The organism is Acinetobacter entericus (assembly GCF_026168575.1).
GTDB lineage: Bacteria > Pseudomonadota > Gammaproteobacteria > Pseudomonadales > Moraxellaceae > Acinetobacter > Acinetobacter bouvetii.
In genome coordinates, this window is record NZ_JAPEQW010000026.1 from 1 (window position 1) to 47,803 (window position 47,803).

Consider the following 47,803-nt stretch of genomic DNA (forward strand, 5'->3'; position numbering starts at 1 on the left):
CGTCGGTATGGGGTGCATTCTAGAGCATTTCTGAATCATTGCAAGCGCTTTTAACAGCTTGTTTTACTGTGTGTTTCTTTTTTATGCGCCAAAATAGCGCATAAAAAAGCAATTAAAACACTAAGACAATGATTTTAAATCAGAAATATAAATATTTTATTATTTATTTTATTTTTCATTTTTTTGTGCTGCTGGTGCTTTTATCTTCACACTTTGAATCAGCACAAGGCTTTGCGGTACATTTTGATGCACGCCGCGATTAACAGTGGGCACTTTTTCAATTTTATCGACCACATCCATGCCTTTAATCACTTTACCGAAGACCGCATATCCCGCATTCATTGCACTTTTATTCAAAAAGTCATTGTCTACTGTATTAATGAAAAATTGACTGCTTGCAGAATTTGGGTCATTGGTGCGGGCCATTGCCAAAGTGCCCCGTAAGTTCTTCAAACCGTTGTAAGATTCATTCTTAATGGGCGCGCGTGTTTGCTTTTCTGCCATTTGCGCATCCATACCGCCGCCCTGAATCATAAAACCAGGAATCACACGATGGAAAATCGTGCCCCGATAAAAATCCGCCTTAATATAGTCTTCAAAGTTTTTTGCAGAAATTGGCGCTTTGTCATTATAAAGCTCTATTTCAATAGTGCCCTGATTGGTCTTCATTTCTACAATACTGTTATCGGCCCATGCATTAAGGCTTATAGCAGCAACCGTGGCAAAAAGTGCTTGTTTTAACATGCGTTGACTCATCTCTTTAAAGTTGTATTTATTGCTGGCGATATTTTAGCCTCTCATACAGAATAAAGCAGTAGCTTTGGCCTATATAAATGAGAAAAATAATGAAGCAGAATTTACGGGACAGCCGGACGCTGACCCACCCCCCTCCCTGGCGCCTCCAAGGAGAGGGATTTATTTTAAACTACTGGCTAAAGCCTTCCTTCATACAGAGGTGCAGGCATTTCCTTCAGGCTGCATCACCTCTTGGCCGCATGGTTCAAGTTTTGCTGGTGCGCTATCACAGCTCACCCATTGGGCCTTATGATGAGCTGCTCATTCTGGATCATCCATTGATCTCCAAATTGCGCCTCAATTCTATTCCCAAAATTTTCGTATCGACTGAAGCCTCAGTAAAGCATGGCCAGCAGTTTTGGGGGATTCCTAAAGAACTGGCGGAATTTAAATGGGAGGAACAAGGGCAGGAAACCTGCTGTACAATTCAATTTGCGCAGCAAAGCATGCAATTGCACTTAAAAAAATCAAAAAAGCCATATAGCTTTTCAATTCGCAGTGACCGCCTTCCAAAAGCCGCTTTAAGAATTCGCCAGGCATGGCAAGGAAAGCGTTATCAGTTTTCGCCCCAATTTCACGGACATTTAGCTAAACTTCATTCAGCACAATGGACAGAAACGCAGGATATGTTTCCTGATTTTTCTCAAGCGCGTTATTTGCAGAGTTTTTATGTTTCAGAATTTGAGTTGATTTTTCCGGAAGCGCAAATACAGCAGAAAAAAGAAAGGTGTTTCACGTGAAACACCTTTCCGATGCTTAACTGCCTTTTTTATCCCAAAATTTGCGGAAATTTTTACTGATCTCAATCACGTATTTTTTAGCACGGAAAGAAACAGGCGTTAAATTGATAAAGCCATGCGTCTGATCGGCATATTCCTGATAATGCACCTTAATGCCATGCTGACGCAGTTTATGCGAATAAATCTCTGCCTCATCATGCAGTACATCATGACCCGCTGTAATGATGTAAGCTGGCGCTAATTTTTCAAATTTGCCGTATGTGGGCGAAATCAGCGGATCATCCAGCGCTACTTGGTGCTGTTCTGCATAATAATCTGTGACGCAATCTATATCCGCCGCTGTCAGCACTAAACCATCCTTATACGCAAAGAAGGAAGGATGGCGGCTTTTAAAATCCACCACAGGGTACAGCAGCAGCTGCGCTTGCGGCGCATAGGCTTTCTGCGCTGTGCGCTGCGCAACCACCGCTGCAATATTGCCGCCTGCGCTATCACCGGCCAAGGCGATGCGGCCTTTTAAAATTTTCAATTGCCGGCTGTTTTGATACACCCATGCCAGCGCATCTTCACAGCACTGAATCACCTGTTTTGGGCCAGCTTCAGGCGCCAGCGGATAGTCAATACTGAGCACTTGCGCTTTGGCATGCACAGCCAGCAGCCTGCACACTTCATCATGCGTATCTATATTGCCCACCACAAAACCGCCGCCATGATAGAACACAATCATCGGCAGCTTCTTATTCGGCGCAGAATGGTAATGCCGGGCAAATACGGTACCGCTTTGCAAAGGCAAACGCAGGTCTTCGACTTGCTTGACTGGTGTCGGCTTAACTTTAATCGACTGCATCTGCAAATCAAATGCCTTGCGCGAACGCTGCACATCTGCGCCGATGAAACCCGTTTTCCCCTGTTTAAGCTGAGCCGCCATCATGCATTTAATCAAAGGATCCAGTTCTGGAAATACATAAGGATAGCCCAAGCCTTTCGCTAAGCGCTCCTGTACAAAACCCGGCAGCTTATCCAATGCGCGGCCTGCCGCGCCTTGGCCCTTTTCCAAAAAACCTTGCATTTTCTGATTAAACGCAGTCATTGCGGACATCCTTTTATCCATTCTTCATAATTTCTACATGATCAGCCTTTGTGTGACCATTTTCTTATACAAGTCTAAACAAGCAAATACACAGCCTATCGCATCCTAAGCTAAGCTTCTTTCAAGAGCATGTCATTGACAATTTTCATTCAATTTTTGGAGTTTTTTGCTGCTCCATTTGACATAGGATCCAGACCATGGCTAAAAAAATTATTCTGCTGTCTTTGGCGACAGCATTTATGGCTGTTGGCTGCGTCGCTTTTCCAGATGATGGCTACCATGATGGCCGTTATGATCATGGCCGCAATTATGGATACGGCTATGACCGCGGCTACGATTACCGTTATGACCGTGAACGGGACCGCCAGCGCTGGGAATACCAGCAGCGCAGCCGCCTTGAACAGGAGCGGCGCAGACAGGAAATTGAACGCCGCAACTGGGAACAAAACCGTAAAAACCAGCAGGACTGGGAGCGTAAAAAAAATGCAGCTGAACGCCAGCGCTTAGAGCAGCAGCGTCAAAACGCGCAGCATGACCGCGATAAACGGAATGAATATGACCGTAAAAAACGCGATCAAGCTCAGCAGCATCTGGAACAGCGCAAGCAATGGGATCACCAGCGCCAGCAGCAAAACAAACGATGGAATGATTCACAGCGCCAGCAGAATGACTAATCCAGCCCTTTGCTCTCTTTAAACAGCTTGAAAATCAAAAGAGCCCTGATGGGTAGGCTTTTTTGATTTAAGCATTTGGGTATGGATAATGCATAAAACCCAACCTGACAGAACATCTTGTTCCTTACAGCCCCACTCGCATCTTCTGAATATCACAGTCTAAGCCCGCCATCCATGAGTGAAAGAGAATGCCTGCGCATGCATAATAACTGTTTAAAGCCTAACAATAGTATCTGTTTACATGTTGACTGTTTCATTAAATACCCCCTCAAAAGGCATGCTGAAAACTCAAAAAAATTCCTGCTGCGCTGCAGGCTGCTCTGTCACTGAAAGTCACTTGAGCCGTTTCAGGCATTGCGCGCTTGCATTTGATGTGCAGCTGACAAACTGCCGCATTTTAAGTTTACAAGTATGGCCTGCCTGTTAAACGCATATCGGCTCAGCAAAAAAAGGCTGATTCAGAAGATGAATAAGTCATGAAAAAACACATTTCAAAAAACAAGAAGAAGCTACAGCAATAGAATCTAGCTGCAATCATAAAGATTTGATCATTTTTGTGAAATATTTTATCACACTGCTATTAAGCGCTTTTATGCACAAATATTGATCACACTTAAAAAATGATCCGCAGCGGCAATGATCCAGAAAGATCCTGCAAATTTGACGGCAGTCACCATCTCACTCTCCTCAAAGATATGGCCGCTCTCCATGGGCGATATTATGCTCCTGACTCTCTGGAAGGGAAACAGCTGAAAATTATCAGTAGAACCTCTTTTAACAATTAGAAACCTATTGCTTACTAAAACAATCATTTATTTTTTATAAAAATAAGTGAAGATTCACAGTCTTTCCTATGATTTAACCCACTTTTATCATAAAAAGTATTAATTAATGAGTCTGTTCGCTTGAATTTTTACAGCCAGCCCCGACTTCTTTACTAATCATGAAATTTAGCAAATCATGGCAGTTCAGAATTAACGCAGTTAGAACTGGCACCAACAGGACTGTACATGTTTAAGAACCCATTTAAACGGAGTAAATCAATGGCGACTGAGCACAACCAAGACGTTCAAGATCTAGAGCAGGCTGCAGAACCTGAAGCGAAAACTCAGGCTGAAGTTTCAGTTGAAGATTTACAGGCAACAATCACCAACTTGGAAGAAAGCTTAAAACTTGAAAAAGCGCGTACTGCTAACGCAGTTTATGAAGCGCAAAAAAGCGTAGAGCGTATTCAGCGTGAAGCAGAAAAACATAAAGAAACGGTACTTGAAAAATTTGCTAAAGAATTGCTGGATTCAGTCGACAACCTGGAACGCGCGATTGCCGCAGCCGGTGAAGAAGAATCGGCTGTTGTTGAAGGCGTCAAGCTGACCCTGAAATCATTACTGACCACACTGGAAAAATTTGGTGTGGCGGAAGCCGATACCGCGAATGGCTTCAATGCTGACCTGCATCAGGCAGTCGGGATTGATCCAAATGCAAAAGCCGGCCAAATTGGCACCGTATTGCAAAAAGGCTATACCTTAAATAGCCGGCTGCTTCGCCCTGCCATGGTCATGGTTGGCGGATGAGCCTTTAAATTCGAGAGTTTGTGAAAAATTTTTATCAAAAGAACTTGAAAAAATTTGAACGGCTCTCATATCGGATAACAAGCAAAAACATTGCAAAAAAAATTTTGGAGGAAATCATCTAATGGCTAAAATCATTGGTATTGACTTAGGTACAACAAACTCTTGCGTAGCCGTACTTGAAGGCGACAAAGTTAAAGTCATCGAGAATGCTGAAGGCGCTCGCACAACCCCATCTATTATTGCATATAAAGATGGTGAAATTCTGGTAGGCCAGTCTGCTAAGCGTCAAGCAGTGACTAACCCGAAAAACACATTATTCGCAATCAAGCGTTTGATCGGCCGTAAGTACCAAGACCAAGCGGTGCAAAAAGATATTGGCCTGGTTCCTTACAAAATCATTCAAGCTGGCAACGGCGATGCATGGGTTGAAGTCAACGACAAACAGCTTGCGCCGCAGCAGATTTCTGCTGAAATCTTGAAAAAGATGAAAAAAACAGCTGAAGATTACCTAGGCGAAACAGTAACTGAGGCAGTGATTACTGTTCCTGCTTACTTCAACGATGCTCAGCGTCAAGCAACTAAAGATGCAGGTAAAATTGCAGGTTTAGAAGTTAAACGTATCATTAACGAACCAACTGCTGCTGCACTTGCGTTCGGTATGGACAAAAAAGAAGGCGACCGTAAAATCGCGGTTTATGACCTTGGTGGCGGTACTTTTGACGTATCAATCATCGAAATCGCTGACCTTGATGGCGACCAGCAAATCGAAGTGTTATCTACAAACGGTGATACTTTCCTTGGCGGTGAAGACTTTGATAACGCGTTGATCGAATTCTTGGTTGAAGAATTCAAGAAAGAACAAAGCGTAAACTTGAAACAAGATCCGCTTGCACTTCAACGTTTAAAAGAAGCTGCTGAAAAAGCGAAAATCGAGCTTTCTTCTTCTAATGCAACTGAAATCAACCTTCCATACATCACAGCTGATGCGACTGGTCCTAAACACTTAGTGATCAACGTAACTCGTGCGAAATTAGAAGGTCTTGTTGCTGATTTGGTTGCCCGTACCATTGAGCCTTGCCGTATTGCGCTTAAAGATGCGGGTCTTTCGACTTCTGACATCTCTGACGTAATTTTGGTTGGCGGTCAATCACGTATGCCAATGGTTCAGCAGCAAGTTCAAGAATTCTTCGGTAAAGAGCCACGTAAAGACGTGAACCCTGACGAAGCAGTTGCAATTGGTGCAGCAATTCAAGGCGCGGTACTTTCAGGCGACAAAACTGACGTACTTCTTCTTGACGTAACTCCGCTTACTCTTGGTATTGAAACTATGGGCGGCGTGTTAACAGCAATCATCGAGAAAAACACCACGATTCCTGCGAAGAAATCTCAAGTGTTCTCAACTGCTGCTGACAACCAGCCTGCTGTAGACATTTCTGTGTTCCAAGGCGAACGTAAAATGGCGCAGCAAAACAAATTGCTGGGTAACTTCCAATTGGGCGATATCCCGCCTGCTCCACGCGGTGTGCCGCAAATTGAAGTATCATTCGACATCAACGCTGATGGTATCTTGAAAGTATCGGCTAAAGACAAGAGCACTGGTAAAGAACAATCAATTCAAATTAAAGCAAACTCTGGTTTGAGCGATGCTGAAATTGAAGCGATGATCAAAGATGCTGAAGCGAATGCTGAAGAAGACCGTAAATTTGAAGAGCTTGCAAAAGCGCGTAACGAAGCTGATGCCCTTGTATCTTCTGCTCAAAAAGCAGTGAAAGATCTTGGCGAGCAAGTAACTGCTGACGAAAAAACAGCGATCGACACAGCAGTTTCTGAGTTGGAAGCAACTGCAAAAGAAAATGATGTAGATGCGATTAAAGCGAAAACTGAAGCGCTTCAAAATATCATTATGCCGATCACGCAGCGCGCTTATGAAGCGGCGCAAGGTCAAGGCGGCGCTGAAGGCTTTGATCCAAACGCATTCCAAGGCGGTGAAGGTCAACAGCAAAAAGCGGATGATGGCGTTGTAGATGCTGAGTTCACTGAAGTGAAAGATGACAAAAAATAATTTGTCTCTTTGATCTGATTCAAAAGAGTTAAAAAAAACCGCGCGAAAGCGCGGTTTTTTTATGCCCATAATGATTTTAAAACTGCTAATTTTCAGTTAAATTACATGAAATACTAAAATTTATAATGACTTATGCGCATTGTTATTATTGCTTTCATCATACTGACTCTACTTTTTTTTCACTTTCAAACGAGAAATAATTTTCAGCTGCGCTATAACGCATGGTCTGACCGCATCATGCATCCGCTGGATACCCGCCTGCGCTATCAAATTGCAGAAGTTGACCCCCGTTTTGGCATGAGTAAAGAACAAGCGATTCAGCTCAGCAAAGAAGCCATTCAAATTTGGCATGACGGGACACAAAAACAGCTGTTTGTATATGATGACAAGGCCAAACTGAAAATTAAGCTGATTTATGATGCACGGCAGGAAAACTACAATGCCTTTAAAAAGACCCAGCAGGAACTGGATCAGGAACACAGCAGCAATCAGCGCATATCCGGCAATTTAGATGTCTCTAAAAGCAGTTTAGAGCAAATGCAGCAAAGCCTGCGTCAAGAGCAGATCCAGCTGCGGGCTGAAGCTGATTATCTGAATCAGCAGCGCATAAGCTGGAGCCGAATTGAAAATGAGCAGGGAGAAAACCGCCAGCGTATTGAAGCGCAATATCAAGCCCTGAAAGAAAAAGCTCAGCAGCTGCAGCGCAATATTGCCTACTATAATCAAATGAATGTGCAATATAATCAGCAAGTGGGCCAGCACAACAGCAGCATTGAACGCTACAACTGGAATGTCATGCAGGCCAAAAACCGGTTTCCGCCGCGTGAATTTCATAAAGGTGTCTTTATGGGCGACCAAATCCAAATTTATCAGTTTGATACCGAAGACGATTTACGCCTTACCCTGGCGCATGAATTAGGCCATGCGCTGGGCTTAGGCCATCATGCCGATCCAGAAGCCTTAATGTACCCTGTTCTAGGTGAACAGGATCTGCAGCATTTTAAGCTGAAGCCTGCCGACCAAAGCTTGCTGTACGCGCGCCGGTAATGCTCTACAGATGTAAAAATCCTTAATTTTTCTATGTCTTTATCACGGATTTAAACTACAAAAAACTGAATTCATGCTATTGTAAACAGTCAAACCAAATCTAAATACATTTGAGTGGAGAGCAATGTGAGTTACTACCATATCTTAATTGAAGTGAATGACCACATCAGCACGATTGAGCAAACCCGTGATATCGAAATCTTTGATATTATTGAGATTCAACCCTATCTCCATTCAATTTTGCTCCCGTTCTTTAATGAGCAGCTGATTGAGCTGGAAGATGAAAATCTAGAATTTAAAGATGTGCTGCATTTGGAAGTGAAGCAAACCCTGCTGCCGATTAATGATTTAATCGAAGAAGAACAGAAACTGCTGCCCAGCGATACAGATGTGACCATTACCGCTTATGAAATTTTCAATAACCGTGATTTAAGCCAAGATGTCACCACCATTATTTTTGACCTGCTGGAAGCGATTAAACTGGATCCGGAAGCCTAATTCTTTTCAGGCAATGCCATTTTAAAATGCTGACAGCATAAAAAAAGCCCTCGGAAAAGGGCTTTTTTTATGAACCGTTGTTCAGTCTTAGATAGAGAAAGATGAACCGCAGCCGCATGTGGTTGAAGCATTCGGGTTTTGAACTATAAAACGAGAACCTTCCAAGCCTTCGATATAATCGACTGTTGAACCCACTAAGTATTGGTAACTCAGTGAATCCACCAGCATTTTCACATCGCCATTGCTGTATTCCGCATCATCTTCATTTTGGCTTTCTGCAAAGTTGAAGCCATAAGAGAACCCCGAACAGCCGCCGCCTGTTACATAAACACGCAGCATCAACTCCTGATTACCTTCACTGTCACGCAGTTGACGTACTTTATTGGCTGCATTTTCAGTCAGCACAAGTGCTTGGGCATTCATGGTCAATTCCTCTGTTCGGTTCAGATCTTTAAAAAAAAGACTATATTTCAAGTATAGCATACTCGATATATGGGCAGTCTTGCAGATTAAAAGTCAATTCAGAGCAATTCTATCAGGATTGTTTATAATTCTCATCCTGTAAGGCGCATTCGAAGTTTTTCGGGTCCTGCTTGCAGCGGAATTGCCACAGCAGCTTCATCATGCGTTTTTCATACACGCCGCGCTTAGTTAAATCAATCCGCGCTTCACGCATCATTTTTTGATAACCTGGACGGTCCGCCACTGGCACATCCATCCAGTATTTGCTTGGAATATCTGATTTCATTTTGCCTAAAATAGAAAAGGCGCGCGGCAGCTGGCCTTTCACCCAGTCTCGTGATTTTTGGCCATAACCTTCAGGAAATTTATCTGGACGGATAATAATATTGCCTGTCACCTGCAGGATTGGATAATTAACGATAGCGCCTTTAGCGCCCAGGCCCTTGTGCAATTCCAAGGGTTTGAACACAGCGGCAGGCGCGCCGATAATATCAACCTGGCCATTATTGAATTTAGCGCCAAAGTTTGTCACGTCCGCGCTGACCGCTTGCGCGCCGACCTGCTGTACCATAATTTTTTGCGCCTCATCATAGTCCAGCACTGCAATTTTTTTACCTGCGGCTTTCGCAACCGTATTAATGCTGCGGTCATTCACCAGCAAATAGGCATCCCCCACAGGAATTACCCCAGCAACTTCGTATTTGCCATGCACCATGCTTTTTGAAAATGCAGGATTTGCAAGCCCTTGCATCACTTTTACAGCAAGCTTCAGATCCGGAATTGCGCCAATTGCATCCAATGAGCCTGTAAACGAGTTAAATTGACGGCCGCGCATACCTGTTACACTGATGCCGTCACATTTGCCTGCTTTAAAATCTTCAGCAATCACTGCTTCATTCTGCCCCACACGCAGCTCTATATCAGCGCCCCAAGTTTTTGCGGCCAGCTGATAGTCTTTCATCAGCGCATATACATCACCGCTCTTACCCACCAAGTCAAATACGCATACCACTTGTTTCGCCTGAACAGCGCCAGCGGCGGCCATTAATCCTGCAGTTAATGCACATGCTTTCATCCATTGCTTCGCCATGTTTTTCTTTCCTTTTGAGTGCTGCTATTCTTGCTTTTATATTTGGGTTTATTTTTATGCCCATTGTTTTGCTTATCGGCATTCTGCGCTTTTACTGTTCCGCATCATAAGCTGAAGAACCTTCTGCATTGATATCATTGCGCGCTTCACCATTCTGCTCAATGGCGAAACTGACAAATCATCATGTAAAAAAAGCCTAGAATCATCTAGGCTTTTTTTGTTAAAAATCAAACTATTCACCGCCAAGTGAACATTCAAAATTTGCCTTATCGACAGAACAGCGCGCTTTTTTCAGCACTGACATCATGCCCGGATCATAAATACCGCGCTTGGTCATATCCATGCGGCCTTCACGCAGCAGTTTTTGATATTTGGTTTTGTCTTCCGCTGTCAGATTCAGCTTATATTTTGCTGGAATGCCTGCTTCTAAACGGCTGATCATAGCAAAACTCTTCGGCAGGTTTTTCACAAACCAGTCCCGTGACTTTTGGCCAAAGCCTGCTGGAAACTGGTCCGGACGCACAATAAAGTCAGCAGTCACCTGCAGTACAGGGAAATTGAACATTGCGCCATTGCTGCCTAAACCTTTGTAAATTTCCAACGGCTTATAAGCATATGCTGGCGCGCCAACCATATCGACCTGCCCATTATTGAACTTCGCCACAAAGTTGGAAACATCTGAAATCACCGCCTGCGCGCCCACACGCTGCACCATGATTTTTTGCGCTTCGTCATAGCCGAGCACAGCAAATTTTTTACCGGCCGCTTTTTCAATTGAGTCGATTTTTTTATCCCGGACAAAAATGAAAGCTGAACCTAAAGGTGCAATGCCGGCAACTTCGTATTTTTTACCGCCTAAATTGCTGACCATTTTGCTTTCATTGCGCTTGTCCAATGCAAAGGTAATCGCGCGCTTGGCAATTTCATTGCTTGGCGCACCGCCTAATGCATCAATAGAGCCGGCAAATTTATTGTATTGACGCGCGCGCATGGCCGTCATAAATACACCGTCACATTTTCCAGCTTTAAAATCATTATCCGCAACAGCTTCGTCCTGGCGCGGAATCAAATTTACTTCAGCACCCCAGCCTTTTGCCGCCAATGCCCATTCCTGAGCCATCTGAAAAGATTCACCGGATTTCCCCAGCAAATCAAATACGCAGACATCGACTTTTGCTGCTTGTGCAGTTCCTGCAAGTCCAATTGCAGAAAATGCCGCCAATGAGAGTAGTGTTTTTTTCATTGTATTTATCCTTTTAGAATCTTTTTGTTTCAAGGGTGTCCGTACACACTGCAAATATTAAGCAAGTTATTTTTAAAAAAATAGAGCATTTGCTCCATTTATTTATGTCATTTCAGTCTATTCTGCCAATTCAGCCGCATTAAATTTAAGATATTTATTAAATTTTAATTATTTATTAATCACTTATACTAGATTCAATTTAGATCAATAATCGCGCTTAATTCTCTTATTTTTACAAACTTATAAAATAATGCTGCTTATTCGCCGCTGAGGGAGCATTCAAAATTGGTTCTTTCTACGGTACAGCGCGCTTTTTTCAGCACCGTCATCATCACAGCGTCATAAGTTCCCTGAGCTGTTAAATCTATGCGGCCGTCACGCAGCAGTTTTTGATACGCTGCTTTCTCCTCTTTCGTCAGCTGTATTCTATATTTGGATGGAATCTCAGCTTCCATGCGTTTCACCATCGCAAAACTTTTAGGAAGCTGCTTCACAAACCAAGCGCGGGACTTGACTGCATAGCCTTCAGGAAATTCACTTTGACGCAGCACCAAATCAGCGGTGACATTCACGACAGGAAAATCGATCATGCCGCCTTTGCTGCCAAGGCCTTTGTATATTTCCAATGGCTTGAATGCATAAGCCGGCGCAGCGACAATATCTACGTCATTTTGATTAAATTTTCGGATAAAATTTGAAATGTCAGACATCACCGGTATAGCGCCAATCCGTTCCACCATCTGCTTCTGCGCGCGGTCATAATGCAAAATGGCAAATTTCTTTCCTTTGGCTTTTTCAATAGTATTCAAACTGCGGTCTTTAACAAAAATATAGGCCGAACCGATCTGGCCAATGCCTGCAACTTCATAAGCATCATTGCCCATTTTAGTCACAAGACGTTTGTTGTTGCGGCTATCCAGCACATAGGCAATGGCTTTTTGCGCAATTTCATTGCTTGGCACACCGCCTAATGCATCAATTGAACCCGCAAATTTGTTATAGGCTCTGGCGCGCATAGAGGTCATGTAAAATCCGCCGCATACTCCCTCTTTAAAATCTTTTTCAACTTTGGCTTCATCCTGATAAGGCAATAAATTGACTTCAGTCCCCCATGTTTTGCTCAGCAGCGCCCACTCTTCCATCATTTTATAAGACTCACCTGCCTTCCCCAGCAAATCAAAGACACAAATATTCACTTTAGCTTGAATTTGCATGGAGCAGGCCCACATCCCCAGTGCGGATAAAATTAAAATTCCTTTTTTCATTTTTCCTAACCTTGTGCAGTTTACTTATTTTAGTCTTTGAATATAGGCAGATTTTCCAATAGCGCATAGAGCGAAACAGAACTTTCCGACAAATGCGAAATCAATCACACTCAAGTTTTACCCGCTGCTTTCTGCCGCGCAAAAATAAAACAGGCGCATTTTCCATTTTTAGGCCAGCTTCCTTTAGAATAGGCGCATCTTTTGTGTGTGCTTTGACAGTTTCATGATTCAGTTAGATCAGCTTTCTATACGTCGCGGTGGGCGTGTTTTATTTCAAAAAGCGTCCATGCAGTTGCATCCAGGATGGAAAATTGGCTTAACCGGTGTAAATGGTGCTGGCAAGTCCACACTGTTCTCGGCTTTATTGGGCGGTATCGAATCTGACAGCGGTTCACTCACCCGGCCTGCAGTATGGACTGTGGCGCACATGGCGCAAGAAATTAAAGCCTTAAATATGAAGGCCATTGATTTCGTTCTGTCCGGCGATGAAGAATACTGGGAAATTCAGCACCAGCTCGAACACCCGGAACAGCTCGACAATGATGCATTGGCGCATCTTTATGGCCGTTTTGATGAAATCAACGGCTACTCTGCCCCAGCCAAAGCCTCACAATTGATGGCGGGTTTAGGCTTTTTTGAGCACCAGTCTCAATTAGATGTTTCCAGTTTCTCAGGCGGCTGGCGCATGCGCCTCAATCTGGCGCGAACATTGATGAGCCGTTCAGATCTGCTGCTGCTGGATGAACCGACCAACCATTTAGACTTAGATGCCATTTTATGGCTGGAAGACTGGCTTAAAGCGTATGAAGGCACTTTGGTGCTGATTTCACATGACCGGGACTTTTTGGACGCCATTACTGATCATATTTTGCATATCGAAAATCAAGAATTGATTATGTATACGGGCAACTATTCAACCTTTGAGCGCACCCGCAGTGAACGTCTGGCGCAGCAGCAGCAAGCTTATGAGAAGCAGCTGGAAACGCGCGCGCATTTGCAAAAATATATTGACCGTTTTAAAGCGCAAGCTACCAAAGCGAAACAGGCGCAAAGCCGGATTAAGCAATTGGAGCGCATGCAGGAGCTTTCCGCAGCTCATGTTGATACGCCCTTTACCTTCAGCTTCCGTGAACCGACTAAAATGAGTTCACCTTTGCTGGAACTGGAAAATGCAGACATTGGCTATGGCGATAAATTAATTGTCACCAATGTGAATCTGCAAATCACCCCCACCAGCCGTATTGGCTTACTGGGCATGAACGGCGCCGGCAAGTCAACGCTGATTAAATCCTTGGTCGGTGATTTGCCGCTGCTGCAAGGCCTGCGCAAAGATTCTGAACTGCTGAACATCGGCTATTTCGCCCAGCACCAAATGGATGCCTTGGACGGCAATGCAAGCCCCATGCTTCAATTGGCGCGGATTGCCGATAAAAAAATCAGTGAAGCCAGCCTGCGCTCATTCTTAGGCAGCTTTGGCTTCAGCGGCGAACGCATGGACACGCCAAGTGAAAGCTTTTCCGGCGGCGAACGCGCCCGCTTAGCCTTGGCGCTGATTGTGTGGCAGCGTCCGAACGTGCTGATTCTGGATGAGCCAACCAACCATTTAGACTTAGATATGCGTCATGCTTTAACGATGGCGCTGCAGGATTTTGAAGGCGCCGTGGTTTTGGTATCACATGAGCGTCAATTGGTTGCCAGCGTCTGTGATGAATTGATTTTGGTGCATGGCGGTCAAAGCCGCGAGTTTGATGGTGACTTAGTCGCCTATGCTGACTGGCTGCGTCAAGCGCGTATCGACATGATGAAAAATGGCCAAAAGCCGGCCGCACCAGTAAAATCATTAGTCGAAGCTAAACCTGTTATTTCTAAGCTGGATAAAGAAGCGCAGCGCAAAGAAGCAGCGCGGCGCCGTGAAGCCAGCCGGCCGATCCGAAAAAACATTGAAAAATGTGAACAGCAGGTTGAAAAAATGCAGCCCCGCTTGGCGGAAATTGAGAATCTGCTGGGTGACAGCGCCCTTTATGATGCCGGCCGTAAAGATGATTTGCTGAAGCTGATGAATGAGCAGACTGAACTGAAAGGCCGATTAACGCAGTCTGAAGAACAGATGCTTGAACTGATGATGGAGCTGGAAGAGCTCGAAGCTTCTTTTGATTAATATGCTCGCCTGAATGTTTAAGGACCTGATTAAAAGCCCTGCTCTGCAGGGTTTTTTTTATTGAACACATAAATATCCAAAACAGTTTCATCGCATTTTTCTGCAAAATCATACGAAACACAATAAAAACTGATTTTTATAGCCAAATCACAGCCAAAATGATGCAGAAAAAAATTCCATGCAATCGAAAGAAACGATTTTTAGGAAATTAATATTTAAAATCAGATACTTAAAATAAAAATTTAAATTATTAAGTTTTTCTTAAATATACAAAATACATATTGTTAAGATTTTCTTAATTGGTGAATTTTTATGGAATTCTCGTCCAAACCAATACATCAGCCCTACAAAAGCCGAAAAATAGCAGTACTTCACTCAGCAAAGGCCAAAAAAATCTTCTCAGCCTTAAATAAAACAAGACATTGGCTCCACCCAAGCGACGCACAGCAATTTAAATTCAAAGAGAATCAGTGCAAATAAATTTAAATAGCATTCTTGTTTTTAAATTCAGATACGGCGTTTATTTTTTAAATTCATTCTTTTACTTATCTACAGCTGTGGATAAAATTATACGATGACTGCGCTCAATTTTGTAGTTTAAATTTAAAATTTATCCACAGCTGCTGCGGTTTAACCACCCAAATCGCATGCATTTTTGGTCAGGCTTCCAGCTTTTCCAGCCTGTGGACAAGTTAATGAAGCACAACTTTTTTGGCCTTCAAAAACCTTAATTCTCGAATTTTCCACGTGCCGTCAAAGACCCAAATTTCTTTAATTTGCTGCTGATTTTCTTCTAAGCCAATCAGCACACAGCATTCAGTCTGATCATGATTGAACTCATATTCTTCATATTCCACATCAGGCTTTTTAGGCTTCCATACGCCATTTTTTACCGCATGCGCAATGCGGTCATAGCGGGTATAATTGCTTTCCACACGGCCATCCTGCTCATAAATAGCCTTAAAATGCTCATCCTCATACTGCGCCAATACTTCATAATTTCCCGTAAAAAAAGCATTGACCCAGATATCACGAACTTTTTCCAATTGATTATCCATCATAATGACCTCGCTTTTACCGCATCAAAAATAGCCGTTTTCAGCATCATGACACGTGTATAAGTCAGTTTAATAACAGTCGAACTGATTATAATTCAATCAATTTATTTACCATAGCACAAAAAAAACGCCCCGAAGGGCGATTTTTTAAGGCTAATCTGTAAGCAAATTAGGCATCAATATCAGCATTTAATGCATTCTCTTCAATAAATGCGCGGCGCGGCTCTACATCATCACCCATTAAGCAGGCAAACATGCGGTCTGCTTCTATCGCATCCTGAACTGTTACCTGCAGCATGTTGCGGTTTTCTGGATCCATAGTGGTTTCCCAGAGCTGTTCCGCATTCATTTCACCCAGACCTTTATAACGCTGAATCATCATGCCGCGGCGTGAATCCTGCAAAATGTGCTGCCAGACTTGATGGAAGGTGCTGACCGGAATTTTACGCTCACCCTTTTGCAAGTAAGCGCCGTCTTCAAGCAGCGTAAACCAGCTTCTTGAATTTTTCAGCAGGCGCGCATATTCGCCCGAACCCAGCAAGCCTGAATCCAGCAAGTAATTGTGCGGCAAATTATGAACATAGATCGTAATGCGGGGCAGATAAGTCTGAATTTTATGACCGTCTGCAGTTTCTTTATCCAAAATTTCCAAAGATAATTCTGGACGCAAGCTCGGCTGCGTTTTCGCAATAGATGCGCAAACCTGCTCCCCCCATTGCTGCACATAATCCTGATCTGCAATTTGATCCAGCTTAAAGCCGTCAACCGCAAGCAATGCATCCAATAGGCTGGCAGGATAGCGCAGCGTTAAACGGTGCAGGCTCTTCTGTGACGTCTGGTAATCAGCAATGACTTTCGCTAAAGCGTCACCGCGGATAGCCGGCGCTTCCGCACTGATATGCAATTCCAGCTCATCAATCGCATTTGAAATCAGGTACGTTTCCAATGCGTCATTATCTTTGATGTACTGTTCCTGCTTGCCCTTTTTCAGCTTGTATAGCGGCGGCTGGGCAATATAGATATAGCCGCGTTCCACCAGCTCAGGCATTTGACGGAAGAAGAAAGTCAGCAGCAGGGTACGGATATGCGAACCATCCACATCAGCATCGGTCATGATGATGATTTTGTGATAACGCAGTTTGTCCGGATTGTACTCTTCACGGCCAATACCGCAGCCCAAAGCAGTAATTAAGGTGCCGACTTCCTGTGAAGAAATCATCTTGTCGAAGCGCGCACGCTCCACGTTCAGGATTTTGCCTTTCAACGGCAAAATAGCCTGCATTTTGCGGTTACGGCCCTGTTTTGCAGAACCGCCAGCGGAGTCACCTTCGACCAGATACAATTCAGACAGTGCAGGATCTTTTTCCTGGCAGTCCGCCAGCTTGCCCGGCAAGCCTGCAATGTCCAAGGCGCTTTTGCGGCGGGTCATTTCACGCGCCTTGCGCGCTGCATCACGGGCACGCGCTGCATCAATGATCTTGCCTGCGATAGACTTGGCAGCGGCCGGATTTTCCAATAAATACTCAGAGAACGCTTTATTCATGGCCTGTTCAACCGCAGGCTTCACTTCGCTGGACACCAGTTTTTCTTTGGTTTGCGAAGAGAATTTAGGATCAGGCACTTTTACCGAGACAATCGCAGTTAAGCCTTCACGGGCGTCATCACCGGAAACCGCCACTTTCTCTTTTTTGAGCAAGTTTTCGCTTTCCATGTAATTGTTTAAACCGCGGGTCAACGCTGCGCGGAATCCGGCCAAATGCGTGCCGCCATCTTTTTGCGGAATATTGTTGGTAAAGCAGCGGACATTTTCCTGATAGGTATCATTCCATTGCAGCGCCACTTCAACGCCGATTCCGCTTTCAGCCTGGGTTGTAAAATGGAAAATTTCATTCAGATGCGTTTTGCCCTGATTGATATATTTTACAAACTCAGATAAACCGCCTTCATAATCAAAGACATGCTCTGCATTGATGCGCTCATCGCGCAAAACAATGCGTACACCGGCATTCAGGAATGAAAGCTCACGCAAGCGGCGCGCCAAAATGTCCACGTTAAAAATGGTCTGGCTGAAAGTTTCCGCACTTGGCCAGAAACGGACAGTCGTCCCGGTCTCATCAGTATTGCCCACAATTTTCAGCGGATACACAGGATCACCGTGCTTATATTCCTGCTGATGGATATGCCCGGCGCGCTGAATAGTCAGTTCCAGTTTGCTTGAAAGCGCGTTTACAACTGACACGCCCACACCATGCAAGCCGCCGGATACTTTATAGCTGTTGTCGTCAAACTTGCCGCCGGCATGCAGAATAGTCAGAATCACTTCCGCTGCGGACACACCTTCTTCCGGGTGAATATCGGTTGGAATACCGCGGCCATTATCTGAAACACTGACCGACTCATCTTCGTGAATAGTCACCAAAATTTCATCACAGTGGCCTGCAAGCGCTTCATCAATGGCATTATCCACCACCTCAAACACCATGTGGTGCAAGCCTGAACCATCATCCGTATCGCCAATATACATGCCTGGACGCTTACGAACTGCATCCAAACCACGCAATACTTTGATGCTAGAGGAATCATAAGCTTTTTCAGTGGTTTGTTCTGTTTGAGAAGCAGCTTGTTGATCTTCTGAACTCATGGTTTCTCCCTAGTGGAAAAATAGGTCTATCCCAAGACGGGTAAAATCTAAAATCATTGTGCGACAGCCTGAATTTGACCGTTTTCGACTTTGAATAATTGATAGGAAATAGACAAATCACGCAAGTGATTCTGTACAGATTCACGGTCTAAAGTGGTTACAAAAACCTGGCTGCCAAGTTGGCTCAAGCGATCAATTAAACGTTGTTGTGCGGTTAAATCTAATTCTGCTGTCAGATCATCTAATAATACCACAGTTTCCCTGTTGCACGCATGCAGCATTGCAATCTGTGACAGTTTTAAGGCCATAATCAAGAGCTTTTTCTGACCGCGGGAAAGCACGGCTTCGGCGTCGCCCAGAGGGGTTTTTAAGCGCAGGTCTGCACGGTGAGGGCCATATTCAGTGTAGCGCCGCTCGATGTCCTTATAATGGCTATTGGTAAGATCATTCAGCAAACCTGTGCCGCTGTGAAATCCTGGGCTGTATTCTAAAGCAATTGCCAAATCCGGCAAAAGCCGCTTTAAATCCTGTTCAAAAAAAACCTGCCATTGCTCAACAGCGCCGGCGCGCTGCATATGCAGCACCTCGCCATAATCACTGAGCATTTTGTTCCACGGTTCCAAATCCGACAGGCTGAGATTGCGGCGGGTTTTCAGCAGGCTGTTGCGCTGCTTTAATGCGCGTGAATAATACTGCCAGGCATGATAGAACTCCGGTTCCACGTGGAACATCATCCAATCCAGCATCTGCCTCCGCGGCTTTGCGCCATGGTCGATAATATCTGTGCTTTGAGGATCAATCAGCTGCAGGGGCAGGATTTTTGCCAGCTGCCCCTGTGTCGCGACCAAATCGCCGTTCACTTTAATCAGCTGTTCGCCAGACTGCATTTTCTGCATGCCGATTTTGTCAGTTGCAGACTGGGCAAATACAATCGCATCCGCTGCATCAGTTTGAATATAATGCTTCGGAATGTGTGTCCGGAAAGAACGCCCTGTCGCCAGTAAATGCACTGCCTCAAGAATAGAAGTTTTGCCTGAACCGTTTTGCCCGTAAAAGACATTAAACGGCTGCAGCTCAGAGAGTGCAACCGTTTTTAAATTACGAACACGTTCTACATGTAAACGCGCAATATGCATAATATTTTATAAAAAAATTAAACGCGCATCGGCATCACAACATAGGTTTGATCCTGCTTTGTCGGATCCTGCACCAATACTGACTGATTGGCTTCCGTCATGGTCATTGAAACATCATCGCCATCCAGCACGCTCAGCACATCCAGCAGATACTGCGCATTGAACGACATTTCCATTGGCGCATCAGCATATTGGATCGCCAAATCCTCAATCGCCTCATCTTGTTCAGGGTTATTGGCGCGCAACTGCAATGTATCAGCATCAAAATTCAAAAACACGCCGCGCAATTTTTCATTACTCAGAATTGCCACACGCTGCAAAGACTGCTTAAACACATCATGCGCAATCACCACATTTTTATCGCCGCCGCGGGGAATAACACGGCGGTAATCCGGAAATTTTCCGTCAATCAATTTAGTCGTGAAACGCACGGTAATGTCACCCTGCTCTTTATCACGGTTTGGAATGCGGATGGTCACATTCAGCAGTTCACGGCCAATCAGCAAAGATAACTGTTCATCTTCAACGCTGAGCAAGCGCTGCAGCTCACCCACTGCCTTACGCGGCGCAATCGCTTGAACCAGCTGAGAGGAATTGGAAGATGCGGCAGTTTCACACAGCGCCAAACGGTGGCCATCAGTCGTCACTGCGCGCAGCTGATTTTGATCAATTTCCAGCAAAGTGCCCGTGAGGTAGAAACGCACATCCTGCACAGCCATAGCAAAAGAGGTTTTTTCAAATAAACGCTTTAATTCACGCTGCGTCACTGTTACCTGCGTGCCCTGCGTATTTTCTGTATTCAGCAAAGGGTAATCTTCTGCCGGCAAAGTGCCCAAAACAAAACGGCTATTGCCTGACTTTAAGATACAGCGCATATCTTCAGTAATCTGCAAATCAATCAGCGCTGCTGAAGGCAAAGATTTGCAAATATCCATTAATTTCCGCGCAGGCACAGTCGTTTCGCCAGCCTGCAGGCAAGCGCCTTCTGCAAGCGGTGTGCTGGCAACCAATTCAACTTCCAAATCTGAACCGGTAATGGTCAGCGCCTGCTCAGTAACCTGAACCTTCACGTTAGATAAAATGTTTAAGGTATGGCGACGTTCAACCGCTCCTACGACATGTGATAGAACATTCAGTAAGTTTTCTTTCGCGATTTTTAAACGCACGATACTTTCCTCTAAAAATGAAGATTATGAACAGATAAATTGATTTTTAACAGTGTACTATGCGGCAGAATATGCCGCATTGCAAGAACAGAATTTAAGCAAAAATACAATCAGCTTTGCAGTAAACGGAGCAGGTTTTTGTAGTCTTCATTGAAGATCGGATCCTCTTCACGCAAGCTCTGCACTTTTTCACAGGCATGCATGACCGTACTGTGATCGCGGCCGCCAAATGCCATGCCGATTTCAGGAAAACTGTCACCTGTCAGCTCACGGGCAAGCCCCATGGCGAGCTGGCGCGGACGGGCATAAATGCGGGTGCGTTTCGGGCCAATCAGTTCTTTTAAAGGAATTCTAAAATATTCGCTGACCACACGCTGGATATTTTCCGTACTGATTGTGCGCGCGCGGATCGCCAAAACATCCTTCAAAGACTCACGCACCACTTCTAAATCAATCGGTGTGCCCTTGAAACGCGAAATCGCAACAACTTTATTGAGGGCGCCTTCCAATTCACGGACGTTTGCAACCACTTGCTGCGCAATAAACAGCGCGCAGTTGCGTGGCAATTCCACATTATTGCTTTCAGCTTTCTTCAGTAAAATTTCAATCCGGGTTTCAATATCAGGAGGTTCCACTCCCACCGACAGGCCCCATGAAAAACGGGACACCAAACGCGGGTCAAGTTCAGTCAATTCCTTTGGATAACGGTCTGAAGTCAAAATAATTTGCTTTGATTCATCGAGCAGCGCATTAAACGTATAGAAAAACTCCACCAAGCTCGCCTCTTTACCGGCAAGCAAGTGAATATCATCAACCAAAAGCAAATCCAATGAGCGGCAATTTTTCTTGAATTCCTCAACTTTCCCCTGCTGAAGCGAACTGACAAAGTCCTGAACAAAACTTTCTGCAGTCATATACATCACGCGGGCATTAGGTTTTGCCTGCAGCAGAGCATTTCCGACAGCCTGCATTAAATGTGTTTTACCTAAGCCTGTCGGACCATACAAAAACAGCGGATTATGCTGTGATGCGCCTAGCTGAGTAAGCACTTTGCGGCAAGTTTCAGCAGCCATTTGGTTAGAACGGCCTTCAACAAATAAAGAGAAGGTAAATAAAGGATTCAGCTGGCGCTTGCGGCTGTTCTTTCCTGCTGTTTCCTCTTTCTCTTTTCTAGGCTTGACCATAGGTGCAGGAACAGATTCCAATGCAGCAGTGGTGGTTGCAGGCTGTTCATTTGCAGACAAAATTGCGCCCGGCCTTGAATCGACCAAAATTTCAACTTTGCGCACGCGGCCTTCAGACAGCTGTTCCGCTAAAATTGAAATCAGCTCTAAATGATGCTCTTGAATATAGCGTGTCCAATAAGGATTTGGCGCAAATAGACGTAAAGTGTCTTCTGCTTCTTCTGCCACTAATGGCCGGATCCACATTGTAAAGACATTGCCGGATAACTCTTGGCGCAAACGAGTTAAGCAATCTGTCCAAAGCATGTGAAACCCCTATTTCAATCCATTGTGCATAAAAAAATACGTTCTGCCCGCCCAAGCGGGCCGCCATTCTAACCAAGTTATCCACATCTGTCATGGTTAATTCAGTGTTTTTTGGCTAAAAAATCGCAATTCAGTCTAAATTTAAATTTAAAACACAGTGTGGATAACCTTACCCACAGGTTGTGGATAAAATATATCATAAAGTTATCCACAATGTATCAAAATTATAAAAACAGAGTTATTCACAACATACTGTTTTGTTATTTATAGGCTTATCACCGATTTCCACAGAAAAAACGGCCCTTAATAATAATAAATTTAAATTTTTAAATTTGAATTTAATAATAACAGCGTCTATTTTTGGGGATAACTTGAGTTGCAGATTAAATTCAAATTTAAACCGCAATGAAAATTCAAAGCCAGGCACTCATTGTGGATAACCCTGTTGGTAAACTTGAAGATAAGTTATTAACTTATTATAAACAGCATCTTACTTTGTGTGTAACTTTTTTGGGTTTAATTGGTAATAGAGAGATATAAATTACAATTTAGGCTTAATTTTGAAAGAAAGCCTGTTTTTCATTGACAGCTCAAGCAATGAGCACTAAAATCGCGAACCTTTATAGAAAGATCACTTTTGGAGTTTCGACATGAAACGTACTTTCCAGCCTTCTGAATTGAAACGTAAACGTGTTCACGGTTTCCGTGCCCGTATGGCTACAAAAGCTGGCCGTCAAGTATTGGCTCGCCGCCGTGCTAAAGGCCGTCATAGCTTAACTGTTTAATTTAATCAGTTAGCGCTATAGCGACTTGGGCGTTATGACAGCACTTTATGGCTTCAGCACAGATGTACGCATACACTGTGCTGCCGATTATAAAAGTGTCTTCGATGGTGCGCTTTTTAAAGTGCATCAGCCCCATTTCTTATTTCTTGCAAAACATTCCGAACTGCAGAATAGCCGTTTGGGTATTGTTGTTGCCAAGAAAAAAGTGCGCCGCGCACACGAACGAAATCGAGTAAAACGCCTTGCTCGCGAAAGTTTTCGCTTGCATCAGCAGCAATTAAGTGAATTGGATATTATCGTCATGCCCAAAGCTGGCATTGATGCAGTACCTAATGCTGAATTGCATCAGCAATTACAATTTGCTTGGCAAAAGCTGAACCGCCTTGCCAAAAAGCATTCAAAAATAGCTCCCTCCCCGCAAAAGTAGAGATGGCCAATGGTACATTTACTGCATTGGTTGATCCGTTTTTATCAGATTGCGATTAGTCCGCTGCTCGGACCCCGCTGCCGCTATATTCCTACGTGCTCACAATATTCATTGGAAGCAGTCCATTTGCATGGCGCTGCGCGTGGAACTTGGCTGTCTGTTAAGCGCATTTGCCGCTGCCATCCTTGGGGCGGATCGGGCTATGATCCTGTGCCGAGCAAAAAAGCTGTCCGTTTTATTTCATTTCAGCAAATAGATTCTCAAACGCTTCACGTTGCTGTACCCTTTCGTGATCGTTTATTGAACCAAAATCACTCTAACCACTTGGGGTATTAGATATGCAACAATGGGCCAGGATTGCTATTCTCGGGGCCATGTTTGTTGTCGCATATTTGCTCATTTTGGCTTGGCAAAAAGATTACGGTCATGCAGACAGCAAACCGCAGCCAACCGCTGCTGTTGTGTCACATGAAGTATCTGCAGATTTGCCAAACAGCCAAACTGCCGCAGCATCATCCGATGTGCCGCAGGCAAATATTGCAGCGCAGCAGACAGCAGACGCCACTGCACCTGTAAGTCAACAGCTAGTTTCAGTGAAAACTGACCTTTACCACCTTTGGATTAACCCGAAAGGCGGCGATATTGTTCGTGTTGAATTACTCAATCATGACAAAAATAAAGACAGTGATGAACCTTTTGTCATGCTGGAAAGCGATGCCAAGCGCACCTATGTCGCTCAATCGGGCCTGATTGGCTTGAATGGTCCAGACAGTGCGCGCACTGGCCGTCCAACGTATGAAGTTGAAAAAGCTTCTTACAGCCTGGCTGATGCGAAGTCTGCTCAAAGTAAAGACGGTAAAGCTGAAAAAGTTTTAACTGTGCCGATGCTGCTGAAAACAGCTGACGGCGTAGAAATCATTAAAACATTCACCTTTAAGCAAGGCGAGTATCCGATTGTCGTCAGCTACAAAATTGTGAACCGCAGCAGCCAAAATTGGCAAGGCCAGATGTTTGGCCAGCTGAAGCGCGATAACTCGGAAGATCCTGGAAAATCAGACCAAGGTATTTTCACTTTGGGAACTTTCTTGGGGGGCGCTTGGGGGTCACCGGATGAAAACTACAACAAGCTGAAATTTGCCAACTTCAATGATGAAAAATTGAATGTTGACGCTAAAGGCGGCTGGGTTGCGATAGTGCAGCATTACTTTGTCAGCGCATGGATTCCTGGTGAGTTAAAATTGACTCAGGCGGATGGCCAGCCATTTGCTGCGAAATTAGAGTCACGTAAATCAAATGATGGCATGAACATCATTGGCTTTACCTCTCCGGCGATTAATGTTCCTGCCGGCACGGCAGCGGAAGTGGATGCAACTTTCTATTCGGGTCCAAAAGTTCAATCTGAATTGAAAGATCTTGCTGCAGGCTTAAACCAGACTGTTGATTATGGCTGGCTGTGGCCGATTGCGAAGCTGCTGTTCATTGGCTTGCAATTCTTCCATGGCTTAGTGGGCAACTGGGGCTGGTCCATTATTCTATTGACAGTTCTGGTGAAATTGATTCTTTGGCCGCTGTCGTCTAAGAGCTACCGCTCGATGGCGAAAATGCGGGTGATTGCGCCAGAAATGCAGCGCATGAAAGAAGAGTTCGGTGAAGACCGCATGCGTTTCTCGCAAGAAATGATGGCGCTGTATAAGCGTGAACAAGTGAACCCGCTGTCGGGCTGCTTGCCATTATTGCTGCAAATGCCGATTTTCCTTGCGCTGTACTGGGTGTTGATGGAGTCCGTTGAACTGCGTCATGCGCCATGGTTAGGCTGGATTCAAGATTTATCTGCAATGGACCCATGGTTTATCCTGCCATTGCTGATGGGCGCGACCATGTTCATCCAGCAAAGCTTGAACCCGCAGCCGGCGGACCCAATGCAGGCGAAAGTCTTCAAGGTTATGCCGATTATCTTCACCGTCTTTATGCTGTTCTTCCCGGCAGGCTTAGTTCTGTACTGGATCTGCAACAACAGCATCACCATTTTGCAGCAGACTCTGATTAACAAGAGTGTTGCAAAAGAGCGTGAAAAGCGTGACGGAGAGACTTCAGCAAACTAAGTATTGCTGATGAGCTGAATAAATCCGCTTAAGATGGTAATCTTAGGCGGATTTTTCTTTGCCTGTCATTTTAGATTTTGAGGTAGATATTTAGGTGAGTACCATGCAAAACCGAACCACGATTGCTGCGATTGCAACTCCGCCAGGACGCGGCGGCGTCGGGGTGATTCGCCTGTCTGGGCCAAAATCTTATGCCATTGCAGAAGCGCTGAGCCAAACGGCGCTGCCTAAAGCTCGTTATGCAGGATTCCGCAAGTTTTTGGATGAGCGCGGAGAAGTGATGGATGAAGGCTTAACCATTTGCTTCCCAAATCCGCACTCATTTACCGGTGAAGATGTGGTGGAACTGCAAGGGCATGGCGGGCCTGTGATTCAAAATGCTTTGCTGGCGCGCTTATTGGAATTGGGCGCAACAGCTGCCAAAGCGGGAGAGTTCTCCATGCGCGCTTTTGAAAACGGCAAAATGGATTTAGTGCAGGCAGAAGCGATTGCTGATTTGATTGATGCGACCTCACAGGCGGCTGCCCGTTCGGCCGTGCGTTCTTTGCAAGGCGCATTTTCCAGCAAAGTCAATACGGTGCTGGAAAACTTGATTCATCTGCGCCTGCATGTGGAAGCGGCCATTGATTTTCCTGAAGAGGAAATCGACTTTTTGGTCGATGGTAAAATTTTAAAATTGCTGGATGAGGTGAGTACATCAGTTAGTGCTGTGCAGCAGTCTGCGCGGCAAGGGCAATTGCTGCGGGAAGGCCTGCAGGTAGTGATTGCCGGCAAGCCGAATGCGGGTAAATCCTCACTGCTGAATACTTTGGCAGGTGTGGAACGCGCTATTGTGACGGATATTGCAGGGACTACACGTGATGTTTTACATGAAAAAATCACCCTGAATGGTTTACCGATTACCCTGACGGACACGGCTGGCTTGCGCGAAACGGGCGATGTGGTGGAAAAAGAAGGCATCCGCCGCGCCATTAAAGAAATTGAACAGGCCGATTTGCTGCTGCTGGTATATGACTTGAGTCAAGGTGAAGACCCGCTTGAACTGGCTAAAAACTATTTTGCGGAACATATTGAACCTAAACGGTTGATGCTGATAGGCAACAAATGTGATTTAACGGGTGCCGCACCCGCGTTAACCGATTATCAGGGCTTCCGCAGGATTACGGTGTCAGCCAAGCTGGAAACAGGCGTTCAGGCGCTGGTAGATACGATTACAGCGCATGCAGGCTTCCAGCCCGAAGAAGACACTTTTATTGCCCGTACGCGCCATTTGGATGCAATGAAGCGGACTCAGCATTATCTTGCTGAAGCGCGTGAACAGCTGACGGTTTATCATGCTGGTGAATTGGTGGCTGAATCCCTGCGCCTTGCGCAAAATGCGCTGGGCGAGATTACCGGTGATTTCAGCGCAGATGATTTGCTGGGCAAGATCTTCGGTTCATTCTGTATTGGAAAGTGAAATTCCAAGCATAAAAATGCCCTCGGATGAGGGCATTTTTATGGCTGAAAATCAGCTTAATGCTGCAAAGGGGCCTGCAGCCTGCGCTGAAAAATCAGCAAAATGAAACACAGAGCCCCAACCGCAGTGCAGAAGCCTAAAATGCCGGCGGCAAAACCGAAATGATCGGAGAGATAGCCCACCCCAATAATCGGCAGAATCGTGCCTAAATAGGCGACAAATAAGTACGTCGACATAACGGCTGCGCGGTTTTCTGGCTGGGTCATGCCGTGAATCATGCCGAAAGCGCCCAGCAGCCCCAAGCCATGGCCCATGCCGGCGGCAAAAACACTGATGAAAAACAGTATGCTCCAATGCATATAAACACAAAGTGACAGCAGCATGCAGCCTATAATCAATGAGAGCAGGCCGGCATTTAATGCTTTGCGCGGCTTCATTTTCTTGGCGGTAAACTGAGACAGCGCAGATACCAGTAAAATGCTGGCAATTGCAGTCCCGCTGACCATGGGCCCATGCCAGGGAATAATATCCTTCACAAAAGAGGGCGCCAGTGATGCAAATAAGCTGAAGGATGCAAAAGCGCTGAAAGCGGTAAAGCCTGCAATATAGAACAGGCCATGATATTGGGCTTCAGGCAGCTGCAAATGCGGCGCGATGGAAAAAGGCTGTTTCTGCGTCGGAACATGTTTGACGGAAAATAGGCTGACTAAACTGACAATAGCTCCAGCAATAACGGGCAAATACGGAGTCATTAATGGCTTTGCTGAAAATTGCGCAATGATGCCGCCAATCAAAGGCCCTAAACCAAACCCGATAACGGTAATAATGGAACTGAGCTGCGGCGCGCTCTGTTTGTGGCTGTCTGGAATGGTGTAAATCAGCCCGAGCATTGCAGACGTACTGATTAAGCCTGAAGCAATGCCGATCAGAAAGCGGGCAAAAGACAGGGTCAGCGCATTGGGAGAAATAGCGGACAATGCCAGGCCTGTAATCACAAACAGCATCCCGGCCTGCAGTGTTCTTAAAAAGCCGAAGCTGTTGCTGGCCCGGCCTAGAAACAGCAGTGTAGCCATGCAGCCGAACATATAGGCCACAAAAATATAAGTGATATGGCTGGGCAGCAGCTGCCACAGTTCCTGATAAATCGGGTACAGCGGGCTGGCCAGCGCCGTACCGATCGTTCCCATAATCAGGGCAAGGCTGACCATAATGAATGGGCGCCAAGATTGAGAATTCATCATGAAGAAAGCCGCAGGATATTGCATTCAGCTGAGCCAAAAATGCAAGCAGTGAGAAAGGAGAGGATTATTTAAGCAGTGTACTGGCGATCGGCTTCCCGGGTCAATTTATCCTGCAAAGAACTTAGCCATACCTTTTCAGCAATTTCATAAATTCGGCCAGTTCCGCTTCATTGACGGCTGCATCGGTGCTGATGACATGATGGCGCAAATGCGCTTCAATCAATTCATTCATCAGGCCGTTCACGGCCCCTTTAATGGCGGCGGCCTGCTGCAGTACGGCAATGCATTCCGCATGGGGCTGCTGCAAAGACTGTTCAACAGCATTCAGCTGACCCTGCAGGCGCTTCACGCGGTTTAATATTTTTTTATCCTGATGCAAATGGCTCACATGTGGCTCCAAAAACAAATATACTGTGGGGGAGTATAAGTTAAATGATCGAAAATGAATATTTCCCCATCTTCACGAATTCACACTCATCAGTTTGATGAAGGCAACCCGCTGGCGCAGAAACGCATTCTGCTGGCCACTATTCTAACGGCAGTCATGATGCTGTTAGAAGTAGTGGGCGGATGGATTTTCAATTCAATGGCCTTGCTGGCGGATGGCTGGCATATGAGCTCACACATGCTGGCGCTGGGATTGGCCTATATGGCATACCGCGCCGCTCGCCTTTATGCACATGATGGGCGTTTCAGTTTCGGCACATGGAAAATTGAAATTCTCGCAGGCTACAGCAGTGCGATTTTATTAATTGTCGTGGCTATTTTTATGGCCTTTCATTCTGCAGAACGGCTGATGTTTCCTGTGCCGATCCATTATGATGAAGCGATTCCTATTGCGGTATTGGGCTTAATTGTGAATCTGATATGTGCGTGGCTGCTGAATGATCACCATCATGAGCATGGACAGGATCACGGCGCCCATCATGGCCATCATCATGATTTGAATCAAAAAGCTGCCTTTTTACATGTGGTTGCAGATGCTGTGACGTCAGTTTTAGCGATTATTGCGCTGATTGCCGGAAAATATATGGGCTGGAGCTTTCTGGATGCGCTGCTGGGGATTATCGGCGCGGTATTGGTGGCGCGCTGGGCGCTTGGTTTAATTAAGGAAACAGGAAAAACCTTGCTGGATGCAGAAATGGATCATCCTGTCGTCGAAGAAATCCGTGAGGTGATTGAAGACTTGCCTGTGGTGGCCAAAATTACCGATTTGCATGTTTGGAAAGTCGCAAAAGGCAAGTTTTCCTGTATTTTAGCGCTGGAAACAGCGGAGGAATTGACTGCAGATCAAGTCCGTCATGCCTTGACGGTACATGATGAAATTGTGCATGTTTCGGTCGAGATTAATCCGCTTTAATCAGTGCAGCGCTGTTCCACGTGAAACAGCGCTGGTGTTGTCTTTCCGTAAGCCTTGGAAAAAAATCTGTGTGATTGGCGATATTCCAAGTACACTTTGGCGCAAGAAACTTACATGGTGTATGTCATGATGAAAAAAATGGGTGCGCTGTTTTTAGCAGGCATGCTGTCACAGTGGGCAATGGCGGATGCTGCATCGGTGCAAAGCCAGCTGCATAAAAACTATCCTTCATTGAAAATTGAAAATATTAAAACCACTGAAATGCCCGGCATTTACAGCGGTTCAGTCGGTGATCAGATTATCTATACGGGTGAGGGTGCTGAGCATATTTTAGTGGGCTCCATGATCCGGCTGAAAGATCAGAAAAATTTAACCAATACGCTGATGCTGTCGCAAAATCAGGCGGATTGGAAAAAATTGCCATTAAAAGATGCGATTAAAAGCGTGAGAGGAAATGGCAAACGCCAGCTCGCGGTCTTTTCTGACCCAAATTGCCCGTATTGCAAACAGCTTGAAGTAGAGCTGAGCAAGCTGAATGATGTCACCCTTTATACTTTTGTCCTGCCGCTGAAAGCGCAGTCAGTTGCGCCGTCCAAGCAGCTGTTTTGTGAGAAAGATCAGGCTTATGCATGGACGAATTTGATCTCTAAAGGCATTCAGCCCAGCAGCCAAAAAAGCTGCGCGAACCCGATCGAGCGCAATATTCAGCTGGCGAAAAATTTAGGCGTGAATGGCACGCCGGCGATTATTTTTTCAAACGGCACCAAGCTGATGGGCGCCTACCCGGCTGCTGAAATTGAAAAAATCTGGCAAGAATTGGGCTTATAAAATAAAAGCGGAACCGCTTTATTTTCTATAAAAAATCCCCTGCTTCTGACGGGGGATTTTTTATAGGTGAATTTCAGACTGACCGATTTCAGTTCAAGCATTGCAGTTTATGCAGAAGTTTTTTTGGAAACCATATTGTAAATAAACAGAATAACCAGCGCGCCGATGACCGAAGCGATAAAGCCGGCTGCAGAATTTTCACCATACCATCCCAGCAAGCGGCCGCCGTAAGTAGCGAGCAGCGAACCGGCAATACCCAGCAATGTCGTCACAATAAATCCAGCTTTATCGTCTCCAGGGTGAATAGCGCGGGCGATTAAACCGGCAATAAAGCCGACAACAATTGCCACAATAAGTGACCACATGAGTATTCTCCTTTTTTATCATGCCTTTGTTATTGCATCATGCTCATGCTTTTATCTTGGAATAGATAAACATGAAGGGAAAGGCAGGTTCAGCTAAGAACTGTTGTTTTTTTGTTCGGTGTTTTTTGAATATAAAAAAAGCAGCCAACGGCCGCTTTTTCGCATCCGAATAGTCTGTATTACAGGCCAATCTCGCCAATAAATGGAATATGACGGTACTTTTGATCAAAGTCTAATCCATAGCCGACAATAAATTTGTCTTCCACTTCAAAGCCGAGGAAACGCACGTCTAAGTCAATTTCACGGCGTGACGGCTTGCTGACCAGTGTGCAGAGTTCAATAGAATTAGGACCGCGGGTTTGTAAAATTTCTAGAACTTTGCTTAAGGTATTGCCTGAATCGATAATATCTTCTACCACCAAAACATCTTTGCCCCGGATATCGCCGTCTAAATCTTTTAAAATTTTCACATCGCGGGTAGAGGCGGTTCCGCTGCCATAGCTCGACACTGTCATAAAGTCGAGTTCATGCGGCTTGGCAATTGCGCGGCATAAATCCGCCATAAAAATGACAGAGCCGCGCAGCAGGCCAATCAATACCAGTTCTTTGCTGCTGTTGGCATAATGTGCATCAATGATAGCGCCAAGCTCTTTGACTTTAGCTTGAATTTCTTCAGTGGAAATCAATACGCTCATTTGAACAGTCATGGGTAGATACCTAAAAAAATCAAAAACATCAAAATAAAAAAGGCGTTGACCAGCAACACCTCTAAAGATGCCCTGATTTTAATACAACTTCAGGGGGGATGCATCTTTTTTGCCGATGAAAATGTAATCGCTGCGGCGCAGCAGCGGTGCCGAGCTTTAGAGTTTGCAGCCTGCCCGGCCGCAGAATAGCGCGGCTGGGCTCATATTCAGATTGCTGCTCAGGCTGTTGCTGTTTTGAGATAAGCGCGCTGTCCGTAAATATACGTTGCATGTATATTGCGGTCATCGCCCATCATCATCAGGGCAAACACGCTGTCTTCCAGACCTTTGGCGCGTGACTGGCGCAGCTGCTGCAAAGCTGTCGGCTGAAGGTCCAGCACCACAAAGTCCGCTTCTTTTCCTAGATTGAAATTGCCCAGCTTATCCGCTAAATCCAGCGCTTTGGCGCCGCCCAGCGTCGCATGATACAGCGCTTCAAATGCCGACAGCTTGCAGCCTTGCAGCTGCTGGACTTTATAGGCTTCCTGAATGGTCTGCAGCTGATTGAAGGATGTGCCTGCGCCAATATCTGTGCCCAGCCCGACTTTGACCTGTTTGTCCCATGTTTTCTTTAAGGGGAATAAGCCGCTGCCCAAGAATAGATTGGAGGTTGGGCAGAAGGCAATCGCAGAATCTGTTTGATGCATGCAGTCCCACTCATGCTCTTCCAAATGCACGCAGTGTGCAAACACAGAACGCGAACCTGTTAAGCCATAGTGACGGTATACATCTAAATAGCCGTTTTGTTCTGGATACAGTTCTTTCACCCAGGCAATTTCATTTTTATTTTCACTTAAATGGGTATGCACATACACATCGGGGTATTCGGCTTTGAGCTCCCCTGCCCGCGCCAGCTGTTCGGGGGTTGAGGTTGGCGCAAAGCGCGGCGTGATGGCATACAGATTCCGACCTTTGCCATGCCATTTTTCAATTAAGGCCTTTGAATCGCTGTAAGCGCCGTCTGCAGTATCGCAAAGCGCGTCTGGCGCATGACGGTCCATCATGACTTTACCGGCAATTAAACGCATTTGATGCTGTTCTGCCGCTGCAAAGAGTGCATCAACAGATTGCGGATGCACGGTGCAGAACACCAGCGCAGTGGTGGTGCCGTTTTTCAGCAGCTCCTGCACAAAAAATGCGGCGATTTTCTGCGCATAGGCTGGGTCAGAAAACTGCATTTCGGTCGGAAAAGTATAGGTATTCAGCCATTCCAGCAGCTGTTCGCCGTATGCGCCGATCATTTCTGTTTGCGGGAAATGGATGTGGGTGTCGATAAAGCCCGGAACAATCAGCTGATCGGGATAGTGCTGCACCTGAACCTGCTCAGGGATCAGGCGCTGCCCTTCATCCCATGGGCCAAACCATTGGATGATGCCATTTTCACTGAGAAGTAAACCATCTTCTACATATCGCACTTGGTCGTGAATTTCACGCGCTTGGGCAACCGTATTCTGAATATCGAGGAAGCGGCCGCGAACCGCCGTCGTTGCAATTACAGAAGACATTGATAACCTGCGTTTTTGAATTTTTTCGGTTGATTGTACCGTAAAATGGACTTTGCTTCGCTTCTATTGCTGTTTCAATCTATGCAGGGTGCCGATCAAAATCATGCCGCATCCTTTTTCTAAATCATCCTATACCGCGCAGCTCAAAGCGTTTATTGCAGCGCATCATGAACTCATGCAGATCCTGCAGGCTTTGCGTGAAATTGAAGCACAGGCCTATTTGGCGGCTGGGGTGATCCGCAACAGCATTTGGGCGCAGCTGCATGGACAGGCTTATCCGCTGCATCAGACTGAAATTGATGTGGTGTATTTTGATGCGCTGGATGATGGAACAGCTGAACAGCAGATCCGTGAAAAGCTGGAAACAGCATTTCCTGACATGCTATGGGATGTTGTCAATCAGGCTCGGGTGCACCATTGGTACCGCATGGACAATGGCAATAGCATTGCACCCTTTTCTTCTTTGGCTCAGGCTTTGGCGATGTGGCCAGAAACAGCAACGGCTGTTGCAGTGCAGCTGGATGCTTCGGGGCAGCTTAAAATCATCGCGCCCTTAGGGTTGCAGGATTTATTTGAACTGAAGTTAAGGTGGAATCCCGCTATGGCCAGCTATGCCGTATTTCAGCGCAGGCTGAACGATAAAGCATTTTTAACGAGATGGCCTGAATTGCAGCTGATTTCTAGCTAAACGGAGATAAGAAAGCCCTCCTTGCGGAAGGCTTTCTTTGACTCGTTCATCAGCCAATAGCAGAACAGCAGTTAAGCATTACAGCGTTGTTTCATGGTGTTTCTTGCTGTGGCGGATCGATAGCCATGCCGTAATAGCAAGCGTGATGACGATAAATCCAAGTGAAATCCAGATCGGCATATGGAACACATCCAGCATCAGCATTTTAAAGCCGATAAAGAGCAGAATCAGGCCCAAGCCATACGGCAGGTAATGCATTTTGGATGCGGCGCCAGACAGCAGGAAGAACATGGCGCGCAGGCCTAAAATCGCCATCAAGTTTGCAGTTAAGACAATAAACGGATCGGTGGTTACGGCAAAGATGGCCGGAATGGAATCAACCGCAAAAATGACATCGGATGCTTCCACTAAAATCAGCACTAAAAATAAGGGGGTTGCCCAGAGCATGCCATTTTGGCGGACAAAGAATTTATCGCCTTGCATTTGCGGCGTAATGCGCAGGTGCTTGCGCAGCCATTTTAAAATGGCCATATCTTCAATGTTTTTCTCTTCATCATCCTGCCCTTTCAGGAATTTGAAGCCGGTGTATACCAGGAATGCGCCGAAGATATACAGCACCCAGGAGAATTCCTGAACGAACCATGCGCCAATAAAAATAAAGACCGTGCGCAGGACAATGGCGCCTAAGACCCCGTAGAGTAAAAGCTTACGCTGCAAGGCAGGCGGAATGGCAAAGGCAGCGAAAATCATCAGCCAGACAAAAACGTTATCGACCGCGAGGGATTTTTCTAAAAGGTAGCCGGCAAAATATTCCATCACCTTGGTATTGGCTATGGCGACGCCTGCAGTCTGCTGCAGATAGAGCCAGAGTCCGCCGCCGAACAGCGCAGCCACAGATACCCAGGCAATGCTCCAGCAGGCTGCTGTTTTGACTTTGACTTCTTGGCCCTGGCTGTTTTTAAAGCCTAAAAAGTCGATGATAAGCATGACGGCAACTAGGCCGAAAAATGCCAGATACAGCCATAAAGTGCCGATCGTTTCCATGTGAATCCTCCACATCTGACAATCGGCCATAAAAAAACCTTGACCTGCTGCCAGATGAATAAAAACATCTGTGACAACATGATCAAGGTCTTGCCTACATCGTCATCTTGAAAATGATCAATGCTCAGATACCGACTTTTTGCAAAGTGTAATGACGATATTCTGACACGCATCCACTCAAAAGAGTAAAGCGTTTGGAGGAGGCTACTCCCCTTGTTCAGCTAAATTCTGTTTTGGACTTGGTCCAAATTTGGCTAAATCATGGCAGATTTTTAAGCAATAAGCAAATTTTGCAGTCCAAATTTCTGCAGCTTTATCGGTGTCGAGCTGCAGGCGCGGTAAAGTCACGGCGCTGCACCAGCACGATAGCCAATAATGTGCCAAATACCGCAATAATGCCGCCGGCTATGCCAATATTGGACAGGCTGGAATGGATCGAGACCATGCCGCCCAGCAAGGCTCCGCCGCCGATGCCGATATTGTATAAGCCTGAATAGATCGCCATGGCGACATCGGTTGCATCGGAGGCCAGATTCAGCGTTTTAGACTGCAGGGCTAAACTGAAGCCAATGATGCCGACTCCCCAGATGAGGCACAAAACACTGAAAGAGCTGAAGCTGTGGGAAAGGGAAAGCATGAGCAGCATGGACACTGCCAAAAAAGCGGTAAATAGCGGAATCGCCAAGCGTGGAAATTTTGCGCCGAATTTGCTGAATAAATAAGAGCCGATAAAGCCTGCCCCGCCGTATATCAGCAGCAAGGCGGTGGTTTCAGCAGAGCTGAACGCGGCGATATTCAGCGCAAACGGCTCAATATAGCTGTAAGCGGTAAATTGCGCCGTAATCACAATCACGGTTAAGGCAAAGACCATCATCAGGCTGGGCCGTTTGACAAAATCTTTTAAGCTGCTGAGTGATCCTGAATTTTGGCTGGGCAGCTTGGGCAATGTTTTGGCTAAAGTCAGGCAAACAGCTAAGGCGCCGAAGGCAATTAAAGCGAAAGTATTGCGCCAGCCATAGCTTTCACCAATCATGCGGCCAAAAGGAATGCCCAGCACCATGGCCAGCGCTGTGCCGGTTGCCAATAAGCCTAAGGCTTGAAACTCTTTGCCTTTCGGCGCGACACGGACGGCCAGAGAGGCGGTAATGGCCCAAAACAGCGCATGTGAAAAAGCGATCCCAATCCGGCTGATCAGCAGCGCATTGAAACTCCATGCCGCATAAGACAGCGCATGGCTGGCAATAAATACTGCAAACAGGCCAATCAATAGAAAACGCCGTTCGATGTTTTTGGTCAGCAGCATAATGGGCAATGAAATCGGCGCGACAATCCATGCATACAGCGTGATCATAATGCCGGCATCAGTGGCCGCCATATTAAAACTTCGGCCAATGTCGCTGAGCAAGGCAACTGGAATAAATTCGGTGGTATTGAAAATAAAAGCCGCAAAGGCAAGCGTAATTACGCTGACCCATTGACGGAATTCATTGGGTTGGTCACTGGGAGATGCAGTAGATGACATGAATTATGCATTCAAAAAAATATCCGCTTATTTTAAAGAGATGGTTTTGAATTGTTAAGCGCTATTGAATTGGCGGGCGGATTTGAATACAACAAAAGACGGAATAGCCAAACTAAGGAAAAGAAAAAAATGATTGTGCAGCAGGATGATAATGGAAAAAAAGGCGCATTCTTTATAGAGCAAAACCATCAGCGCTTAGCTGAAATGACCTATTCATGGGCAGGCTCAGATAAATTGATTATTGATCATACTGATGTCAGCGATACTCTGCGCGGACAAGGCGTTGGACGACATTTGCTGGATGCGGCTGTGCAGTTTGCTAGAGACCGCCAAATTAAAATTATGCCGCTCTGCCCTTTTGCCAAGTCGGTTTTTGCTAAAGACCCATCAATACGGGATGTATTGCTTTAAAATCCAAAAAACCTCCAGTCTGTATAGGGGGCAGATTGAAGGTTTTTTGAAAACTTTTGATGCCGTGCAGCCGCGGCTGGCATCATGCTGTATGGGCTTTAGAAACGCGATTTGTACATCGAGATTCCCAGCAGAAAGGCAATCAGCAATAGAAACAGGACAGCAATCAGATAAATATCCATACATGGCACCCTTGAAAAATTTAAAAATAAATCATAATTTTGCAAATATACTTTAAGGTCGGGACATTCCATTTTATATCCCTGAAATTGGGTATTTTTAAGCGTTAATCAGGGAAAACGTCTAATATTTCAAATTTTTAAATCTTGAGGTTTCATAGAATTATGCAAATACAACATATTGATAACGGCATGAAAGGCGAATTTTTTATCAGCAATGAGGCGGGTCAGCATATTGCGGAAATCAGCTATATTTGGCGGGATGACACGACCGTTGATGCCAACCATACATGGGTGGATGATTCACTGCGCGGGCAAGGCGTGGCACGTTTGCTGTTGGATGCTCTGGTTGATTTTTCACGTGCTAAGAACCTTAAAATTATCCCGACCTGCTCTTATGTTGATGTGATGTTTCGCCGTGAGAAAAGTTTTGAGGATGTTGCGGCTTAAGTATTCGACATTCGTCGCGGTTCTAAGCATTAAGTTAAAATGAGATCGATACCGCTATTATTGCCGCTCTAATTTGTACTTTGCAGCGCTGAAGATAGTGGAATTAAAGTATATGAAGACGCTTTTATCTATTGCCCTATTCTGTTCAGTTGCCCCTTTATTGCATGCTGAAGATTGTGCAAAAGTTGAGGAAAAGGCAGAACAAAAAGACGTTCAGATCATTCCACGCTGGGGCATGAAAGTGATTGCCCCAGCCAGAGTGTATTTTCATTCTGCACCGAGAAATGCCTGTAAAATCAAAGATCTGTTTATGATTAAAAATGACCATATTACTGCTTATAGCACCTATGATGATGGCCGAGAACAGTGGGTTTCGATCATGTATTTCAGCAAGCGCTTGGGAGACACGGTTCAAGGCTGGGCAAAACTGAAAGACTTTGAATATACGGGTACAATGTCTGGTTTTTAATTGGATGACCTTGTAAAAAAACCCGCTATATGCGGGTTTTTTTACAAGTGGGTACTGCTTATTTTGCGTTTAAAGCATTGATCAGCTTCTGATGCAGTCCGCCAAAGCCGCCGTTCGACATGATCACCACTGCATCGCCCTCGTCTGCTTCTGCAGTCACAGTTTGAATGATGTCATCCAATGAGCGCGCGACCACAGCTTTGTTTGGCGCAGCCTCAATCACAGGCTGCAAGTCCCAGTCCAAACCTTCAGGCTGGTACCAGATCACTTCATCGGCCAAGCGGGCAGAATGCGCCAAACCATCTTTATGGCTGCCCATGCGCATGGTGTTTGAACGCGGTTCAATAATCGCCCACAACTTACGCTCGCCTAAACGCTTGCGTGCGCCTTCAAGCGTAGTATCAATTGCGGTTGGGTGATGGGCAAAGTCATCATACACTTCAACGCCACGCACCGTGCCTAAAAGCTCCATACGGCGCTTGACGCCGCCAAAGTTTGACAGCGCTTCACAGGCGGTTTCAATGCTCACACCCACGTGTTCTGCTGCGGCAATCGTCGCCAAAGCATTGGCCACGCTGTGCTGTCCGGTCATGTTCCATTTCACTTTGCCTTTCACCACGCCATGCTGTAGCACTTTAAAGTGTGAACCGTCCGCAGACAGCTGCTCTGCATACAGTTCAGATTTGTCATTGGCATCCAGCGACGTGCGCATTACAGGTGTCCAGCAGCCCATTTCCAGAACTTCATCAATATTGCTTTCCGTAATCGGCGCAATAATCCGGCCTTCGCTCGGGATGGTGCGCACCAGATGATGGAATTGTTTTTGAATGGCAGCCAAGTCATCAAAAATATCGGCATGATCAAATTCAAGGTTATTCAAAATCGCAGTTTTAGGATGGTAATGCACGAATTTTGAACGTTTATCAAAAAAAGCAGAATCATATTCATCGGCTTCGACACAGAAGTATTTGCCGCCGCCTAAGCGTGCGCTTTCGCTGAAACCTAAAGGCACTCCGCCAATGAGGAAGCCCGGTTCAAGGCCTGCTTGATCCAGCACCCAGGCCAGCATGGTGGTGGTGGTGGTTTTGCCATGCGTGCCTGCAACGCCTAAAACATGCTTGCCTTGCAGCACATGATCGGCCAAAAACTGCGGGCCGGAAATGTAAGGCAGGCCTTCATTCAGCATATATTCCACGGCATCAATGCCGCGTTTCATGGCGTTGCCGACAATGACTAAATCCGGATGCGGCTGCAAATGGCTGCGGTCGTAGCCTTGCATTAAGGTAATGCCTGCATTTTCAAGCTGGGTAGACATTGGCGGATAAACATTCGCATCAGAACCCGTGACTTTATGGCCTAAATCTCGCGCCAAAAGTGCCAGCGAGCCCATAAAGGTGCCGCAAATACCCAAAATATGCAGATGCATATGCTTAACTCCACTGCTCTATAGACACATCACTTCATTATTGTGGTGTTGTCGTGATTAATTCGATTTGAAGGCAACGATAGCAAGGGTTTTAGCGAAAAGATAGTTTTTCTTGTATCTATTCAGGCGTTTTTAAAAGCATTTTAAAATCGGCTCTTTATACCGGTTTTTCCGCATTGGCGCTGCATGTAAAACGCATGCATTTTTAGAAGAACAACGTAAACTATGAGTCGGTAATTTCGGATGCTTAATTATGGCCCTTCCCCTTTTATTGCTGATCATTTCAAACTGCTTTATGACCTTGGCTTGGTATGGTCATTTAAAATTTCTGCACGGCGCGCCGCTGTGGCAAGCGATTTTATTTGGCTGGGTGATCGCCCTGCTGGAGTACAGCTTTATGATTCCGGCAACACGCCTGTTGGTGCAGCACGGCTGGTCGATGGGACAGATGAAAATCACGCAGGAAGCGGTCACGCTGCTGGTGTTTGTGCCTTTTATGATTTTTCTGTTTAAACAGCCGTTTAAGCTGGATTATTTATGGGCGGGCGGCTGCCTTTTAGGCTGTATTTATTTTGTGTTCAGAAGCCAATAATTGGGCGCGAAGCATTTAAGCGCAAGGCTGAATAAAATCCGTCAGCGCCGATCGCAAGTCGGTCTTCAGATTGGATGCAAGGCTGAAAAAGCCGCCGTGCAATGTGCAAAAAAGCCGGCAATTATTCCAATCATCAGAATTTCAGCTTCATTTCATTAAAAAATAATAAAAATGCGCATTGAGGATGAAGGTAAAATTTTGGCGAGATGAAAATTCAGTCTATAATACGGGGCTCTTATTAAAGCTTGGCTCTAGTCGAGATTTATCTCTCTTAATTATCTCTGGAAACATTGCAATGAATGCGGCCGCTTCACAAGACACTCCTCTCGTTGGAATTATCATGGGTTCTCAATCTGATTGGGCGACTTTAGAAAACACTGCCAATATGCTGAAACAGCTGGGCGTTCCATTTGAAGCGGAGGTTGTGTCAGCGCACCGTACTCCAGACCGTTTATTTGAATATGCAGAAACAGCGCGTGACCGCGGCATTCAGGTGATTATTGCCGGTGCAGGCGGCGCGGCGCATTTGCCGGGCATGTGCGCAGCTAAAACTGACCTGCCTGTACTGGGTGTTCCAGTCAAATCATCTATTTTGAACGGTGTAGATTCATTGCTGTCTATTGTGCAGATGCCTGCAGGCATTGCAGTCGGCACTTTGGCGATTGGCCCTGCTGGCGCAACCAATGCAGCCATCATGGCGGCGCAAATTTTAGGTTTAACGCGCCCTGACATTGCAAAAAATGTGGCTGATTTCCGCGCTGCGCAAACTGAAAAAGTTGCAGGCAATAATATTCCGGGCCAAGCTTAAAACGGGACACAGATCATGGATAAAACCATCGGTATTTTTGGCGGCGGCCAGCTGGGCCGCATGATGGCGCAAGCAGCAATGCCGCTGAATATTCAATGCACCTTCTTTGAAGCCAATACAGACTGCCCTTCGGCAGCCTTAGGTCCAGTCTATTCAACCAAAGCAGAAAATGGCTTAAGCGAATTTATCGCAAGCGCAGACGTGTTCAGCTTAGAATTTGAAAATACGCCATTGGCTGATGTCGATGTGCTAACTAAAAACAAAACGCTGCATCCGCCGCGCCAAGCCTTGGCCATTGCGCAGCATCGTTTGTCTGAAAAAGCGTTATTTGATGAGCTGGCGATTCCTGTTGCGCCGTATAAAGCGGTAACTTCACTTGCAACGTTGCAAACGGCTGTTGCTGAATTAGGCTTGCCGCTGGTTTTAAAAACCTCTCGCGGCGGCTATGACGGCAAAGGACAGTTTGTTTTGCGCAGCGCAGATCAGATTAATCAGGCATGGGCTGAACTCGGCCCTGCTGGTGAATTGATCGCGGAAAGTTTTGTGACCTTCTCGCGTGAAGTGTCAATTATTGCCGTGCGCGGTCAAAACGGCGATGTGAAAACGTGGCCATTGGCCGAAAACCATCATCATAATGGCATCTTGTCGCACTCGATTGTCCCTGCACCCAACAGTGCGGACTTACAGCCGGTTGCGCAAGACTACATTACCCGCCTGCTCAATCAGTTAAATTATGTCGGTGTGCTGACTTTAGAACTGTTTGTCACAGACAAAGGTCTGTATGCCAATGAGATGGCGCCGCGCGTGCATAATTCAGGCCATTGGTCGATTGAAGGCGCGGTCTGTTCACAGTTTGAAAACCACATCCGCGCCGTGGCGGGTTTGCCGTTAGGCTCAACAGTCGTTGTACGCCCAACAGTAATGGTGAACATTATTGGACTGCATCCAAAAACTGCAGATGTGCTGGCTTTGGAAGGCGCGCATTTGCATTTATATAACAAGTCTGAGCGTGAAGGCCGTAAAATTGGCCACATTACGCTGATGCCGAATGACAGTGCGGAATTAACGGCTTTATGCCGCCAATTGGCGAAAATTCTGCCGAATCCATTGGCGCTGAGTGAAGATATGAGCATTTAAACCCAAGTTTGAATGATAAAAAAGCGGTCATGCCAATGACCGCTTTTTTTATGCCTGAACTTCGGGCATGATTGCGCCTCTTTTGAGTGAGTATGCCGTTTATCGGAACAGAATAAAAAATAATTGTACGTTATTTATACAACACTTTATAAATATGCTGCATGAAAAACAAGTAAATAGAATAGTTCTGTATTTGGGTTTTACTACATTGAAACGTTGCAGAAATTTTAAATTCAAAAAGATAAAAATAAATTCAAATAATTATGAATTTAAATTTAAACCCATACATTTGAGTTTAAAAATATGAATTCAAAGTATTTTATGAAATATGAATTTAAAAACAGGATTGTGCATTTAAAAGCTATAAAAACAAAAAAATCAACTTATCCACAAGTTGTTTGAATTTAAAATAATACTTTAAATTTATAGAAATGAATTTAAAAGTATATTTCCCTGCGTGTTGAATTTAAAAATAAGACTTGTGGGTAAATTTTTTAAATTTAAAAATAAAATATGAATTTAAAATAAAGAAAAATGAATTTAAATTTACGATTTGATTCAGAAACGATGTACTGATGGTGGTATGGTAAAAGCATAATTTAAATTCAAAGATCGTAAAGGATATTATGCAGCGCTTAGCTTTCGTTTTAGGTTCAGTTTTCCTTGCCATGACTCAAGCCAATGCTGAGCTGATTATTAATGGTCAACCTGTCACAATCATTTCAACTCCACCTGCCAATCAAATTTTTAGTTCGCAAAATAATTTCCAGCAATGCATTGCCAATTTACGTCCTCAAGCGATTAGTGCTGGAGTAAGTGGTTCGGCTTATGACCGCTACACGCAGAATTTAACGCCTGATTATTCTGTGATTGAAAAATTAAATTACCAGCCGGAATTTTCCACGCCAATTTGGGATTATTTGTCAGGGTTGGTGGATGATGAGCGTGTTGCAGCCGGTCAGCAAAAATTGGCGCAGCATCGTGAAGTATTGAATCGTGTAGCATCAATTTACGGTGTGCCTGCGGAAACCGTGGTTGCGGTATGGGGTGTGGAAAGCAATTTTGGCGCTATTTCAGGTTCTTATCCTTTACTGCAGTCTTTGGGAACATTGAGCTGTGAAGGGCGCCGTCAAAGCTATTTCCGCGGTGAGTTTTTTGCTGCGATGCGCATTTTGCAGCGTGGCGATCTAACTGAATCGCAATTGAAAGGCTCATGGGCAGGCGCGTTTGGCCATACCCAGTTTATGCCATCGACGTATGAAGAGCTGGCGGTGGATTTTGATGGCGATGGACGCCGTGATTTGGTGTCGAGCACCGCTGATGCTTTGGCATCGACTGCCAATTTCCTCAAAAAGCGCGGCTGGCAATCCGGACAGCCGTGGGGATTTGAAGTGAAAAATCCGCAAGCGGCCTCTCTCAGCGGTGAAAGCCGCCGCAATAAAAAGCCGCTATCTTACTGGATGCAAAATGGCTTGGTGCGCGCAGATGGCTCAGCGTTAATTCAAGGCGATTTATCTTCTAGCTCACAAGCTGGGCTGATGGCGCCCGCAGGCGCCAATGGTCCGCTGTTTTTAGTCTTTAAAAACTTTGATGCAATCTACAGTTATAACGCAGCGGAAAGTTATGCCTTGGCGATTGCGCATTTGTCAGACCGTTTGCAGGGGCAAGGCGCTTTCAGCACGCCATGGCCTACGGATGATGCGGGCACTTCACGCGCAGAGCGCCGTGAAATTCAGCAGTATTTATTGAATAAAGGCTATGATATTGGCGCTGTAGATGGCTTAATCGGCGACAAAACCCGTCAAGCCATCCGTCAAGAGCAGATAAAGTTTGGTTTAAGCCCAACAGGGCGGGCTGGACAGCAGATTCTGCGTGTGATCCGCAGCGAAAATGCCCGAACAATGATGCGCTGAGTATCAGGTTAAATTGATTTGTATGAAAAAGGCCTGCTGAACAGCAGGCCTTTTGCTTTAAATTGCCATAGTGCTTAGACGGAAGTGATGGTTCCTAGGATGCGGTAGCCTTCAGCGCCAGTGACGGCAGGCAAGTTGCCCGCCAGCTGATGCATGAAACGCATAGCCAGCCATGCAAAAGCCGTGGCTTCCACCCAAGTTGGGCTGAGGCCCAAATCGGCAGTGCTTTGCACGGTCCATTGGTGTTTGCGCAGGCGCCAGCGCAGCTGTTCCAGCAAGTGCGAGTTATAAGCGCCGCCGCCGCAAACATACACTTCACCTGTATCCATGTCTGAGCGGTAAATGGCTTTTTTAATGGCGCGGGTGGTCAGCTTCATTAAGGTCGCTTGAATATTTTCCGGCGTATCTTCCAGCTCATCATATTCCGAGTCGTTATGCCAATCTAAAATCTGTTCATCCAGCCATTCTAAATTGAAATCTTCACGGCCGGTGCTTTTTGGCGGCTCTTTTGAGAAGAATTCATGCGCCTGCAGGCGGTCTAATAAGCTGCGGATGGGGGTGCCATAAGCGGCCCAATTGCCATTTTCATCATAAGGCTGGCCCGTATAGCGGTGGCACCATGCATCCATCAGAATATTGGCAGGGCCTGTATCAAAGCCGTAAACACGGTCAGGATTACCTGCTGGCAATAAGCTGACATTGGCGATGCCGCCTAGGTTTAAGATGACGCGATGAATGCTTTCATGCTGGAACATATCTTGGTGAAACGCGGGAACCAGCGGCGCGCCTTGACCGCCGGCAGCCATATCGCGGCGGCGGAAGTCAGAAATCACGGGGATTTGGGTGATTTCCGTGATGATATTCGGATCGCCAATTTGCAGGGTAAAGCCGTGTTCCGGACGGTGGCGGATGGTTTGACCATGCGAACCGATTGCTTTGATTTGACTGCGGTCTAGCTGATTTTCTTCAATGAGGCGGTTAATGCCTTCACCAATCATTTTTGCCAGTGCAACATCGGCTTGCCCCATGCGGTCAATTTCATTATCGCCAGGCAAGGTCAAGGCCATCAGTTCATCGCGAAGATCGGGATCAAATTCAAGCGTGAGGGTTGCATGAAGCTGCAAAGGGTTAAAGGAAGCAGCGGCAATATCGACACCATCCATGCTGGTGCCGGTCATCACGCCAATATAGATCGCGGTCATGATTATTCTTAGGCCTGCAATGTGCTGAAAAAGTGTTAGTATATCGCACAAATTGAATAACTGATGTGTTTGGGTTTTGTGATGTCAAATTTCCTGCCGGCTGAAGAACAACTTGCTCTCATTCAACGAGGCACGCATGAAATTATTTCTGAAGAAGATCTTCTGAAGAAATTAAAAGAAAATCGTCCTTTAAAAATTAAAGCGGGCTTTGACCCGACTGCGCCTGACTTGCATTTGGGGCATACAGTTTTAATTAATAAACTGAAAGTTTTTCAAGACTTAGGCCATGATGTGACCTTTCTGATCGGTGACTATACCGCAATGATCGGCGACCCGACAGGCAAGAGCGCGACACGTCCGCCTTTGTCGCGTGAACAGGTGCTGGAAAATGCCAAAACCTATCAAGAACAGGTCTTTAAAATTCTTGATCCGAATAAAACCAAAGTGCGTTTTAACTCAGAATGGTTTGCGGCCAAAACCGCAGCTGATTTAATTCAGCTGGCGTCACAGCAAACGGTTGCGCGCATGCTGGAACGCGATGACTTCACCAAGCGTTATAACAGCCATCAGCCGATTGCAATTCATGAGTTTTTGTATCCATTGGTTCAAGGCTATGACTCGATTGCGCTTGAGGCGGATGTTGAGTTGGGCGGCACAGACCAAACCTTTAACTTATTGATGGGGCGTACACTTCAGGGCCGCTATGATCAGGAAGCGCAGGTCTGCATTACGGTGCCTATCCTTGAAGGTTTAGACGGTGTGAATAAAATGTCTAAGTCGTTGGGCAACTATATTGGGGTATTTGATGCGCCAGGCGCGATGTACCAAAAAGTGCTGTCAATGCCGGATGCTTTGATAGAGCGCTATTTTGAGCTTTTAAGCTTTAGATCAATTGAAGAGATTCAGCAGCTGTTAAAAGAAGTGGCAGAGGGCCGCAATCCGCAAGAAGTGAAGAAAATTCTTGCGCTGGAATTGGTTGAGCGCTTCCATGGCGCCGAGGCTGCGGCGCATGCCCATAAAGGCGCAGGCAACTTAATTACCGAGGGTGAGCTGCCAGAGGGAACTCCTGAGGTCACCGTGTCCCGTGCTGAATTTGGCGGCGAGATTTTTATTGCTTCTATTTTACGGGCAGCGGGCCTTGTGAAAAATGCCGCACAAGCGAAAGATGCAGTTGCGCGCGGTGCGGTTAAAGTGGATTGGGAGCAGGTGGATGCCGGTTTCTCAGTTGCTGAAAATAAAACTTTGATTGTTCAGGCGAGTAAAAAAGCGATTGCAAAAGTTATTTTTGTTGATTAAGTTTTATTTAAGCTATTGATAAAAAAGCAGGCTTAGGCCTGTTTTTTTATCGAAATTATTATATTAATAAATTAAATAAGTAAATTCAAAAAAACCTTATAAAAACAATAGTTAAATTTTGCCAATCAGCTTGCATTTTATTTTGATTATGTATAAGATTTACCCATCTAGAGAATGGGTATAAAAACATATCTAGAGGGTAGAAATAACAAAAAAAACTCCACAAGTTTTTCAGTCTCTTCCCCAAGGGACTCTTTTTTGTGAATTTTAAAAATAACTATAATAACAGCGATGGATCGAGTAAAGATTCAACTCCAGGGAAGAGATTTTGGGAGAGATCTCTTCCTTTTTATTGCCTGCATTTTATTTATATAAGTGGATCTATCAAACTGCTCTTTGAGCAAATGGCTGAGGCAGGCATTATTTGGCGGCGAACTGAATAAAGCTGAATTTGGGCAGCAGCAGTTTCACCAGAGCGCCGGCCAGCAATGCGCTGATTATAGTGCCTTCACGAACGCCGATAATGTCGCCTAATGCAAGCCATGATGAAATAATAGCAATGCTGACTAAAACGATATCGCCATAGGTTTTGCAGCTGCTGGAATCTGCGTCAAATCACTGTGACACTGCGGCATACAACCTTCACCCGCTAAAAATACCAGACAGGCTTTAATAACCAGGCAAACGCCCACAGCGGTCATGAGGCAGCTGAATAGGCATGTCGCTATTTGCAGAGCATAGTGATGAATGTTCCAGTCTTGTGTAATCTGCATCAGGCTGTCTATCAGGCTGTCTATCAGGCAGCTGCAGCCATTGATGCCATTGAAATTTTTTTCCCAGCAAAATCATTTGCAACGCAATCATGAGAATATGCATAAGAACAGTCAGTGTTTCGATGGATCTATCCAAAATAAAACTGAAGCTGTAAGGCACAGATGAAATAGGTGATGTTCCTAAATTTGAATGTATGGACAGCACCACGCCAAAAATCAGCAGTGCGAAGCGGGAAATAAAATGCGCAGGCATATCAGTCAGGGTTTGAAACAAAAATGCAGTGTATGAGAAAGAGAATGGCCGCTCTATGCGCCTGAAGGATAAAAACAGCGCTGAGGAATGGAATAATTGTTATGAGCGGTGATTGAGGCCATTTTTGATTATAATTCATAAGCGCAAGGGGGTGATGCTGTAATAAAAATGATATTTAGAAAATAGCATGGTACACAGCAAGCCAGTTACCGTGAAAATAAAGTCTTGGCTTGCAATCCATAATAGTTAAAGCATTGACGGCACGGCTGTGTTATTGATTTTAATTTTTGTCTGCTAAATGCTCGAGGCCGGCAAGTGCTGATTGGCGTCATGCGATTTTAGTAGCGAGCATTTCTTTTTATTCATGGATATTTATAGTCCTTTAAACAAAGCCTCTATCTAAAAGTTTCAGGCTACTTTTTTGAAGAAATAACCTTGGAATTTTTTTGCACCTACAACAGTATTTATAAAAATAATTTCAAATAAATAAACTTTATTTGCTTAAAATGATTAAAAAATAAGTGAAAAAGCGATTTTTTTGCCAAATTTGTAGAAAAAAAAGACACACGTGAACAATATCGTTAATTAGTACTTGCAATGATTCAGAAATGCTCTAGAATGCACCCCATACCGACG

At 45.4% G+C, this 47,803-nt stretch carries 43 protein-coding genes and 2 pseudogenes; 23 read left to right on the forward strand and 22 right to left on the reverse strand.

Annotation, left to right across the window (positions count from 1 at the left end):
• Positions 1-168 precede the first annotated feature (168 nt).
• On the reverse strand, positions 169-744 hold the full coding sequence (locus OKC24_RS15885) for a peptidylprolyl isomerase (RefSeq protein WP_130148440.1): 576 nt from the start codon (positions 742-744) through the stop codon (positions 169-171).
• A 101-nt stretch (positions 745-845) separates the two neighbouring features.
• Here OKC24_RS15885 and OKC24_RS15890 point away from each other — a divergent pair, with 101 nt between their 5' ends.
• Entirely contained in the window at positions 846-1,535 is a 690-nt protein-coding gene (locus OKC24_RS15890) for an acetoacetate decarboxylase family protein (protein ID WP_130148438.1), read from the forward strand.
• 16 nt (positions 1,536-1,551) lie between these two features.
• Here OKC24_RS15890 and OKC24_RS15895 read toward each other — a convergent pair whose 3' ends face one another.
• The gene (locus tag OKC24_RS15895; protein ID WP_265465998.1) at positions 1,552-2,625 is read right to left on the reverse strand and encodes an alpha/beta hydrolase; all 1,074 of its coding nucleotides are present in this window, start codon (positions 2,623-2,625) and stop codon (positions 1,552-1,554) included.
• 197 nt (positions 2,626-2,822) lie between these two features.
• Between OKC24_RS15895 and OKC24_RS15900 the strand changes: the two genes are divergently transcribed.
• The 5 genes from OKC24_RS15900 to OKC24_RS15920 all read left to right on the forward strand — a co-directional run bounded on the left by OKC24_RS15900 (position 2,823) and on the right by OKC24_RS15920 (position 8,477).
• Positions 2,823-3,299, forward strand: a complete 477-nt coding sequence (locus tag OKC24_RS15900) for a cell envelope integrity protein TolA (protein WP_130148436.1) — start codon at positions 2,823-2,825, stop codon at positions 3,297-3,299.
• A gap of 1,043 nt (positions 3,300-4,342) precedes the next feature.
• Entirely contained in the window at positions 4,343-4,870 is a 528-nt protein-coding gene (grpE, locus tag OKC24_RS15905) for a nucleotide exchange factor GrpE (RefSeq protein WP_130148434.1), read from the forward strand.
• 121 nt (positions 4,871-4,991) lie between these two features.
• Positions 4,992-6,932, forward strand: a complete 1,941-nt coding sequence (dnaK, locus tag OKC24_RS15910) for a molecular chaperone DnaK (RefSeq protein ID WP_130148432.1) — start codon at positions 4,992-4,994, stop codon at positions 6,930-6,932.
• A gap of 132 nt (positions 6,933-7,064) precedes the next feature.
• Positions 7,065-7,979: a matrixin family metalloprotease gene (locus OKC24_RS15915; RefSeq protein WP_130148430.1), complete on the forward strand. Its 915-nt coding sequence runs from the start codon at positions 7,065-7,067 to the stop codon at positions 7,977-7,979.
• A 114-nt stretch (positions 7,980-8,093) separates the two neighbouring features.
• Positions 8,094-8,477 carry a hypothetical protein gene (locus OKC24_RS15920; RefSeq protein ID WP_171457765.1) on the forward strand — a complete coding sequence of 128 codons (384 nt, stop codon included), beginning with the start codon at positions 8,094-8,096 and terminating at the stop codon, positions 8,475-8,477.
• 87 nt (positions 8,478-8,564) lie between these two features.
• Here OKC24_RS15920 and erpA read toward each other — a convergent pair whose 3' ends face one another.
• From erpA to OKC24_RS15940, 4 genes are all read right to left on the reverse strand, one after another.
• The gene (erpA, locus tag OKC24_RS15925; protein WP_130148426.1) at positions 8,565-8,900 is read right to left on the reverse strand and encodes an iron-sulfur cluster insertion protein ErpA; all 336 of its coding nucleotides are present in this window, start codon (positions 8,898-8,900) and stop codon (positions 8,565-8,567) included.
• A 112-nt stretch (positions 8,901-9,012) separates the two neighbouring features.
• The gene (locus tag OKC24_RS15930; protein WP_165381209.1) at positions 9,013-10,014 is read right to left on the reverse strand and encodes a putative solute-binding protein; all 1,002 of its coding nucleotides are present in this window, start codon (positions 10,012-10,014) and stop codon (positions 9,013-9,015) included.
• Positions 10,015-10,261: 247 nt separating this feature from the next.
• Positions 10,262-11,272: a putative solute-binding protein gene (locus tag OKC24_RS15935; RefSeq protein WP_005006466.1), complete on the reverse strand. Its 1,011-nt coding sequence runs from the start codon at positions 11,270-11,272 to the stop codon at positions 10,262-10,264.
• A gap of 257 nt (positions 11,273-11,529) precedes the next feature.
• Positions 11,530-12,537 (reverse strand): putative solute-binding protein, encoded by a 1,008-nt coding sequence (locus OKC24_RS15940; protein ID WP_131277785.1) that lies wholly within the window; start codon positions 12,535-12,537, stop codon positions 11,530-11,532.
• Positions 12,538-12,760: 223 nt separating this feature from the next.
• Between OKC24_RS15940 and OKC24_RS15945 the strand changes: the two genes are divergently transcribed.
• A complete protein-coding gene (locus OKC24_RS15945) occupies positions 12,761-14,695 on the forward strand; it encodes an ATP-binding cassette domain-containing protein (protein WP_131277783.1) in 1,935 nt (644 codons plus the stop codon).
• Between the two features lie 692 nt (positions 14,696-15,387).
• Here OKC24_RS15945 and OKC24_RS15950 read toward each other — a convergent pair.
• The 5 genes from OKC24_RS15950 to dnaA all read right to left on the reverse strand — a co-directional run bounded on the left by OKC24_RS15950 (position 15,388) and on the right by dnaA (position 22,186).
• A complete protein-coding gene (locus OKC24_RS15950; RefSeq protein ID WP_018572694.1) occupies positions 15,388-15,756 on the reverse strand; it encodes a hypothetical protein in 369 nt (122 codons plus the stop codon).
• A gap of 166 nt (positions 15,757-15,922) precedes the next feature.
• A complete protein-coding gene (gyrB, locus tag OKC24_RS15955) occupies positions 15,923-18,394 on the reverse strand; it encodes a DNA topoisomerase (ATP-hydrolyzing) subunit B (protein ID WP_131277781.1) in 2,472 nt (823 codons plus the stop codon).
• A 53-nt stretch (positions 18,395-18,447) separates the two neighbouring features.
• On the reverse strand, positions 18,448-19,530 hold the full coding sequence (gene recF, locus OKC24_RS15960; RefSeq protein WP_130148414.1) for a DNA replication/repair protein RecF: 1,083 nt from the start codon (positions 19,528-19,530) through the stop codon (positions 18,448-18,450).
• A gap of 17 nt (positions 19,531-19,547) precedes the next feature.
• The gene (gene dnaN / locus OKC24_RS15965) at positions 19,548-20,696 is read right to left on the reverse strand and encodes a DNA polymerase III subunit beta (RefSeq protein ID WP_130148412.1); all 1,149 of its coding nucleotides are present in this window, start codon (positions 20,694-20,696) and stop codon (positions 19,548-19,550) included.
• Between the two features lie 110 nt (positions 20,697-20,806).
• Complete coding sequence (gene dnaA / locus OKC24_RS15970; protein WP_130148410.1) at positions 20,807-22,186, reverse strand: chromosomal replication initiator protein DnaA; 1,380 nt, start codon at positions 22,184-22,186, stop codon at positions 20,807-20,809.
• A gap of 650 nt (positions 22,187-22,836) precedes the next feature.
• Between dnaA and rpmH the strand changes: the two genes are divergently transcribed.
• The 5 genes from rpmH (at position 22,837) to mnmE (ending at position 26,959) form a co-directional block, all read left to right on the forward strand.
• A complete protein-coding gene (gene rpmH, locus OKC24_RS15975) occupies positions 22,837-22,971 on the forward strand; it encodes a 50S ribosomal protein L34 (protein ID WP_000831329.1) in 135 nt (44 codons plus the stop codon).
• 34 nt (positions 22,972-23,005) lie between these two features.
• Positions 23,006-23,398: a ribonuclease P protein component gene (rnpA, locus tag OKC24_RS15980; RefSeq protein WP_130148408.1), complete on the forward strand. Its 393-nt coding sequence runs from the start codon at positions 23,006-23,008 to the stop codon at positions 23,396-23,398.
• 9 nt (positions 23,399-23,407) lie between these two features.
• The gene (yidD, locus tag OKC24_RS15985) at positions 23,408-23,734 is read left to right on the forward strand and encodes a membrane protein insertion efficiency factor YidD (protein ID WP_005006484.1); all 327 of its coding nucleotides are present in this window, start codon (positions 23,408-23,410) and stop codon (positions 23,732-23,734) included.
• A 2-nt stretch (positions 23,735-23,736) separates the two neighbouring features.
• A complete protein-coding gene (yidC, locus tag OKC24_RS15990) occupies positions 23,737-25,500 on the forward strand; it encodes a membrane protein insertase YidC (protein WP_130148406.1) in 1,764 nt (587 codons plus the stop codon).
• Between the two features lie 103 nt (positions 25,501-25,603).
• On the forward strand, positions 25,604-26,959 hold the full coding sequence (gene mnmE / locus OKC24_RS15995) for a tRNA uridine-5-carboxymethylaminomethyl(34) synthesis GTPase MnmE (protein WP_265465996.1): 1,356 nt from the start codon (positions 25,604-25,606) through the stop codon (positions 26,957-26,959).
• Positions 26,960-27,015: 56 nt separating this feature from the next.
• On the opposite strand, the gene OKC24_RS16000 is transcribed toward mnmE, so the two are convergent.
• Positions 27,016-28,197: an MFS transporter gene (locus OKC24_RS16000; protein WP_131277787.1), complete on the reverse strand. Its 1,182-nt coding sequence runs from the start codon at positions 28,195-28,197 to the stop codon at positions 27,016-27,018.
• A gap of 124 nt (positions 28,198-28,321) precedes the next feature.
• On the reverse strand, positions 28,322-28,588 hold the full coding sequence (locus tag OKC24_RS16005; protein WP_131277779.1) for a metal/formaldehyde-sensitive transcriptional repressor: 267 nt from the start codon (positions 28,586-28,588) through the stop codon (positions 28,322-28,324).
• Positions 28,589-28,642: 54 nt separating this feature from the next.
• On the opposite strand from OKC24_RS16005, the gene dmeF reads away from it, so the two are divergent.
• Together dmeF and OKC24_RS16015 are read left to right on the forward strand one after the other, a co-directional pair.
• Positions 28,643-29,560 (forward strand): CDF family Co(II)/Ni(II) efflux transporter DmeF, encoded by a 918-nt coding sequence (gene dmeF, locus OKC24_RS16010; protein ID WP_131277777.1) that lies wholly within the window; start codon positions 28,643-28,645, stop codon positions 29,558-29,560.
• 126 nt (positions 29,561-29,686) lie between these two features.
• Positions 29,687-30,388: a DsbC family protein gene (locus OKC24_RS16015; RefSeq protein WP_171458891.1), complete on the forward strand. Its 702-nt coding sequence runs from the start codon at positions 29,687-29,689 to the stop codon at positions 30,386-30,388.
• A 107-nt stretch (positions 30,389-30,495) separates the two neighbouring features.
• Here OKC24_RS16015 and OKC24_RS16020 read toward each other — a convergent pair whose 3' ends face one another.
• The 3 genes from OKC24_RS16020 to guaD form a co-directional block, all read right to left on the reverse strand.
• Positions 30,496-30,753: a GlsB/YeaQ/YmgE family stress response membrane protein gene (locus OKC24_RS16020; RefSeq protein ID WP_131277773.1), complete on the reverse strand. Its 258-nt coding sequence runs from the start codon at positions 30,751-30,753 to the stop codon at positions 30,496-30,498.
• A gap of 179 nt (positions 30,754-30,932) precedes the next feature.
• Positions 30,933-31,460, reverse strand: coding sequence for a hypoxanthine phosphoribosyltransferase (gene hpt, locus OKC24_RS16025; RefSeq protein ID WP_005006503.1), 528 nt, complete (start codon positions 31,458-31,460; stop codon positions 30,933-30,935).
• Positions 31,461-31,678: 218 nt separating this feature from the next.
• On the reverse strand, positions 31,679-33,004 hold the full coding sequence (guaD, locus tag OKC24_RS16030) for a guanine deaminase (protein ID WP_131277771.1): 1,326 nt from the start codon (positions 33,002-33,004) through the stop codon (positions 31,679-31,681).
• 103 nt (positions 33,005-33,107) lie between these two features.
• Here guaD and OKC24_RS16035 point away from each other — a divergent pair, with 103 nt between their 5' ends.
• The gene (locus tag OKC24_RS16035; RefSeq protein WP_131277769.1) at positions 33,108-33,692 is read left to right on the forward strand and encodes a nucleotidyltransferase family protein; all 585 of its coding nucleotides are present in this window, start codon (positions 33,108-33,110) and stop codon (positions 33,690-33,692) included.
• 78 nt (positions 33,693-33,770) lie between these two features.
• On the opposite strand, the gene OKC24_RS16040 is transcribed toward OKC24_RS16035, so the two are convergent.
• Entirely contained in the window at positions 33,771-34,736 is a 966-nt protein-coding gene (locus tag OKC24_RS16040) for a TerC family protein (protein ID WP_130148390.1), read from the reverse strand.
• Positions 34,737-35,049: 313 nt separating this feature from the next.
• Positions 35,050-36,258 (reverse strand): sugar transporter, encoded by a 1,209-nt coding sequence (locus OKC24_RS16045; RefSeq protein WP_131277767.1) that lies wholly within the window; start codon positions 36,256-36,258, stop codon positions 35,050-35,052.
• 129 nt (positions 36,259-36,387) lie between these two features.
• On the opposite strand from OKC24_RS16045, the gene OKC24_RS16050 reads away from it, so the two are divergent.
• From OKC24_RS16050 to OKC24_RS16060, 3 genes are all read left to right on the forward strand, one after another.
• Entirely contained in the window at positions 36,388-36,669 is a 282-nt protein-coding gene (locus tag OKC24_RS16050; protein WP_130148386.1) for a GNAT family N-acetyltransferase, read from the forward strand.
• A gap of 344 nt (positions 36,670-37,013) precedes the next feature.
• Complete coding sequence (locus tag OKC24_RS16055) at positions 37,014-37,298, forward strand: GNAT family N-acetyltransferase (protein ID WP_130148384.1); 285 nt, start codon at positions 37,014-37,016, stop codon at positions 37,296-37,298.
• Between the two features lie 112 nt (positions 37,299-37,410).
• On the forward strand, positions 37,411-37,767 hold the full coding sequence (locus OKC24_RS16060) for a hypothetical protein (RefSeq protein ID WP_130148382.1): 357 nt from the start codon (positions 37,411-37,413) through the stop codon (positions 37,765-37,767).
• A gap of 58 nt (positions 37,768-37,825) precedes the next feature.
• Here the strand turns inward: OKC24_RS16060 and mpl are convergent, their stop codons facing one another.
• Positions 37,826-39,193, reverse strand: a complete 1,368-nt coding sequence (gene mpl / locus OKC24_RS16065) for a UDP-N-acetylmuramate:L-alanyl-gamma-D-glutamyl-meso-diaminopimelate ligase (protein ID WP_130148380.1) — start codon at positions 39,191-39,193, stop codon at positions 37,826-37,828.
• A 253-nt stretch (positions 39,194-39,446) separates the two neighbouring features.
• Here mpl and OKC24_RS16070 point away from each other — a divergent pair, with 253 nt between their 5' ends.
• The 4 genes from OKC24_RS16070 to OKC24_RS16085 all read left to right on the forward strand — a co-directional run bounded on the left by OKC24_RS16070 (position 39,447) and on the right by OKC24_RS16085 (position 43,643).
• On the forward strand, positions 39,447-39,785 hold the full coding sequence (locus OKC24_RS16070) for a DMT family protein (protein ID WP_130148378.1): 339 nt from the start codon (positions 39,447-39,449) through the stop codon (positions 39,783-39,785).
• 295 nt (positions 39,786-40,080) lie between these two features.
• Entirely contained in the window at positions 40,081-40,593 is a 513-nt protein-coding gene (gene purE / locus OKC24_RS16075) for a 5-(carboxyamino)imidazole ribonucleotide mutase (protein ID WP_018572700.1), read from the forward strand.
• 15 nt (positions 40,594-40,608) lie between these two features.
• Positions 40,609-41,730: a 5-(carboxyamino)imidazole ribonucleotide synthase gene (locus OKC24_RS16080; protein ID WP_131277765.1), complete on the forward strand. Its 1,122-nt coding sequence runs from the start codon at positions 40,609-40,611 to the stop codon at positions 41,728-41,730.
• A gap of 626 nt (positions 41,731-42,356) precedes the next feature.
• Entirely contained in the window at positions 42,357-43,643 is a 1,287-nt protein-coding gene (locus tag OKC24_RS16085; protein WP_131277762.1) for a lytic murein transglycosylase, read from the forward strand.
• A gap of 74 nt (positions 43,644-43,717) precedes the next feature.
• On the opposite strand, the gene OKC24_RS16090 is transcribed toward OKC24_RS16085, so the two are convergent.
• Entirely contained in the window at positions 43,718-44,845 is a 1,128-nt protein-coding gene (locus tag OKC24_RS16090) for an anhydro-N-acetylmuramic acid kinase (protein ID WP_131277760.1), read from the reverse strand.
• Positions 44,846-44,908: 63 nt separating this feature from the next.
• Between OKC24_RS16090 and tyrS the strand changes: the two genes are divergently transcribed.
• Positions 44,909-46,141: a tyrosine--tRNA ligase gene (gene tyrS, locus OKC24_RS16095; RefSeq protein WP_130148373.1), complete on the forward strand. Its 1,233-nt coding sequence runs from the start codon at positions 44,909-44,911 to the stop codon at positions 46,139-46,141.
• A gap of 420 nt (positions 46,142-46,561) precedes the next feature.
• Here tyrS and OKC24_RS20200 read toward each other — a convergent pair.
• Positions 46,562-46,732, reverse strand: a pseudogene (locus tag OKC24_RS20200) (DUF6198 family protein); the annotation flags it as partial.
• A pseudogene (locus OKC24_RS16100) lies at positions 46,708-47,167 on the reverse strand (DUF6198 family protein). The pseudogenes OKC24_RS20200 and OKC24_RS16100, both read right to left, overlap by 25 nt.
• Positions 47,168-47,803 lie beyond the last annotated feature (636 nt).

What these genes read in the sequence shown, in the direction of transcription:
- guaD (WP_131277771.1), bottom strand. Translation starts at nt 33,004, where the DNA reads ATGTCTTCTGTAATTGCAACGACGGCGGTTCGCGGCCGCTTCCTCGAT.
- OKC24_RS16050 (WP_130148386.1), top strand. Translation starts at nt 36,388, where the DNA reads ATGATTGTGCAGCAGGATGATAATGGAAAAAAAGGCGCATTCTTTATA.
- OKC24_RS16055 (WP_130148384.1), top strand. Translation starts at nt 37,014, where the DNA reads ATGCAAATACAACATATTGATAACGGCATGAAAGGCGAATTTTTTATC.
- OKC24_RS16045 (WP_131277767.1), bottom strand. Translation starts at nt 36,258, where the DNA reads ATGTCATCTACTGCATCTCCCAGTGACCAACCCAATGAATTCCGTCAA.
- recF (WP_130148414.1), bottom strand. Translation starts at nt 19,530, where the DNA reads ATGCATATTGCGCGTTTACATGTAGAACGTGTTCGTAATTTAAAAACG.
- OKC24_RS16085 (WP_131277762.1), top strand. Translation starts at nt 42,357, where the DNA reads ATGCAGCGCTTAGCTTTCGTTTTAGGTTCAGTTTTCCTTGCCATGACT.
- tyrS (WP_130148373.1), top strand. Translation starts at nt 44,909, where the DNA reads ATGTGTTTGGGTTTTGTGATGTCAAATTTCCTGCCGGCTGAAGAACAA.
- OKC24_RS15940 (WP_131277785.1), bottom strand. Translation starts at nt 12,537, where the DNA reads ATGAAAAAAGGAATTTTAATTTTATCCGCACTGGGGATGTGGGCCTGC.
- OKC24_RS16090 (WP_131277760.1), bottom strand. Translation starts at nt 44,845, where the DNA reads ATGACCGCGATCTATATTGGCGTGATGACCGGCACCAGCATGGATGGT.
- yidC (WP_130148406.1), top strand. Translation starts at nt 23,737, where the DNA reads ATGCAACAATGGGCCAGGATTGCTATTCTCGGGGCCATGTTTGTTGTC.
- OKC24_RS16035 (WP_131277769.1), top strand. Translation starts at nt 33,108, where the DNA reads ATGCCGCATCCTTTTTCTAAATCATCCTATACCGCGCAGCTCAAAGCG.
- rpmH (WP_000831329.1), top strand. Translation starts at nt 22,837, where the DNA reads ATGAAACGTACTTTCCAGCCTTCTGAATTGAAACGTAAACGTGTTCAC.
- OKC24_RS16080 (WP_131277765.1), top strand. Translation starts at nt 40,609, where the DNA reads ATGGATAAAACCATCGGTATTTTTGGCGGCGGCCAGCTGGGCCGCATG.
- dnaA (WP_130148410.1), bottom strand. Translation starts at nt 22,186, where the DNA reads ATGCTTTGGACAGATTGCTTAACTCGTTTGCGCCAAGAGTTATCCGGC.
- OKC24_RS16060 (WP_130148382.1), top strand. Translation starts at nt 37,411, where the DNA reads ATGAAGACGCTTTTATCTATTGCCCTATTCTGTTCAGTTGCCCCTTTA.
- OKC24_RS15935 (WP_005006466.1), bottom strand. Translation starts at nt 11,272, where the DNA reads ATGAAAAAAACACTACTCTCATTGGCGGCATTTTCTGCAATTGGACTT.
- OKC24_RS16000 (WP_131277787.1), bottom strand. Translation starts at nt 28,197, where the DNA reads ATGAATTCTCAATCTTGGCGCCCATTCATTATGGTCAGCCTTGCCCTG.
- dmeF (WP_131277777.1), top strand. Translation starts at nt 28,643, where the DNA reads ATGAATATTTCCCCATCTTCACGAATTCACACTCATCAGTTTGATGAA.
- yidD (WP_005006484.1), top strand. Translation starts at nt 23,408, where the DNA reads ATGGTACATTTACTGCATTGGTTGATCCGTTTTTATCAGATTGCGATT.
- OKC24_RS15895 (WP_265465998.1), bottom strand. Translation starts at nt 2,625, where the DNA reads ATGACTGCGTTTAATCAGAAAATGCAAGGTTTTTTGGAAAAGGGCCAA.
- OKC24_RS15915 (WP_130148430.1), top strand. Translation starts at nt 7,065, where the DNA reads ATGCGCATTGTTATTATTGCTTTCATCATACTGACTCTACTTTTTTTT.
- OKC24_RS15890 (WP_130148438.1), top strand. Translation starts at nt 846, where the DNA reads ATGAAGCAGAATTTACGGGACAGCCGGACGCTGACCCACCCCCCTCCC.
- mnmE (WP_265465996.1), top strand. Translation starts at nt 25,604, where the DNA reads ATGCAAAACCGAACCACGATTGCTGCGATTGCAACTCCGCCAGGACGC.
- mpl (WP_130148380.1), bottom strand. Translation starts at nt 39,193, where the DNA reads ATGCATCTGCATATTTTGGGTATTTGCGGCACCTTTATGGGCTCGCTG.
- OKC24_RS16020 (WP_131277773.1), bottom strand. Translation starts at nt 30,753, where the DNA reads ATGTGGTCACTTATTGTGGCAATTGTTGTCGGCTTTATTGCCGGTTTA.
- grpE (WP_130148434.1), top strand. Translation starts at nt 4,343, where the DNA reads ATGGCGACTGAGCACAACCAAGACGTTCAAGATCTAGAGCAGGCTGCA.
- rnpA (WP_130148408.1), top strand. Translation starts at nt 23,006, where the DNA reads ATGACAGCACTTTATGGCTTCAGCACAGATGTACGCATACACTGTGCT.
- OKC24_RS16015 (WP_171458891.1), top strand. Translation starts at nt 29,687, where the DNA reads ATGATGAAAAAAATGGGTGCGCTGTTTTTAGCAGGCATGCTGTCACAG.
- hpt (WP_005006503.1), bottom strand. Translation starts at nt 31,460, where the DNA reads ATGACTGTTCAAATGAGCGTATTGATTTCCACTGAAGAAATTCAAGCT.
- OKC24_RS15930 (WP_165381209.1), bottom strand. Translation starts at nt 10,014, where the DNA reads ATGAAAGCATGTGCATTAACTGCAGGATTAATGGCCGCCGCTGGCGCT.
- purE (WP_018572700.1), top strand. Translation starts at nt 40,081, where the DNA reads ATGAATGCGGCCGCTTCACAAGACACTCCTCTCGTTGGAATTATCATG.
- gyrB (WP_131277781.1), bottom strand. Translation starts at nt 18,394, where the DNA reads ATGAGTTCAGAAGATCAACAAGCTGCTTCTCAAACAGAACAAACCACT.
- OKC24_RS15945 (WP_131277783.1), top strand. Translation starts at nt 12,761, where the DNA reads ATGATTCAGTTAGATCAGCTTTCTATACGTCGCGGTGGGCGTGTTTTA.
- OKC24_RS15950 (WP_018572694.1), bottom strand. Translation starts at nt 15,756, where the DNA reads ATGATGGATAATCAATTGGAAAAAGTTCGTGATATCTGGGTCAATGCT.
- erpA (WP_130148426.1), bottom strand. Translation starts at nt 8,900, where the DNA reads ATGAATGCCCAAGCACTTGTGCTGACTGAAAATGCAGCCAATAAAGTA.
- OKC24_RS16070 (WP_130148378.1), top strand. Translation starts at nt 39,447, where the DNA reads ATGGCCCTTCCCCTTTTATTGCTGATCATTTCAAACTGCTTTATGACC.
- OKC24_RS15900 (WP_130148436.1), top strand. Translation starts at nt 2,823, where the DNA reads ATGGCTAAAAAAATTATTCTGCTGTCTTTGGCGACAGCATTTATGGCT.
- OKC24_RS16040 (WP_130148390.1), bottom strand. Translation starts at nt 34,736, where the DNA reads ATGGAAACGATCGGCACTTTATGGCTGTATCTGGCATTTTTCGGCCTA.
- OKC24_RS15885 (WP_130148440.1), bottom strand. Translation starts at nt 744, where the DNA reads ATGTTAAAACAAGCACTTTTTGCCACGGTTGCTGCTATAAGCCTTAAT.
- dnaK (WP_130148432.1), top strand. Translation starts at nt 4,992, where the DNA reads ATGGCTAAAATCATTGGTATTGACTTAGGTACAACAAACTCTTGCGTA.